This is a genomic window from Blastococcus sp. CT_GayMR16, from assembly GCF_004570875.1.
Classification (GTDB): Bacteria; Actinomycetota; Actinomycetes; order Mycobacteriales; family Geodermatophilaceae; genus Blastococcus_B.
In genome coordinates this window covers 114,140-154,980 of the sequence record NZ_SPQK01000009.1, presented here as the reverse complement: position 1 = coordinate 154,980, position 40,841 = coordinate 114,140, and the positions used below count along the sequence as shown (strand labels likewise).

Sequence of the window (40,841 nt, the reverse complement as noted above, 5' to 3'; positions counted from 1 at the left end):
GGGCGGCGGCCCGGTCTCCGACGCCGGTGGCGTGCGGCCGGGGGCGGCCGGCGGCAGGTTCCAGCCGGGCGGTTCCCAGGAGGTGGGCTCGGCCGGCCGGGCGGGCTCGGGAGCCTCGTCGGCAGCGGGCTCGCCGCTCCCCAGGTGCTCCGGCTCGCGCCATCCGCTGCCCTCGGCGGATGCCGGGTCGAAGCCCTCGTCGGGCTGGTCACGGTCCCGCGGCGTGCTCATCGCTGCCCTTCTGTCTGCGTCGGTGTCCGTCGGCTCGCTCGGTTCCGACCTAGCCGTACGTGTCCCGCGGCCCTCGCCCGCGCACCGTGCGCGGACCCTTCTTCCAACTGGGAGCCGTCGGCCCGACAACGCGCAACCGGGTCACGACGTCCCCGCCCACCTGAGCATGCAGCTTGCCGAGGATCGACGGTGCGAGCAGCCGCAGCTGCGTGGCCCAGGCCGTGGACTCGGCGACGACGAGCAGTTCGCCCTCGCTGAGGCTCTGCGGTGCGCAGTGCGCCGCGATCTCGGGCCCGACCAGTGCCGACCACCGGCCGAACACCGCGCCGACGCGGGTCCGTTCCGACCAGTCCTGCTCGTTCACCAGGGAGTCGACGAGCCGGCCCAGCGGCTGGGGGTCGTCGGCACCGGGTCCGGCTCCGGTCCACTTCCGTCGGGGTCCGGCGATCCGCCGCCGGGTGGGCTGCGGGCGGGCGGCCGAGGCGGCCCGCGCGGCCTCCAGCGCGGCCCGGGCGATGTCGCTGGGCCGGGCCGGCCGCTCGTCACTCACGACAGGCTCCCCTCACCGGCAGGGATCGACTCCTTCACCAGGACGGCGATGGCGTCTCCCACCTCGACGCGGGCGCCGCGCAGCTCGGCCGGGACGTCGTCGACCACCGCCGCGGTGATCAGCGTCTGCTCGGCCGACCGGGCCACCGATGCGAGCGCCGCCCGCCGCTCGGCGTCGAGGGTCGCGAAGACGTCGTCCAGGATGAGGATGGGGTCCTCGCCCTCGGCCCTCAAGAGGGCGAAGGTCGCGAGCTTCAGCGCGAGCGCGAGCGACCAGGACTCCCCGTGGCTGGCGAAGCCCTTGGCCGGCGCCGGTCCCAGGTGGAGGACGACGTCGTCCCGGTGCGGCCCGACCAGGGTCATCCCGCGGTCCAGCTCGTCGTTGCGGCGCTCGGCCACCCGCTCGCGCATCGCCGCCGTCAGCTCGGCCACCGTCGGGAGCGTCGTCCCGGGCACGAGCGCGCTGCCGTCGCCGGCCAGTGGCACGGTCGACGAGTAGCCGAGGCCGGCGATGGTGGCCCCTTCGCCGGCGACCTCGGCGTAGGAGCTGGCCATGTGTGGCGCGAGGTCGGCGACCAGCTGCAGGCGCGCGGCGAGCAGCTGTCCGCCGAAGTCGGTGAGGTGCCCGTCCCAGACGTCGAGGGTCTCGATCGCCTTGCCCCGGGCAAGGCGGGCGGTCTTCAGCAGGGCGTTGCGCTGCTTGAGGACGCGGTCGTAGTCGGCCCGGACACCGGCCAGCCGTGGCGTGCGGGTGACCAGGAGGTCGTCCAGGAACCGCCGGCGCTCGGTCGGGTCGCCGCGCACCAGCGCGAGGTCCTCGGGCGCGAACAGCACCGTGCGCACCAGGCCGAGCAGCTCCCGCGGGCGGGGGAGCGGCGCGCGGTTGACCCGGACCCGGTTGGCCCGGCCGGGGTTGATCTCGATCTCCACGAGGAGCTCGCGGTCACCCCGGCGGAGCGCTGCCCGCACGACCGCCTGCGTGTCGCCGTGGCGCACCAGCGGGGCGTCGGAGGAGACCCGGTGGCTGCTCATGGTGGCCAGGTAGCCGACCGCCTCGACCAGGTTGGTCTTGCCCTCGCCGTTGCGGCCGACGAACACCGTGGGGCCGGGACCGAGCGCGAGGTCCACCCGCTCCCAACTGCGGAACGAGCCGAGCTGCAGATGCCGGACGTACACGTCAGGAACGGCCGCCCTGCACGGCAGGCCCCGTCCAGGGCACCGCCCCGAGCCTGCGAGGGGTGGGGAGGACGGGGTCCTTCCCCGAGGCGTGGGGGGAAGGGTGGTCCTTTCTCATGCCGGCTTCTCGGCCTCCTGCGCCTGGACGGCGTGCACCGCGTGCCCGCCGAACTGCTGGCGCAGCGCCGCGACGGCCTTCATGGTCGGGGAGTCGTCCTGGCGGGAGACGAAGCGGGCGAACAGCGAGGCCGCGATCGTCGGCATCGGGACGGCGTTCTCGATGCCCTGCTCGACGGTCCACCGGCCCTCGCCGGAGTCCTCCGCGTAGCCGGTGATCTGCTCGAGGTCGGGGTCCTCCTGCAGCGCCCGGACCAGCAGGTCCAGCAGCCAGGACCGGATGACGGTGCCCTGGGTCCACGAGGCGATGACACCCGGGACGTCCTCGATCAGGTCGACGGCGGCCAGCAGCTCGTAGCCCTCGCCGTAGGCCTGCATCATCGCGTACTCGATGCCGTTGTGGACCATCTTGCTGAAGTGCCCGGCGCCCACCGGACCGGCGTGCACGAAGCCCGCACCCGGCATCTCCTGGCCGGACTCGTCCTGGGGCGCCGGCGGTCGCAGCGCGTCGAAGATCGGCTGCACCTTGGCGACGTCGTCCTTGCTGCCGCCGACCATCAGCGCGTAGCCGTTCTCCAGGCCCCAGACCCCACCGGAGACCCCGGCGTCGATGTAGCCGATGCCCTTCTCGCGGAGCATGACGTCGTGCACCTGGTCGTCGGTGAACTTCGAGTTCCCGCCGTCGACGACGACGTCCCCGGGGCTGAGCAGATCGCCCAGCTCCTTGACCGTGGCCCGGGTGGGCTCGCCGGACGGCACCATCACCCAGACGACCCGCGGGGCGGCCAGCGCCTCGACGAGCGCCGGCAGGCTGTCCACGTTGCGCTTGCCCGGGTGGTGATCGAACCCGACCACCTCGTGGCCGCCGCGGCGGATCCGCTCGGCCATGTTGCCGCCCATCTTGCCCAGCCCGATCAGCCCCAGCTGCACGATGTCCCTCTTCTCGTCGCGACGTCTTCGCCTGTCATCGTGCCCGGCGGGCGGCCCTCCTGCAGGGGCCGCGAGCGGTGGGGCAGAAGGGTTCTCCTTATCCGGGCAGCCGCACCGGCATGATCAGGTAGCGGTAGCTGCCGGGGCGCTCGGCCGGCTTGCTCTGCCCGTCGTCGGTGGCCGGCTCGTCGACCCCCGAGAGGACGGCGGGCTTGAGCGGACTGGTGAAGTCCATCCGCGCCCGCTCGGTGTGCACCGCCGCCAGCCCGTCCAGCAGGAACGTCGGGTTGAAGCCGATGGTCAGCGGCTCGCCGTCGAACTCCACGTCGCAACGCTCCTCGGCCTGGCCCTCGTCGTCGGTGCCGCCGGCCCGCAGCGTCACCTGACCAGGGGTGAACTCGCAGCGCAGCGGGGTGCCGCGCTCGGCGACCAGGGCGACGCGCTTGGCGGCGTCGGTGAACAGCCCGACCGGCAGGAGAGCGTGCGCGGCGGACTCGCTCGGCATGATCGCCCGGTACTTCACGAACTCGGCGTCGAGCAGTCGCGTCGTCGTCTGCCGGTCCTTGCCGGACAGGCCCAGGATGCCCTCGCCCGAGCTGCCGGACGACAGCGACAGGGTGATCTCCGGACCACTGGTCAGCGTCTTGGCGGCGTCGGCCAGCGTGCGCGCGGGAACCAGCACGGCCGCGGACACCCCCGGCGTCTCCGGTCGCCAGGCGAACTCACGGACGGCGAGCCGGTAGCGGTCGGTCGCCGCGAGCGTGATCAGGTCGTCCTCGATCTCCAGGCGGACGCCGGTGAGCATCGGCAGGGTGTCGTCGCGGCCGGCGGCGACGGCGACCTGACTGACCGCCTCGGCGAAGACGTCGCTGTCGACCAGCCCGGCCGACGACGGCATGGACGGCAGCGAGGGGTAGTCCTCGACCGGCAGCGTCGGCAGGCTGAAGCGGGCGTTGCTGCACGCGATGGACAACCGCGGCCCCTCGGCGGTGATCTCCACCGGATGCGGCGGCAGCGCCCGGGTGATCTCGGCGAGCAGCCGGCCGGGTACGAGGACGCGGCCGCCCTCGGTGGCGTGCACGTCGACCTCGGCCCGTGCGGACACCTCGTAGTCGAAGCCCGAGACCGAGAGCTGGTTGCCGTCGACCTCGAGCAGGATCCCGGCGAGGACGGGCACCGACGGGCGCGGCGGCAGGCTGCGCGCCGTCCAGGCGACGGCGTCGGCGAGCACCTCACGTGCCACCCGGAACTTCATCTCTCGACCCACCCGATCTCGTCAGCGTCCTCGATGCCCGGCGACGGCGGATGTGTCCCCGGCGCGGTGCGGTGCTCATCGTGCCTGTTGAGGTCCCTCCGGGGGAAACCCCGGTCCCACGGAGGACGCCCGGTGCACCTCTGGCCCCTCGGAGATTTCTGCTCCTGGAAGGCCCCTCGAGCGGAGCGTCCCCACCCAGAGTGTGGTTCAAGGATTCATCGAGATAACTAACTCATCCTCGTCATCACACGTGTGGAAGCTGGGGATCCGACCCCTTCGCGCTGCTCAAGGCCCGAATCGACCTGTTGGCCCATTGTGGGTGGTCAGCCTCTGCCTGTTGTCGACACGTGGACAAACCGACCGTTGTGCACCGGGGTCGCCGCCACTCCACCCCCTGTCCCCTGCCACTCCCTGCTCTGTCCCCAGGCTCTGCCCGGGCCGGCGGCGCCGTGCGAGGCGGGACGGCGGACATGAGCGACCGATGCGCCATAACCGCAGGTCAGGCAGGTGGCAACGAGCCGGACGGCGATATCGCGGAGCGGCACTCTCGCGACCGGAATTGTCCGGCGGTGACCGGAAGTGACCTGGCACACACGAGATCTCCCCAACCTGTGCACATTCCTGGGGACAACTTCTCGACGAGTCGACCGTGGTCACCGGCCGGTAGCCGACTGTCACCGTGCAGATCGGCCCGACAGCCGTGTCGACTCGTCCACACGGCTGTGGACAGCGACCGGCGCGAGGGTTGACGCAGGGTGTCCGGCCGAGCAGCCGAGCACCCGCGGCGGTGCGGTCCGGCGGACCGCAATGTCACTGCCGGGCGCGGCTCTTGATGCGGGCGGTGAGCTCGGTGACCTGGGTGTAGGTCGCGCGGCGCTCGCTCATCAGGTTGGTGATCTTCTTGACCGCGTGCATGACCGTGGTGTGGTCCTTGCCGCCGAACGAGGCGCCGATGCGCGGCAGCGACAGCTCGGTGAGCTCGCGGCACAGGTACATCGCGATCTGCCGCGCGTTGACCAGCGTGCGGCTGCGGTTGGCGCCCTGGAGCTCCTCCATCGTCACGGTGAAGTACTCCGCGGTCGCCGCCATGATGATCGCCGCGGTGATCTGCGGGCCCTGCTCGTCGCTGATCAGGTCCTTCAGCACGAGTTCGGCCAGCGACAGGTCGACCTGCTGCTTGTTCAGGCTGGCGAAGGCGGTGACCCGGATCAGGGCACCCTCGAGCTCGCGGATGTTCGTCTGCACCTTGCTCGCGATGAACTCCAGGACCGGGTCGGGCACCTGCAGCCGCTCGCCCCAGGCCTTCTTCCGCAGGATCGCGATGCGGGTCTCGAGGTCGGGCGCCTGGACGTCGGTGATCAGGCCCCACTCGAAGCGTGTGCGCAGCCGGTCCTCCAGCGTCGTGAGCTTCTTGGGCGCGCGGTCGGAGGTGATGACGATCTGCTTGCTGGCGTTGTGCAGCGTGTTGAACGTGTGGAAGAACTCCTCCTGCGTCCGCTCGGCCCGCTCGAGGAACTGGATGTCGTCGATCAGCAGGAAGTCGATGTCCCGGTAGCGACGGCGGAAGTCCTCGGCCCGGCCGGAGTGCACCAGGTTGATGAACTCGTTGGTGAACTCCTCGGTGCTGACGTAGCGCACCTTCACGTTCGGGAACATGCGCGCCGCGTAGTGGCCGATCGCGTGCAGCAGGTGGGTCTTGCCCAGCCCGGACTCGCCGTAGATGAACAGCGGGTTGTAGGCGCGAGCGGGAGCCTCGGCCACGGCGACGGCCGCGGCGTGCGCGAACCGGTTGCTGTTGCCGATGACGAAGGAGTCGAAGACGTACTTGGGGTTCAGCCCCTGGTCCATGCCCGACGGGCGACCGGGCTCGGGACGGCGTCCCCTGTTGCCGGCACTGCCGCCTCCGGCCCGGGCCCGCTGGTCTCCCCCGGGTCCGTCCAGGTCGAAGGGCAGGACCTCGGCCGAGCGGCCGTCGCCGCCCCAACCACGGTCGCCCGGGTTGCTGTCGGCGCCGGCTCCCCAGGTGGTGGTGGCCCAGTCCTCCGGGGCGCCGCGGTCGACGGGGCGCAGCTCGCGGACCTCCGAGGGGCCGCGGGCCGGCTCCTCGCCGCCGGAGTCGCGGTCCCAGGGGGCCGAGCCCACGGCGTCGGCCCGCACGCCGAAAGCACTCCGGCCGTCGTCGACCCGATCCCGGCTGGCCCGGTCCTCCTCGGCGCGCTGCGCCTCGGCCGCCGACCACGGACGGCGGGTCGGCTCCGTGTCGCGGTCCTCCTCCGGTGCCTCCGCCGGCGCGTCCTCGAGCTGGACGGCGACGCGGATGTCGCGGCCGAACTGCTCGGACAGCGCCTCGGCGAGGACGCGGCGCATGCGGGACTCGAGGACGGTCTGGGTGAACTCGTTCGGGGCGGCGAGAACCGCGGTGTCCTCGACCAGCCCCAGGGGGCGGGTGAGGTTCAGCATCGCGTTCTGCTGAGGGGACAGGCTCGTCGCCAGCCGCTCGCGGATCTGGTCCCAGACGGTCGCCAGGTCCAGCGTGGCATCGGCCATGCCGTACTTCCTCCCCATGCTGTCGACCCCTGGCCGCTCCCGGTACCTCCGGCGCGACCGCTCGTTCCGTCCCAGGTCTACGGCACCGGCTGTGGACGCGCTTCCGCACTGGTTCCACACCGGTGTCCACAGGCTGTGCACGGCCGGCGGGACGTCGTGCCAGGTGCCGCGCCGAGTCCGACGCCGATCCGCATTCCTGCAGGTCGACGAGCGGTTCGGGCGGGTGAACGGGCGATACGGCGGTCGGTTGACCGACGGGGTCGGCCCACGCGTCGTGACCCTGACGTCCAACGCGGAGCGACGGCGACGCTAACAGCCCCGTCCACAGCCCGGCAACGATCGGGGACGTCGCCCGGGCGCGTCGGCTCGGCGTGCTGCCACCCTCCCGGACGCCTGCGGGTGGACCATGGGCGGTCGGGATCCGCCCGGTCGTCGGACATGGCGTTTCCTCGGTTATGCTGGCTGGAGTCTGTGGACGGGTCCGCCCGTCACTACCCGTGTCTCAGCTCGACTCCGGGTGGTGTCGTGGTGCGTTCCGGCCGCGGTGACCAACTTCCGGGTCGCCGGGGATCGCGCGATGACGTGCACCCCGACCGCCCGCGCACATCCGCCCACCGGCGGGTGTGCACCGCCGATGTCGTGTAGTGGGAGTACCTCGTGAGCAAGCGCACGTTCCAGCCGAACAACCGTCGTCGGTCGAAGACCCACGGGTTCCGGCTGCGGATGCGTACCCGCGCGGGCCGGTCGATCCTCGCCGGCCGTCGGCGCAAGGGTCGCGAGAAGCTCTCCGCCTGACGTGTTGCCCGCGCAGGCACGCCTGCGCCGGCGTCCGGAGTTCACCACGGTCGTCCGGTCCGGCCGGCGCGCCGGGCGGCCGACCATGGTGCTCCACTTCCTCCCCGAGCGGCCCGAGCAGTCGGGCGGCGGTGACCGTGTCCCGCCGTCCGGTGCGCGGGCCGGTTTCGTGGTCGGCAAGGCCGTCGGCAACTCCGTGGTCCGCCACCGCGTGACGCGGCGACTGCGCGCGGTCGTCGCCGCGGAACTGCATCGCCTGCCCGTCACCGCCGACCTGGTGGTGCGAGCCCGTCCCGAGGCCGCCGACGCGGAATCGACCCTGCTGCGGCGCGACCTGGTCGCGGGCCTGGACCGGCTGCTGGGCGAGCCGGTGACGCCGCGATGATCGGCCGTGTGTTGCTGCGCCTGATCGGCTTCTACTCGCGTGCGATCAGTCCGGCGCTGCCACCGCGGTGCCGGTTCCACCCGACCTGCAGCGCCTACGCCGCGGAGGCCATCGCCCGTCACGGCGCCGGCCGGGGGACCTGGCTGGCGGTGCGCCGGCTGGGAAAGTGCGCCCCCTGGCACCCCGGCGGTGTCGACCTCGTGCCCGAGCGGCGTCCGTCTCCCGGAACCGGAGACGTCAGCCACTCGTCGAGCACAACGCGGGCGGCCACTCCGCAGGCTGCGCAGACCCGCGGTGACCGCAGTACCGAACGAGCCACCCCGCCGGCCCCGCGCCGGACCCCTCAGGAGGAGTCCTCCGTTGCTTGACTGGCTGTACACCGCGATCTCGTGGGTGATGAAGCAGTGGCACGCCCTGTTCTCCACCTTCCTGGACCCCGCAGGCGGCATCACCTGGGCGCTGTCGATCATGTTCCTGGTCGTCACCGTCCGGCTGATCCTGTTCCCGCTGTTCGTCAAGCAGGTGAAGTCGCAGCGGGCGATGCAGGAGCTCCAGCCGGAGATCGCGAAGCTCCGTAAGCAGTACGGCAGCGACCGCCAGGGCATGAGCCAGGCGATGATGGCGCTGCAGAAGGAGCGCGGGGTCAACCCGCTGGCCGGTTGCCTGCCGATCCTCCCGCAGATCCCGGTCTTCCTGTCCCTCTTCCACGTGCTGCGCCGGCTGGCGCCTGGTGCCGACGGTCTGTACAGCTGGGACGACACCCTCACCGATCAGGCGGCCCGGGCCAAGCTGTTCGGTGCCCCCATCTCCGCCTCGTTCAACATGGTGGGTGCCAAGCAGGACGCGATCCTGGAGATCGCCACGTACCGGGACATCCGCATCGTCGCGATGGTCCTGATCGTGATCATGTGCGTGACCACGTTCTTCACGCAGAAGCAGATCATGAAGCGGTCCGGTCCGGTCGAGGGCCAGGCGGCCACCGTCCAGCGGCTGCTGCTCTACGGCATGCCGCTGAGCCTCTTCGTCTCCGGCTTCTTCTTCCCCATCGGCGTCCTCCTGTACTGGTTCACCAACAACCTGTGGACGCTGGGCCAGCAGTTCTTCATCCTCCGGAAGCTGCCGCCGCCCGGCTCCGACGCCGCCAAGGCGAAGGCCGCCGTGGACAAGCCGGTCGTCGACCCGCGCACCCTCGCGCCGAAGCCGGGCGCCAAGCCGGTGCGCCCGAAGCCCGGTGGCCCGACGACGTCCGTGACCGGCACCGGCGGCCCGGCCGCACCCGACGGCACGGCTGCTGCCAACGGCAGTGCTCCGCAGGCCGACCCTGTCGACGGCACTCCGACGGCGGGTCCGTCCGGCGCAGCGCCGAAGCCAGGCCAGACGCCGCAGAACCGTGGGAAGCGCAAGCGCCGCTGACCGGCGCGCGCCGGCCCCGCACCAGACGACCCGCACCACCGCCGGACCGACCGGCGCATCGACCACCGGGGAAGCCCGGCCGCCCGCCCCCGACCTGGGAGGAACTCCGTGAGTGCACCGCAGCACCCGTCCGACACCGCTCTCTCCGATCCCGCTCTCGACACCGAGGACGGCGACGGGGAGCCGGCCCTGCCCGATGCCGACCTCGCCAGCGATGACGCCGTCGTCGAGCCCGTCGACGACGACACGGATGAGGTCGATGAGGCTGATGAGCCGGACGAGGACGGCGGGAAGTCGGGCGACGACCCGCTCGTTCGCGAGGGCGACGTCGCCGGGGACTACCTCGAGCGTCTGCTGGACATCCTCGACGTGGACGGGGACATCGACCTCGACGTGGAAGGCGACCGCGCCTCGGTCGCGATCGTCGGTGGCCGCCTGAACGACCTGATCGGGCCGGGTGGTGCCACGCTGGAGGCCCTGCAGGAGCTGACCCGGCTCGCAGTGGCCCAGTCCACCGGCGTCCGGAGCCGGCTCATGCTGGACGTCGGTGAGTTCCGCGCGAAGCGCCGGGCCGACCTCACGGCGCTGGCCGGGGAGACCGCCCGCCGCGTGGGCTCGAGCGGTCAGCCCGAGCGGCTCGCGCCGATGAACCCGTTCGAGCGCAAGGTCGTCCACGACGTCATCGCCTCGGTCACCGGCGTGCACAGCGAGTCGGAGGGCGAGGAGCCGAACCGTCGAGTCGTGGTCCTGCCCGACAAGTGACCGAGCAGAGCACCGGTCCTGAGGACGTCGGCAGTCCCCCGCCGCCCGAGAGTGCGGCCGAGGTCTTCGGAGCGCTGCTCGGGGTCGCGACCGAGTACGTGGACCGGCTGGCGTCCGACGGGGTCACGCGGGGGCTGATCGGGCCGCGCGAGGTGCCCCGGCTGTGGGAGCGGCACATGCTCAACAGCGCCGCCGTGGCCGAGGCCGTGCCGGCGAACGCCCGTGTCGTCGACGTGGGCAGCGGCGCGGGGCTGCCCGGCATCCCGCTCGGGCTCGCCCGGCCGGACATCGAGCTGACGCTGGTCGAGCCGATGGCCCGCCGGGTGGAGTTCCTCGAGGAGGTCGTGACCGGGCTCGCCGTTCCGGCCGGGCTGCGCTGGCGGGTCGTCCGGGGCCGCGCCGAGGAGCGGTCGGTCGCCACGGCCGTTGGCCCGGTCGACGTCGTCACCGCTCGGGCGGTCGCCCCGCTCCCGCGGCTGGTGGGCTGGTGCCGCGGGCTGATGCGCCCGGGCACTCAGCTCGTCGCTCTCGTGGGGGCGAGCGCACTCGCGGCGTTGCCGTCCCTGGTCCCCGAACTCGAGGCCGCGGGCATGCGTGACATACATCCGCGGGCTGTCGGTGCGGGCCTCGGGGACGCTGCCACTACCGTGGTGGTCATGACGCGCGGACCACGGTGACGGCGACTCTCCGGAGCGCGCCGATGCGCCGTTCCACGTGGAACAGCTACAGCCGTCCGACCCGTTCCACGTGAAACGGATCGCACGGAAGACTGATCCACGTGAAACGGCGAGCGCGTGAGACGGCGATGCGTGTGACACGGCGATGCAGGAGGGATCCGCGATGACCGACCCGGGCGAGCGGCTGCGCAGCAGCCTCGCCGCTGATCAGTCAGCCGCGGCGTCCAGCGGGATGGCGGACTTCGACAGTCCGATCGCGATGGAGGCGATGCGCGCGACCCGCGTGCTCCACGCCGCTGACCAGGAGCCTTTCCCCGCGCCGAACCGGATCCGCGTCATCACGATCGCCAACCAGAAGGGCGGCGTCGGCAAGACGACGTCCACGGTGAACCTCGGCGTCGCGCTGGCCCTCTACGGGCTCCGCACCCTGGTCATCGATCTCGACCCGCAGGGCAATGCGAGCACGGCGCTCGGCGTCGAGCACACCGTCGGGACGCCCTCGGTCTACGACGCCCTCGTCGGCGACAGCTCACTGGCCGAGGTGGTCCACCCGACCACGGCGAGCCCGAAGCTCCTCTGCGTCCCCGCGACGATCGACCTCGCCGGCGCCGAGATCGAGCTGGTCTCCGTCGTCGCCCGCGAGCACCGCCTGCGGCGGTCCATCGAGGCCTACGTCCACGGGCTCCCACCCGAGCAGCGGCCGCACTACGTGCTGATCGACTGCCCGCCGTCTTTGGGACTGCTGACGCTGAACGCGCTGGTGGCCGGCGACGAGGTGCTCATCCCCATCCAGTGCGAGTACTACGCGCTCGAAGGTCTGGGCCAGCTGCTCAACAACATCGACCTGGTCCGCCAGCACCTCAATCCGGGGATCGCCGTCCGGACCATCCTGCTGACGATGTACGACGGCCGGACGAAGCTCGCCGACCAGGTGGCCGACGAGGTGCGCAACCACTTCGGCGACGTCGTCCTGCCGGCCGTGATCCCCCGGAACGTCCGTGTCTCCGAGGCGCCGGGCTACGGCCAGTCGGTGCTGACCTACGACCCGGGCTCGCGCGGCTCCACCAGCTATGTCGAGGCGGCCCGCCAGCTCGCCGAGCGGGGCGTCGACCTGCCGCCCATCGACCGGGCCGGCGGCCGCGCGACTCCGCCGGCTCCCCCGGTCGCCGCCCTCTCCGTGAGCGACGCCGGTGCCGACCTCCACCGCAGGCAGGACAGTCAGTGACCACGAGCCCGATCCCCACCGTGAACGAGGAGCGGCGATGACCAAGCGCGGCGGCCTGGGCCGAGGGCTGGCTGCACTCATCCCCACCAGTGCGCCCGCCCCCGAGCCGGCGCCGGAGAGTGCTGACGAGGCCGGCGGGAGCACGTCCGCGCCGGCCGTGAGCCTGGTGCCCGCTCCCCCGACGACGTCGCCGTTCTCGGCGCCCCTGGCGGCGCGCGCCACCGAGCCCGAGGGTGCGCTCGGGGTACCGGGTGCCCAGCTGCGCGAGGTGTCCGTCGAGGACGTCGTCCCCAACCCGAAGCAGCCGCGTCAGGTCTTCGACGAGGAGTCACTCGAGGAGCTCAGTCACTCCGTGCGGGAGTTCGGGCTGCTCCAGCCGATCGTGGTGCGCGAGAATCCGGACGGCGGCTACGAGCTCATCATGGGCGAGCGCCGGCTGCGCGCCGCCCGGGCCGCGGGTCTGGACACCGTGCCGGCCATCGTCCGGGACACCACCGACGACGCGATGCTCCGGGACGCCCTGCTGGAGAACATCCACCGGGTGCAGCTCAACCCCCTCGAGGAGGCGGCCGCCTACCAGCAGTTGCTCGAGGAGTTCGGCGCCACCCACGAGGAGCTGGCCAGCAAGATCGGCCGGAGCCGCTCGCAGGTGACGAACACGATCCGGCTCATGAAGCTGCCGGTGAAGGTGCAGACGCGGGTCGCCGCCGGCGTGATCTCGGCCGGCCACGCCCGCGCCCTACTCGGTCTGGCGGACGCCGAGGCGCAGGACGCGCTGGCGACCCGGATCGTCGCCGAGGGGATGAGCGTCCGCGCCACGGAGGAGGCCGTCGCGATGGCCGCCACCGAACGGCCCACGGCCAAGCGCCGCGCGCGCAACATCAGCGCCCCGGGAGTCGAGGAGCTGGGGTCCCGGCTCTCCGATCGGTTCGAGACCAAGGTCAAGATCCAGATCGGCCGGGCCAAGGGCCGCATCGTCGTCGAGTTCGGTTCGGTCGACGACCTGCAGCGGATCATCGGCGTGATGGCTCCGGAGATCACCGGACGTCGGGACTGACCGCGCTTCCGTCACAGACGAAACGCGGTCCCTACCGATTTCCGGCGCGGCGTGCGAGCAGTCGGGCGAGGACCTCGCCGAGCTCGTAGCCGGCCGCCTCGATCGCCATCGGGAACATCGAGGTCTCGGTGAGCCCCGGGGAGACGTTCACCTCGAGGAAGTGGACCTGGCCGTCCGGGCTGACGATCGCGTCGGTCCGGGAGAGGTCGGCGAGCCCGAGCACCTCGTGCACCCGCACCGCGAGTGCGGCCGCCCGGTCCGCGACGTCCTCGGAGACCCGTGCCGGGGTGTGGTACTCGGTGAGGCCGGGCGTGTACCGCGACGTGTAGTCGAACACCCCGGACTCGGGGACGATCTCGACGGCGGGCAGAGCCTCGGGGCCGTCGCCGAGGTCGATCACCGACAGGGCCAGCTCCACGCCCTCCACGAACCGCTCCACCATGACCGTGTCGCCGTAGGCGAAGCAGCTGACCATGGCGGCGGGCAGGTCCTCGACGCGGCTGACCTTCTGCACGCCGAGCGCGGATCCGCCGCTGGCCGGCTTCACCATCAGCGGGAGGCCGAGCCGGGCGACCATGAGGTCCAGGACGGCGCCGGCGCCGAGCTCGCGGAAGGTGCTGTGCGGGAGCGCCACCCAGTCCGGCGTCGTGACCCCGGCGGAGCGGATGACGGACTTCGCGGCGGGCTTGTCCCAGGCCAGCCGGCAGGCGGCGGCCGGGGAGCCGACGTAGGGGACGCCGGCGAGGTCGAGCACGGCGCGCAGGGCGCCGTCCTCCCCCGTCGCACCGTGGAGCGCGATGAAGACCGCGTCGGCGGGCGCGGCCGCGAGGCCGGGCAGCAGGCCGGAGTCGGCGTCCCGTATCTCGGTGTCGACGCCCGCGCGGACGAGCTCCTCCCACACCTGGGTGCCCGAGGAGAGGCTGACCTCCCGCTCGAAGGTCAGCCCGCCGGCCAGGACCACGGCCCGCAGGGCGTGCCGGTCGGCCCCGGCTACCGGTGCGGGTGCAGGGGCGGTCTCGCTCATCGGCCGTCCTCGTAGGTGTCGCTGTTCGCCGGCCCGACGATGTTCGGGGAGCCACCCCGGCCCACGCCACGGAAGGTGCCGGTGTCGACGGTGTCGAAGGTCGAGTGCAGGTCCAGCTCGGCCTCGATGACCCGGGCCAGCCGGCGCACGCCCTCACGGATCTGGTCGGGTTCGGGGTAGCAGTAGGACAGCCGCATGTACTCGCGGCCGTTGCCGTCGGCGAAGAAGCCGATACCCGGCACGTAGGCCACGTGCGCGTTGACGGCACGCGGCTGCATCAGCTTGGCGTCCAGACCGTGGGGCAGCTTCAGCCACACGTAGAAGCCGCCCTCGGGCTGGGTCCAGGCGGTGCCGGCCGGCATGAGCGCGGCGAGGGACTCCAGGCACGCGTCCCGGCGCTCCCGGTAGAGCTCGGTGAAGGTCTTGATCTGCTCGCGCCAGGGCTGGGTGTCCAGGTAGCGGGCGACGGCGTACTGGGTCAGCGACGGCGGGCACAGCACCTGCGCCTCGGTGGCCAGCACCAGCTTTTCGCGGACGGCGAGCGGGGCGAGCACCCAGCCCACCCGCAGGCCCGGCGAGAAGGTCTTCGAGAACGAGCCCAGGTAGATGACGCGCTGGCTGTTGCGGGCGCGCAACGCGCGCAGCGGCTCGTGCTCGAAGCCGAGCAGGCCGTAGGGGTTGTCCTCGATGATGAGCAGGTCGTACTTCTCGGCGAGCGCCACGATCGCCTCGCGGCGCTCCTCCGAGAGCGTCACCCCGGCCGGGTTGTGGAAGTTCGGCACGGTGTAGAGGAACTTGACCCGGTCGCCGTTGGCCCGGCACGCCATCAGTGCCTCCTCGAGGGCCTCCGGGATGAGCCCGTGGTCGTCCATGGCGACGTGCCGGACGCGGGCCTCCGAGGCCTGGAAGACGCCGAGCGCGCCGACGTAGGACGGCCCCTCCGCGAGGACGACGTCGCCCGGGTCGACGAACACGCGGGTGACCAGGTCCAGGGCCTGCTGGGAGCCCACCGTGACGACGACCTCGCTGGGGGAGGCATCGGCGATGCCCTCCAGCGCCATGACGTCGCAGATCCGCTCACGGAGCCGGGGATCGCCCTGTCCGGAGCCGTACTGGAGGGTCTGGGCGCCCATGCCGGAGACGAGGTCGCCGATCATCGAGCCGACGACGTCGAGCGGGAGGGCCGTGACGGCCGGCATCCCGCCGGCGAGGGAGACCACTTCCGGCCGGCTGACGACGGAGAACAGTGCGCGGATCTCCGAGGTCTTCATCCCGTGCGTGCGTGCTGCGTACCGGTCGGCCAAGGGGTCCAGCCGCGGATGGCGCGGCACGACGTGGGGATGCGCACCGTGCGTCAGGTGCGTCCCCGGCTGACCGGGACCGGCGGGAGGGCCGGGCGGAGTGGTGGGCACCTTCACGAGTGTAAGGAGAAGGTCGAGAACATTCGTCGCGGACACGGCGGACGGACCAGTCCAGGACACCCCTACGGAACGAGAGACGCCCCGCGAGGCGCCGGGCCGAGTGGGGCCCGGAGGGTTCCGCGCAGGCGCGACGGGCTGGGCTCCGCGCAGCCGGGGGACGGATCCTGGCCGCGGTGTCGTCCGGAGGACGACAGTGTCACCGCCTAGAGCGGCTTGGCGAGGATGAACGTTCCCGTCGGGGGGTCGGCCTCGGCGGGGAGGAACAGGCGCTGCACGGCGGCCAGGACGGCGTGGGCGACGGCGCTGCGCACGCGGGCGTCGAGCAGCAGCAGCCGGTCCACCGGGTGGGACAGGTAGCCGCAGTCGAGGCGGACCGCGGGCATGCGGGTCATCCGCAGCAGGTCCCAGGTCTTGGGGTGCGAGCCGAGGTCCAGCATGCCGGTCCGGGCGATGACCTCCCGGCGGGCGAGGTTGGCGAACTGCTCCCCGACCGTGGAGGAAGCCCCGGAGCCCGTGCCGTAGTAGTAGCTGGCGACCCCGCGGGCGTGCTCGGAGTCGTGGGCGTCCAGGTGCAGGGAGATGAAGAGGTCGGCGCGGGCGTCGTTGGCGAACGCGGTGCGCTCGGCGAGCGAGGGGTTCCGGTGCCGGCCGCGCGTCAGGTACACGGTGGCGCCGGCGGCCGCCAGGCGGCCCTCGATGCGGGACGCGAGATCGAACACCAGGTCGGACTCGGTCGTCTCCCCCGCGCTGAACCCGGGCTCCTCACCGCCGTGGCCCGGGTCGACCACGATGCGCCGGCCGATCAGGTGGGGCCCGCTCTCCACGAACGAGGCGCTCTGCCGCAGCAGCTGGGGGCGGCCGCCGGTGACCTTGCGGCCCAGCTGGCGGAGCGCGCGCAGGGTGGCCGGTCCGCAGGTGCCGTCGGAGGTCAGGCCGTAGTCGCGCTGGAAGGTGCGCAGGCCGACCTCGGTCTCGGGGCCGAAGACCCCGTCGACCGGGCCCGCGTCGTAGCCCAGCTCGTGCAGGCGGTCCTGCAGGTTGATGACGTCGTCGCCGCGAGTGGGCCGCTCCGGGTCGTAGCGCAGCAGTCGGTCACCGAGGGACCAGCGGGCCTCGTTGAGCGCCCGGTAGGTCTCCTCGCCGACGCGACCGTCGACCGACAGGCCGCGCACCTGCTGGAAGTGACGGACGGCGAGCTCCGTGGCGGAGTCGAACTCCGCGGTCTCCAGCGGCGCGGTGTCGAGAGCGGTCCGCTCCATGGGGGCGATCCGGAGCGGGACGGTGGCCAGCGGGCCGTCAGTGGCTGTGGCTGTCGCCTGCCCACCGAGGAGGCCCAGGCTGCGCAGTGCGGCGCGCACATCGGCAACGGCTGGACCGCGGTCCCCGAGTCTCAGAATCTGCATACCGCTGTCGGCTCCCATCGTGTGCCGATTGTCGTCCCCGCAGCCGGACCCGGCCCACCGGGGGGCCACAAAGGCCGGAGGCCCATCCGTCCGCTGGACGAATGGGCCTCGTGGGACTGGAACGGCCGCCCTGGCAGGGGGCCTACAGGTAGTCGGCCAGGTCGTTGAGGATCGCGCCCTTGGGCTTCGCGCCGATGATGGACTTCACCGGCTTGCCGCCCTGGAAGACGGTCATCGTCGGGATCGACATCACCTGGTAGTCGCGGGCGATCTGCGGGTTCTCGTCGATGTTCAGCTTGGCGATCGTCAGCTTGTCGCCGTGCTCGGCGGCGATCTCCTCGAGGACCGGGGCCACCATCTTGCAGGGGCCGCACCACTCCGCCCAGAAGTCGACGAGCACGGGCTTGTCGCTGCCCAGCACGTCAGCCGCGAAGCTGGTGTCGGTGACCGTCACGGTGTTGCCTGCCATCGGTCGTTCTCCCTCTTGTCTGGGGTGAAGTGCTCGGTGGGTTAACCCGCCGAGCGGTAGATGTATGCCCGTCAGCGCTCGTCGAAGGTGTCGGCGAGCCAGCGCTCGGCGTCGATCGCCGCGGCGGCCCCGGTGCCGGCGGACGTGATCGCCTGGCGGTAGATGTGGTCGACCACGTCGCCGCAGGCGAAGACGCCGTCGATGTTCGTGCGGGTGCTGGGGTGCTCGACCTGGATGTAGCCCTCGTCGTCGAGCTTCAGCTGGCCGGCGAACAGTTCGCTGCGGGGGTCGTGGCCGATGGCCACGAACAGGCCGGTGACCGGCAGGGTCTCGGTGCTGCCGCTCGCGAGATCGGTCAGCTCGACGCCGGACACGGTGGATTCACCGTGCACGTCGGTGACCGCCTTGCCGAGGGCCCACTGGATCTTCTCGTTGTCCTGCGCGCGCTTCTGCATGATCTTCGACGCTCGCAGCTCGGGACGCCGGTGGACGACGGTCACGCTCTTCGCGAAGCGGGTGAGGAAGGTGGCCTCCTCCATCGCTGAGTCGCCACCGCCCACGACCACGATGTCCTGGTCGCGGAAGAAGAAGCCGTCGCACGTGGCACAGGCGGAGACGCCGCGGCCCAGCAGCCGGGCCTCGTTCTCCAGGCCGAGGTAGCGGTACTTCGAGCCGGTGGCGACGATGACCGCGTGGGCGAGGTGCACCTCGCTGCCGACCTTGACGACCTTCGGGGTGGCCGTGAGGTCGACCTCGGTGACGTCGCGTGCGACCAGTTCGGCGCCGAAGCGCTCGGCCTGGGTGCGCATGTCGTCCATGAGCTGCGGGCCCTGGACGCCCTCGGTGAAGCCGGGGAAGTTCTCGACCTCGGTGGTGGTCATCAGGGCGCCGCCGAACTGCGAACCCTCGAACACCAGGGGGTGGAGGTTCGCCCGCGCGGCGTAGATCGCAGCGGTGTACCCCGCCGGTCCGGACCCAATGATGATCAGATCGCGAACGCCGTCATGCTCGGCCGGCGGGATCGTGGGGTTCTCGATCTCACCCGTCGTCACGGCAGGACCGGGGCTCGGGAAATTCGTCGTCACGGGCTGCACAACGAGGATCGTAGGGGCGGCATTCCCCCGCCGCCCGCTCCCCCACCGGCAGGAGACCCCCCGATCTCCTAGCCGGCTGCGTTGACCGCGACCTCGGCGATGTCGGCGGAGAAGCCGTTCTCCGACTGCACCAGGCCGGTGATCCAGACGAGCACGAAGCGGGCGGTGACCGGCTCGTCGAAGCCGAACTCGGCGCCGTCCTCCACGGTGCCGTCGGCGGCCGGCGTGAAGCCGTCCAAGTCGTCGGCGGGCTCGTCGGCCGTGCGGATCTCCACCGTCGCACCCGGGGAGACGCTGTCGATGGTCACGCCGGCCAGGCTCTGCGACTCACCGAGGTCCAGCAGCAGGCCGACGCCGTCCTTGAGGTTGCCGAAGGCCGGGGAGCCGCGGTACTCCAGCGTCGACCACGCCGTCGAGGCGTCGCCGTCGTAGGCGAGCGGGACGTCGCCGTCGTTCTCCGGCTCGCCGTCACCGAAGGGGTCGAACACCTCGGCGGTGACGATCGGGATGGCGGCGCCGGCCGCGGTGCCGCCCGGCTCGGCGGAGCCGTCGGCCGACGAGCTCGACGAGGGGGTCGATCCCTGCACCTCGTCCACGGAGTCGGTGACGTCGAGGACGGTCGAGCCGACCCACCAGGCCAGCGCGATGACCACGATCAGGGCGAGCAGCGGCAGGCCGATGACCACGGCGCGGTGCCTGCGGGCGCCGTCCTCGTCGTCGACGTCGGTCTCGCCGGTCGGCGGTCCGCCGTAGCCGCCGTAGCCCGTGTCGCCGTAGCCCTCGCCGTAGCCCTCGTCCGCGAGCACGTCGAAGGACTCGTCCCGGTCGGTCCAGGACTGCTCCTCCGCGGCGCCGTGGCGGCGCGTGGGCGCCACGGGGGGAACCGCGTAGGCCCCGGCGCGGGGGGCGACGCTCCCGGCGTCGATCGTGTCCCCGCCGAGAGCAGCCGCGGACAGCGGGGCGCCGGTCTGGGTCACCGGACGCACGCGCGGAACCGGCGGCATCGTGTGGGGATCCAGGCGCACGGCCTCGCCGTCGGCCGCGATGTTCGCCTCGGCGGCGGCAGGGGAGGCCTCGGGACGGCGGTCCCGGAGCCGGCGCAGCCAGCTGCTGTCGGTGTCGTCGCGGTGCGGCTCGGTGCGGTGCTGGTGCGCGGACGACGTGCTGCCCGGGCCGGTCCGCGGGCGCTCGGCCAGCAGGGAGGCCATGGCCGCGACGCTGGAGAGTCCCTGACCGGGCTCGGTGGAGCGGGCGCGGCGGACCAGCGCCAGCAGGTCGGAAGGCCCGCTGAGCGGGTGGGCGTCACTGCCGGGCGCCAGGCCGGTGAGGCAGGCCTCGAGGAGGGCGCCGAGCGCGGCGATGTCGCCGTCGATGGTGCCGGTGGCGGCCGGGACGGCGCGCAGGCCCACCAGCCCGTTCGGGCGCAGGACGACGTTCTCCGGGCTCAGGCCGCCGACGGCGAGACCCACGCGGTGGGCCTCGGCGACGCCTTCGGCGAGCCGGCGGAGCACGGTGCGGACCTCGCGGTCGGGCATCGGACCGCGGCTGAGCCGCTCGGCGAGCGTCTCCCCGTCGATCCACTCGTTGACGACGTAGGCGGCGCCACCGGGCGCCTGCGGGTCGCCGGTGCCCTCGGAGGCGTCGTAGACCATCGCCAGCGCGGGGGTGGCCAGGCCGCCGGCGGTCAGCGCCCGGCTGATCCAGGCGTGCGCCGCGGGACCGGCGGGGGTGTGCACGCGGATCGCGACGTCCCGGTTGAGGACCCGGTCCTTGGCGCGCCAGCACTGGATGACGCCGGTGGGCGTGGGCTCGTCCGGCCCCACCTGGTCGATGGGCCGGTAGCGGTCGGGAAGGCCGGTGGTCGTCGATGTCATCGACACTGTCGACCCCCTGTCATCAACCGGCCGCCGGCGCGAGCGCTCCGGCGGCGGCGACGCCTCCTGCGAGGAATCGGTCATCCGCGTCCCGTCCGGGCCCTGACGGCAGCCAGGGGCTCCCGGACCTCCGGAACGCGGGCGACCACGAGACCTGCCAGAGCCACGCCGCCGATGACCACGGTACCGATCAGCACCTTCCCGAGCGAGCTTGCCGACGACGCGCCGAGCAGGTCGTCGGTCACCTTCAGGACCAGCCAGCCGACGCCCCCGGCTACGGCCGACACGGCGATCATGCGCGCCACCGGCCCGAACGTCTCCTTGGTGGCCAGTCCACCGAGCCGGCGGCGCAGGACGAGGTCCCCCAGGACCCACCCCGCGACGTAGGTGATGCTGGTCACCAGCATGAGCCCGGCGACCACGTCGTCGGGCTCGGCCACCGCCGGGACGAGCAGCAGCAGCGGCACCCGGACGGCGACCATGCCGACCTGGATGAGCGTCGGCGTCCGCGCGTCCTTCATCGCGTAGAAGACCCGCAGCTGCAGCAGGGTGACTGCCAGAGGCAGCAGCCCGAAGGCGCCGACCGCGAGCGCGGTGCCCATTGCCTCCGCCTCGGCCGCGCTGGTGTTCCCGCGGGCGAAGGCGACGATCCCCAGGTCGGGGCCGACGACGCACAGGACCGCGGTGACCGGCAGGAGCCCGAGCGCGGACAACCGCGTGCCGAGGGAGAGGTCGGAGACGACGCCGGGGATGTCGTGGCGGGAGGCGGCGCGGCTCATGCGGGGCACGAGGGCGGTCAGCAGGGCCACGCCGATGATCCCGTAGGGCATCTGGAACAGCAGGCTCACGTACTGGAAGGCGCTGGAACCCAGCCCGCCCTCGCGCGTGGCGGCGTTGGCGATCCGGGTGGCCACGATGACGCCGACCTGGCTCACCGCGACGTACCCGATCACCCAGAGGCCGAGGGTGCCGGCCTCGCGCAGCCCGGTGTTCTTGAGCCCCCACCGGGGGCGCAGCGGGACGCCGGCCCTCTTCAGCACGGGGAGCAGGACGAGCGCCTGGACGACGATGCCGAGCGTCGTGCCGCCGCCGAGCAGCCAGATCTGCCCGTCGGTGAGCGTCGCGGGCTCGAGGTCACCCGGACCGCTCGCGGCCATGAAGAGCAGTCCGGTGACGATGACGACGACGTTGTTGAGTACGGGCGCCCACGCCGGCGGGCCGAACACGTCGCGGGAGTTGAGGATCGCCTGCGCCAGCGCCCCGATGCCGTAGAAGACGATCTCGACCAGCAGGATCCGGGCCAGCCAGTTGGCCAACCGCACCTGGTCGGGGTCGTCGGTGATGCCGTAGAGCGAGGTCAGCAGGGGTGCGAGCAGGATCGCCAGCGCGGTGACGACCACCAGGCCGGCGGTGGCGATCGTGGCGAGCCGTTGCGCGTACCCCACGCCGCCCTCCCGGTCGTGCTCCTGGGCGTGCACCAGCAGCGGGACGACGACCGACGTGAGGACCCCGCCGAGCAGCAGCTCGTAGACGATGTTCGGCAGCGTGTTGGCCGTCGTGTACGCGTCGTTGACCAGGAGCACGCCGAGGGCCGCGGCCAGCACGATCGTGCGGAGCAGCCCGGTGACCCGGGAGACCAGGGTCGCGACGGCCATCGTCCCGGCGGCGCGCAGGATGCCCCCCGACGCGCCGGGCGCGCCCTCGCGCCGTTCCGCTTCCTCCTCGGTCTCCTCGACCGGTCCCCGCGGGACCGGTGGCAGCGACGTCATCACCTGGGTGTCGTCGGCCGCCGCCGGGACCCAGCGGTTGCGCGCCGCCGGCGGCGGTGGCGGGGGGAGCTGTCGCGGCTGCGGCGGCGGCACCGGCGGCAGGGAGGACGCCTGGCCCGGGTCGCCGAACGGTGTCGAGGCCGGCGGAGCCGCCCGGTAGGGCGGGGGCGGCAACGCGGAGGCGGCGTCAGGTCGGTTGTGTCGCTCCCGGGCCGGTCGGGGCGGCGGGGGAGGCGGCATGCGGTGCGGCCGGCGCGCGGCGTCGTCCGCACCGGACTGCTCTGCGCCGTCCGGGCTCTGGGTCATCGGGCGGTCGTCCTCGGGGCCGGCCCTCACACCGGGCTCCGGTTCGGGGGCTGCAGGCCGGCCATCCCCTCGGGCGCTCTCTCCTCGGGAGCGGCGGCGGCCGCCCGGCGGCGCCGGAGCACGAAGTTGACCAGCCGGCGCAGGAACAGCAGGCCGAGCAGCAGGGCCGACCCGATCGTGATCATCAGCGAGATCGAGCCGTAGGCGGTGCTCTTGACCTGCAGCGAGATGCGGTCGCCGAGCGGGCCGCCGTCCGGGGTGGTGAGCTGCGCGCTGACCGCGAACCCCCCGGACTGGCGCACCTGGGTGGGTACCTGCAGGGTCGTGCGCTGGCCGGGGGCGAGCGTCTGCGTGCCGATGTCGGCGATCGACAGCCCACGGGTGCCGCGGGTGCTGACCTCGAGCTTGACGTCGATCGCGATGGGGAGGTCGTTGCGCACCGTCAGGACCAGCGGGGCGTCGCTGGACCCCAGGCTGTAGGTGCCGTCCGCCGGTGCCAGGAGCGTCACCTTGCCGCGCAGCCGCTCCATCGCCGCCCGGAGGGACTGCGCGCCGCCGCGGAAGCCCTCGGGATCGGTGCGCCACGCCACCGACGTGGCCCGGGAGGTCGCCGCGTCGTAGGCCTGCAGCGCGGTGTCGGCGTCGCCGACCACGGCTCCGGCGAGGTCGTCCCGCAGGCCCACGGCGGCGACGACGTCGGCCATCCCGGCGGCCTCCAGAGCGACCGCCTCGGCCGGAGCAGCGAGCTCTCCGGCGGGCGTGCTCGGCCCGCCGAACAGCTCGTCGGGTCCCGACGGGCGCAGCCAGGGGAGGCCGGCGGTGTCGGCCATCATGGCGCCGGCGCCCTCGGGTCCGGCGTCCACGTTCCGCGGCGGGGCGACCAGCACGGTCTGCTCCGTACCCGCCGGCGCCTGGAGGCTGAGCACCGCGAGCTCGGCCAGGTAGCGCTGCTCGGCCATGCGTGCCCCGCCGGCCGCCTGCTCGGCGGTGCCGACGATGTCGCCGAGCGTCGGGTCGGCCACCAGCGCCTCGACGGGCCCGGTGGCGGTGGTCAGGGTCGTGTGGGCAGCGGCGCGGCTGCCCGAGAGCCCGACGGCGGCCTCGCCGTCGGTGAGCCCGGCACTGCTCAGCACGACGCGATCGACGCCGCCGGACTGCAGGGTGAGCAGCGTCCCGGGCCGCAGCGTCCCGTCCGCCGCCCAGGCGAGGTCGGTGCGGGGCTCGACGTCGAGTGCATCGGCGAGGATCCGCGCCCCGGCCGCGGTGTCGTCGGCGCCGGCCTCGGGCGGGACCGCGCCGGTCGCGTCGGCAGGGGGGAACGTCTCGTCGGCGCCGTCCTGACCGCTGTCGGGGGGCGGGTCCTGCGCCGTGCCCTTCGGGCTGCCCGGGAGGCTGCGGACGATCACGTCGGACAGTCCGGCCGCGTCGAGGGAGTCGGCGTCCACGTCCCCGTAGGAGAGGGCCACCACGGGATGCACGGCGGCGACCGCGGCCAGCCGGTCGAGGTAGGCGGCCGCCGCGCCGGTGCCCTTCCCGGCGTCCTCGGCATCGCCGACCGGGTACGGTCCGGCGGCCATGAGCGTGAGTTCCTCGACCAGTGCGGGATCGACGGCCAGGGCGACCGGGACCGCGGGCACGGTCTGCGTACTGCCGGGTGCGGTGCTCCCGGGCAGCCGTTCGATGACGGCCAGCGCGCGGTCGAGCCGGCCGCCGTCGGCGATCGCGTCGGCCAGCCCGTCGTCGAGGAAGGTGCCGGACGGACCGCGGTGCGTGCGCTCGGTCAGCGGCCAGAGCCAGCCGACCGCGGTGCGGGACGCCGGGAGCACGGGCTGCTGGACGAGGAACGTCGGCAGCTCACCCACGCGTCGCAACTCGTCGCCGTCCACGGCGCCGTTGACGTTGAGCAGCACCGGGTAGACGCCGTTCCGGTCGAGCCGGAGTTCGTCGGCGGGGATCGTGTAGCTGAAGTCGAGCGCGTCGCCGGGGTCGAGATCTCCCGGCACGTCCTGGAACGCGGCCGGCACCGCGGTCGCCGGATCGGGGTCGCGGCCCACGGCGGCCAGCTCGTCGCGGGTGGTGAGGACCTGGCCGCGCTGCAGCCGGACGCTGAGGTCGCCGATCGGCGTGCTGCCGGTGTTGGTGAGCGTGCCGGTGACGGTCACCATCGCCCCCGGCGTGACGGCGCGCGGCTCGAACCGGCCCACGTCGATGCGGACCGGGCGGTCCTGGCTGCTGACGTCGTCGACCGGGTCGGCCGTGACCAGCGGCGGCGCCGCCTGGGCGGACGCGAGCACAGCGGCCGGCGCGAGACACAGCCCCGCTGCGAGCAGGGGGACGACGGCGGCGCGCGCCAGCGCCGTCCGCGGCGTGACGCGGGGCCGCGCTGTGCCTATCTCGACCTCGCAGGCTCGGTCACGCGCTGTCGGCCAGCAGTGCGGGCGCGCGCTCGACCAGTGCCCGTTCGTCGGCGTAGGCCAGTCGGCCGCTCAACTCGTCGAGGGGCACCCAGGCGACCTCGGTGACCTCGATGTCGGCGTCGGAGAGGGCGCCGCCGATCGCGCGGAGCAGGAAGTGGTGGACGGTCTTGTGCACCCGGCGCCCGTCGGCGACGAACCAGAAGTCGATGATCCCGAGCGGGGCGACGACCTCGCCGATGATCCCGGTCTCCTCCGCGACCTCGCGGACGGCGGTGTCCTCGGGGGTCTCGCCCTCCTCGATGTGCCCCTTGGGCAGCGACCAGAGGAGCCGCCCGCGGCGGTCGGTCCGGCCGATGAGGGCGGCACGGGGCCCGGTCACGCCGTCATCGGCAACCACCAGGCCACCGGCAGAGGTCTCGTCGACCCGTCGAAGCCGGCGGCCGGGGCGCCCGCGCCCGCCGGTCCCAGCCATGCCAGCAGGGTAGCGCGAGGCACGCACTAGGCTGGCTCGTCGTGTCCGCCACGCCCCCGAGTCGTCCTCCTGACCCGCCGGTCCCCCCGGCCGTCCAGGAGACCGTGCGGGCGCTGGTGGAGCTCTCCCCCGTCCTCACCGAGCTCGGGCGACGCTTCACGCAGGCCGGCTTCGAGGTCCACCTGGTGGGCGGTTCGGTGCGGGACGCGCTCCTGCGGGCCCGGGCCGGCGGGGGCGCACTGCCCGGCGACCTCGACCTCACCACCGACGCCCGTCCCGAGCAGGTCCTCGACCTGCTGAAGGGGTGGGCTCGTTCCACGTGGAACACCGGGATCGCGTTCGGCACCGTCGGGGCCGAGGTCGAGGGCGCCCGCGTGGAGATCACCACCTTCCGGGCCGACCGCTACGACCGCGAGTCGCGCAACCCCGAGGTCGCGTGGGGCGACTCGCTGATCGACGACCTCGTGCGGCGCGACTTCACGGTCAACGCCATGGCGGTCTCCCTGGGGCCCGACCGCACGGTCACCGATCCCTTCGGCGGGCTCGGTGACCTGCTGGCCAAGCGGCTGCGCACGCCCGGTGCCGCGGTGGACTCCTTCGCCGACGACCCGCTGCGCATGCTGCGCGCCGTCCGGTTCGTGGCGCAGCTGGGGCTGACGCCGGCGGACGACGTGGTCGAGGCGATGACCGAGATGTCGGCCGAGCTGGCCCGGATCACGCCCGAGCGGGTGCAGGTCGAGCTGTCCAAGACCCTCCTCGCCGACCGCCCCCGGGCCGCGCTGGAGCTCTTCGTCGCCACCGGCCTGGCCGACGTCGTCCTCCCCGAGCTGCCGGCGCTGCGGATGGAGATCGACGAGCACCACCAGCACAAGGACGTCTACACCCACTCGCTCACGGTGCTGGACCAGGCGATCACGCTGGACCAGGCGATCACGCTGGACCGGGCGGACACGGAGGCGGAGTCGCCGGACCTCGTGCTCCGGCTCGCGGCCCTGCTGCACGACATCGGCAAGCCGGCCACCCGCCGCCACGAGGCGCGGGGGCGCGTCTCCTTCCACCACCACGAGGTCGTCGGCGCGAAGCTGGTCCGCAAGCGGCTGACCGCGCTGCGCTACCCCAAGGACGTCGTCGAGGCGGTCTCCCGCCTGACGTTCCTGCACCTGCGCTTCCACGGATACGGCAGCGGCGAGTGGACCGACTCCGCGGTGCGCCGCTACGTGACCGACGCCGGCGACCTGCTCCCGCGGCTGCACAAACTCGTGCGCTCGGACTCCACGACCCGCAACAAGAGGCGGGCCGCCGCACTGGCGGCGACCTACGACTCCCTCGAGGAGCGGATCACCGAGCTGTCGGCCGCCGAGGACCTCGCGCGGGTACGGCCCGACCTCGACGGCAACGCGATCATGGAGATCCTCGGCGTCGGACCCGGCCCGGACGTCGGCCGCGCGTGGCGCTTCCTGAAGGACCTCCGCCTCGAACGGGGGCCGCTCGACCCCGACGACGCCGAGGCCGCGCTCCGTCAGTGGTGGGCCGCGCAGACCTGATCTGCGCCCCGCGCTGCAGATGCGGCCCCGGCCTGCCGACAATCCGGACGTGGACTCCGGCGGTGTGGACGGCGACGAGGGACCGTTCCCCCGGTCGCCGTCCGGGCGCGTGCCGCAGTGGGTCCTGGACGAGGCCGCCGGCCTCACCGTGCAGCCGCTCCCGTGGCGCGCTCCCCCGCCACCGGTCCCGCCGGCTCCTCGACGTCGCCGCCGTGGCCGCGCCGCGCTGCGGGCGTTCGTCGTCCTCCTCCTCGTCCTGCTGCTCAGCGGCGGGGCCGCCGTCCTGGTCGGTCCCGGGCCTTGGGCCTGGACGGCGCCGACGCCCGACGGCTCCCCCGACGTCGCCCTGGACGCGCCGCCCACGGTTCCGGCGCCACCGGCCACCCCGACGCCGCCGCCGGACCGGCCCACGGGCGGGTTCGAGGCGTCCCGCTCCCCCCTCGGCTATCCGTTCGAGGCCCCACCCGAGGGCGGGCCGCACACCTTCGTGGCCTTCCAGGCCGACGGCGTCACCGCGGTCGCCTACGACCCCTGCCGGCCGATCCACTACGTCCTGCGCCCCGACGGCGCGCCCGAGGGGGGCGAGGACGTCGTGCGCTCGGCGATCGCCCGCATGTCGGAGGTGACCGGACTGCAGTTCATCGAGGACGGCGCCACGGACGAGCCCACCACCATCGACCGGCCGATCTACCAGCCCGAGCGCTACGGCGACCGATGGGCGCCGGTGCTGATCGCCTGGGAGACCGAGGAGCAGAACCCGGCCCTGGCCGGTGACACGGTCGGGCAGGCCGGCAGCGTGGCCGTCTCCCTCGGCAAGGGCCCGCGGGTCTTCGTCACCGGAACCGTCTCGCTGGACGCCGGGCGGATCCCGGAGATCCTCGGCTTCCGCGACGGGGAGGAGACCGCCCGGGCCATCGTCCTGCACGAACTGGGGCATCTCGTCGGCCTGGGCCACGTGGACGACGACACGCAGCTCATGTACCCGGAGGCCCGCCGGGAGGTCCCGGACCTCGCCGACGGCGACCTGACGGGGCTGTCCGTCCTGGGCCGCGGTCCGTGCGTCGCCGAGCTCTGACTCCGCGGTCAGTGCCGCCGGGTGATGCGGGCGTAGGCGAACGCGGCCAGCAGGTACCCGGCGCCGACGGCGATCAGCACGGGGTAGGAGATTCCCGATGGGGGCAGCACCAGCGCCCCGAGCAGCAGCGCCACCACGAAGGTGACGTTGAACAGGGTGTCGTAGACGGAGAAGACCCGGCCGCGGAAGTCGTCGTCCACCGACTCCTGCAGGGTCGTGTCCACGCAGATCTTCACGCCCTGGGCGACGAACCCGAGGACGAACCCCGCAGCCACGAAGGTGGGCGCGATGAAGGGCAGGCCGAGGGCGAGCTGGGCGAACCCGCCGCCGGCGAGCAGCAGCACGATCCAGCGGGGCTTGCCGATCCGGCGGACGACGGCGGGCGTGACCGCGGCCGCCAGCAGCGTGCCCAGCGCGCTCGCACCCAGGAGCTCCCCGAGTCCGACGAGCCCGCCCGGGAAGAGGCCACCCTCCGACGTGAAGGTGTTCCGGTAGAGCAGCAGCGTCATCAGGGTCAGGACGCCGTAGCAGAGGCGATGCAGGCTGATCGCCAGGAGCGCCGCCTCCGCGGGCCGGTGGGTGCGGACGTGCCGCGCGCCGGCCAGCATCCCGACGGCCACCTCCCGCGCGGTCAGCCGTGGCGAGCCCGCCATGTGCTCGGGCCCGAGGTAGGCGCGGTCGAACCGGGACACCACCGCGGCCGCCGCCAGATAGGGCAGCGCCGCAGAGAGCGCCACTCCCGCGAACCCGGCGTTCCCGGACTCGATCACCTGGAGCAGCGCGATCGCCGCGCCACCGCCGACGACGCCGGCCACCGCCCCGGACGTCGTCGACAGCGCGTTCGCGGACACCAGCGACGGCTCGTCGGTGGTGTGCGGCAGGCCGGCCGACAGCGCGGCGAGGATGAAGCGGTTCACCGACAGGACGGCGAGGCCCGACGCGTAGAACAGCGTCCCGGAGACGCCCGCCAGCACGAGCGCTGCCACGAGGACCACGAGTCCGGCCCGCACGACGTTGGCCCACAGCAGGACCTGACGCCGGCTCCAGCGGTCCAGCCAGACGCCGGCGAAGGGCCCGACGAGGGAGTAGGGGAGCAGCAGGATCGCGAACCCGGCGGCGACGTCGACCGGATCGGCGGCCCGCTGGGGGTTGAAGAGCACCGTGCCGGCGAGCGCCGCCTGGAAGACGCCGTCCCCGAACTGGGACAGCAGGCGGGTGCCGAGCAACCGGCGGAAGTCGGGGCGGAACAGCAGGTGGCGAACGGTCGTGCCCGCCTGCGCCACGCCGATCACCCTAAGGGGGCCGCTGGTGGCCGCGCGGTGACCGACGGGCCGGTCGCGACGTCGCCGGACCCGCCGCGCCGAGACTGACCTGGCCAGTTCCCCCAGTGGGGGAGCGACGGCCTCCCCGCCGGCCGCAGGTGGGGCACACTGGCATCGATGACCCCGGTCCCCGCTTCCCCCGACCCCGAGTCCGGTCCGCCCGCGCGGCCTGCGACCGGTCGGCGGCGTGCCCCGGCCGTCCCGGCGCTGTCCGTCGGCAGGCTGGACGACGTCTGTCCCGGCAGCCTGCTGGTGGCGCTGCCGTCACTGACCGACCCGACGTTCGCCGGCACCGTCGTCTACGTCCTCGACCACTCCGACACCGGCACGCTGGGCGTCGTCCTGGGACGGCCCAGCCAGGTGGAGATCCGCGACGTGCTGCCCGGCTGGTGCGATCTCGCCGTCGACCCCGGCGTGTTCCACGTGGGCGGGCCCTGCGAGACCGACACCGCGCTCTGCCTGGCGACCGCCCCCGCGGCTGCGGCCGACGAGCACAGCCCGCTGCGGCGCGTGGCGGGCGACGTCTACCTCGTCGACCTCGACGCCGACCCGGCCGACCTGCCCGAGCAGGTCACGGGCCTCCGGGTGTTCGCCGGCTACGCCGGCTGGTCCCCCGGTCAGCTCGCCGGTGAGATCGTCGAGGGCGCTTGGGCCTGCGTCCCGGGGCGACTGGACGACGTCCTCAGCGCCGTGTCCGGACCGGACCTGTGGCGTGCGGTGATGGGCCGCCAGACCGGCCGGCTGGCCGTGCTCTCGACCGCTCCGGCAGATCCCACCGCCAACTGAGGGTGCCCGGATCGCTGCGGATCTGGTAGGAAGGACCCGGGAGAGGGCGGTCTGGGGAAGAGGCCGCCCTCTCCCGCTGTCTTCCGGCGGTGAGTGCCCCCGCCCCGCTAGATCCCGAACGTGGCTGCGATCTCCGGGTGGTCGGCGGCCTCGGCAGTCTCCGCCTCCGGCGGACCGGGCAGCGTTCGTGACCCGTGGTCCGACAGCGTCACGGTGACGTCGACCTCCCCGCCCGCGACGGGCGTGACGAACTGGGTCAGGAGGTCGTCGGAGGCCGCGACGGCCACCGTGCGGCCCCCCTTCAGCGCGAACAGCGAGGTCAGCCGGCTGTCGATGGAGCGCTGCCCCTCCCACGTGTAGCCGGCGTCCACGAAGGACCGCGGCTCGTCGGCGGTGCGGGCAGAGAGGTTCAGCAGCACCTCGACCAGGACGTCGACGAGCGGTGGCACGGCACCCTCGTCCCCCGCTGTCAGCGGGCGGTGCAGATAGCCGGCGCCGGGAGCGCCCGCCGCCGCGAGGGCCTGGGGCAGCCCGGGGAGATCGCCGACCCAGATGTCCTCCGCCGTGAAGAACAGCGCGCGGGCGTCGTCCGGGCGTCCGTCACCGAAGCTCGTGACGGCCTGCGCCCGGCCGGTGTCGTGCCGGAAGTCGACCTCACCGGTCAGCGTCAGCACGGTGTCGTCCCCGTACGGCGCCGTGACCACGAAGTCGGCGCCGCCGCGGGTGAAGTTCCGGTGCAGGAGGCCGGCGAGCGCGTCGGCGTCCTGCTGGGTGACCGGGTCCCCGGGCGAGCGCTCGGCGTCGCCGCCGCTCGAACACCCGGCCACGAGCGCGATCGCCAGCCCTACCGCCGGGAGGAGAGCTCGGGGCCGCATCCGGGGAGCGTATGCACGACCGGGCCCCACCCCCGGCAGGACGCGACAGAGCCCGCACTCCCATCGGGAATGCGGGCTCCGTCGCGGTCCTGGATCAGCGCTCGATGTCGCCGCGGATGAACGCCTCGACGAGGTCGTGGGCCTCGCTGTCGCGGTGCTGCACCGGCGGGCTCTTCATGAAGTACGAGGACGCCGACAGGATCGGGCCTCCGATCCCGCGGTCCTTGGCGATCTTCGCGGCGCGGACGGCGTCGATGATGATGCCGGCCGAGTTGGGGGAGTCCCAGACCTCGAGCTTGTACTCGAGGCTCAAGGGGACGTCGCCGAACGCACGGCCCTCGAGGCGGACGTAGGCCCACTTGCGGTCCGAGAGCCACGGCACGTGGTCCGACGGGCCGATGTGCACGTTGCCCTGGCCCATGTCGCGGTCGATCTGGCTGGTGACCGACTGCGTCTTGGAGATCTTCTTCGACTCCAGGCGCTCGCGCTCGAGCATGTTCTTGAAGTCCATGTTGCCGCCGACGTTGAGCTGCATCGTGCGGTCGAGCTGCACGCCGCGGTCCTCGAAGAGCTTGGCGAGGACGCGGTGGGTGATCGTGGCGCCGACCTGGCTCTTGATGTCGTCACCGACGATCGGCACGCCCGCGGCGGTGAACTTGTCCGCCCACGCCTTGGTGCCGGCGATGAACACCGGCAGGGCGTTGACGAACGCCACACCGGCGTCGATCGCGGCCTGGGCGTAGAACTCCGCGGCCTGCTGAGAGCCGACCGGCAGGTAGCAGACCAGGACGTCGGCGCCGGACTCGCGCAGGGCGGCGACCATGTCGACCGGCTGGTCGTCGGACTCCTCGACCATCTCGCGGTAGTACTTGCCGAGCCCGTCGAGGGTGGTGCCCCGCTGGACGGTGACGCCGAGCGGCGGCACGTCGCAGATCTTGATCGTGTTGTTCTCGCTGGCGACGATCGCCTCGGAGAGGTCGCGGCCGACCTTCTTGGCATCGACGTCGAACGCGGCGACGAACTCGATGTCGGACACGTGGTAGTCGCCGAAGCGCACGTGCATCAGGCCGGGGACCGAGGCGGTCTCGTCGGCGTCCCGGTAGTAGTGCACGCCCTGTACGAGCGAGGCGGCGCAGTTCCCGACGCCGATGATGGCGACCTTGACTGATCCCATGACTCTCCTTCTTCCTGGACCGCGTGGTCCCGTGTTCGCGAACCGCGAGCGGTCCGGTGCTGACTGCGGGCGGGGCCGGTGACCCCGTCGCACTGCTCAGGTGGTGGGTTCCGACGCCGGGGGCGAGGGGTCGCCCCCGGCATCCCGGCGTTGTCCGGGCTCCGACGCCTCCCGGCGTTGTCCGGGCTCCGACGCCTCCCGGCGTTGTCCGGGCTCCGACGCCTCCCGGCGCTCGCTGTCGATCAGTTCCGACAGCCAGCGGACCTCGCGGTCCACCGACTCGAGGCCGTGGCGCTGCAGTTCGAGCGTGTAGCGGTCGACCCGTTCCCGGGTGCGCGCCAGGGAGGACCGGAGACCTTCCCGCTGCTGCTCCACGGTGCGGCGACGGCCCTCGAGGATGTGCAGACGGACGTCGGCGGCGGTGTGCCGGAAGAACGCCAGCCGCACGCCGAAGTGACCGTCGTCGCCGTAGGCCTCCGGGCCGGTCTGGCCGACCAGCTCGTGGAACCGCTCCTTGCCCTCGGCGGTGATCGTGTAGACGACCTTGCCGCGCCGCCCGGTGAGCGGTGGCGCGTCGGCCGGCAGCAGAGCGTGCGGATCGGGCTCATCGGTGGAGATCAGCCCGGCTGCCCGCATCCGCTTGAGGGCGGGATAGAGCGACCCGTAGGAGATGCTGCGCAGCCCGCCGAGGACCTGCGAGAGCTGCTTGCGCAGCTCGTAGCCGTGCATCGGCGACTGGTGCAGCAGGCCGAGAATGGCGAACTCGAGCATCGCGCCTCCCTCAGCCGGTGTTCCCGATGTATCGAGACGATACATCGTGACATCGCAATCCTCCGGATCGCACCGCGGCCAGGAGTCGTTCCCCCGCTGCTCGGAGCGTGTCCGTCGACGACAGCGCTGGACCCTCCGGGCCCGCTTGTCGCCGAAAGAGCCCTTCCCTTTGCGTACATTGACGCCGTGCCCGGACGTCGTTCCGTCGTGGACTACTCGCTGCAGCGGCGAGCCGTCCTCGCCGGCGTGTACGCGGGCCGCACCGGATTGTTCGAGGTCTGCGACGCCAGTCCCTACCTCTCCCGGGCGGCCAAGTACCACGGTGAGGCGACGGACGTCGCCTGCCCGGTGTGCCGCAAGGAACGCCTGACCAGGGTGAACTACGTGTACGGCGACCATCTCGGACCGACGTCCGGACAGGCCAAGACCGCGGCCGAGCTCGCCCGGATGGACGCCATGCAGGAGGAGTTCAGGGTCTACGAGGTGGAGGTGTGCCGCAGCTGCGGCTGGAACCACCTGGACGCCTCGTACGTCCTGGGTACCGAGCCCGTACCGGGGCGCCAGCCCCGGCGGAACCGGCGCCAGGTCGCCACGGAGTAGGCGCTCGGCGAGTGCAGGGCCCGCCACGGAACCGGCGGAGTGTCTGCGCCGCCGCGCCGCGGGTCCTCCCCCGCTCCCACAGCTGAAGACGCCACGCTGCGACAGGGGCCTGCCCCCGTCGCCGAACCGAGAAGTCAGAGAGGGGTTCCCTCGTGCCATCCCACGACGAGACCTCACCCGTCGCGCCCCGCGCCGGTTCGGTCCGCCGTCCGGACCCGACACGTTCGCGCCCCACCGGAGGCGGCGGCCGTGCCGGCGCCGGTCGTCCGTCCGGCAACGGCCGGGCCCGGACGACGGCCGCCCGCACCGGCCGTCCCGCCCCGCCGCGCAGTGGCACGTCCCGCAGCGCCGGGTCCGGGGGATCGGGCCGGCCGCCGGCGAAGGGCGGCTCGACCAAGCCCAGGGGCAAGGGACCCCGCTCGAAGAAGCAGCGCCGCAGCCACCGGCTGAAGATCGCCGGCGGCATCGTCGCCGGGATGCTGGTCCTGCTCGGCGTCTTCGTCGGCGTCGTCTACGCCAGCACCGACGTGCCGAGCCCGGACTCGATCACCACCGCGCAGACCACGCGCGTCTACTACTCCGACGGCACCACGGAGATGGCGCGGCTCGGTGACGAGAACCGCACCAACGTCCCGCTGGCCCAGATCTCGGAGCCGGCGCAGAACGCCGTGCTGGCCGCGGAGAACCGCGACTTCCGCACCGACCCCGGCATCTCGTTCACCGGGATCATCCGCGCGGCCTGGAACAACCTGACCGGTGGTTCCACGCAGGGCGGCTCGACGATCACCCAGCAGTACGTGAAGAACGCGATCCTGCAGAACTCCGAGCAGACCTTCACGCGCAAGTTCCAGGAGCTGTTCCTGGCCATCAAGCTGGACAACAACTACTCGAAGGACCAGATCCTCGAGAACTACCTCAACACCATCTACTACGGGCGCGGCGCCTACGGCATCGAGTCGGCGGCCAACACCTACTTCGGGATCTCGGCCTCGCAGCTCACCCCCCAGCAGGGCGCGGTGCTCGCCGTCCTGATCCGGAGCCCATCCCGCTACGACCCCGAGGTCAGCCCCGAGGAGGCCACGGACCGCTGGGGCCGGGTGCTGGACGCGATGGTCGAGGAGGGGTGGCTCAGCTCCGACGAGCGCGCCGCCTCGACCTACCCGCCCGTCCAGCCGAAGACCGGTTCCTCCCTGGGCCTCCCCCAGGGACCCGAGGGCCTGATCGTGTCGCAGGTCAAGAACGAGCTGATGCGCGAGCACGGCTACACCGAGCAGCAGATCGACGCCGGTGGCCTGCGGATCACCACGACGGTCAACAAGGGCTACCAGGACGCTGCCGTCGCCAGCGTGAACGAGGTGATGGCGGAAGAGGACAACGCCGTCCTGCGCGAGGCGCTGGTGTCGGTCGACCCCAAGACCGGTGGCGTGCTCGCCTACTTCGGCGGCCAGAACGGCACCGAGTTCGACTTCGCCCAGGCGCTGCGGCAGCCCGGCTCGTCGATGAAGCCGTACGTGCTCGCCGCCGCCCTCGAGCGGGGGATCGGCGTCCAGGCGCGGCGCGACGGCAGTTCACCGCAGACCTTCCCCGACCGCGACGCCGAGGTCGTGAACTCCGGTGGGGCCTCCTGCCCGTCGTGCACCCTGATCGAGGCCATCACCCGGTCGCTGAACACCACCTTCTACGGACTGGCGTACGAGGTCGGGCCCGAGAACGTCGCGGTGGTGGCCCGGAAGGCGACCGGTCTGCCGGACGTCTGGGAGGTCGGCGGCAGCAACTTCGTCGGCAAGACCACGCTGGCCAACCCGGAGAGCGGCAACACCGGCTCGTCGATCGGCATCGGCGAGTACGAGATGCGCCCGATCGACCAGGCCGTCGGGTTCGCGACGTTCGCCAACGGCGGCGTCCACCGGGACCCGTACTTCGTCGCGCAGGTGACCGACTCCGAGGGCACCCAGCTGCTCGGCCCGCCGGCCGACGAGGGCGAGCAGGTGATCCCCGCCGATGTCGCGAACGACGTCACCTTCGCGCTCGAAGGCGTCGCCCAGTTCTCCCGCCGGGCGCTGGACGACGGGCGTGAGGTGGCCAGCAAGACCGGTACCCAGGGCCTGGACCGGGTCAACAACTCCGACGCCTGGATGGTCGGCTACACGCCGTCGATCTCGACGGCGGTGTGGATGGGCACGCAGGGCCGCGATCCGATCATCAACTCCGACGAGGGGATCATCTACGGATCCGGTCTGCCGGGGGCGATCTGGCAGCGGTTCATGAACGCCGTCCTCGCCGGCACCCCCGAGGAGAACCTGCCCGACAAGGCGCTGATCCAGGGTGACACCGGCGAGGGCGTGCCCGAGCCGACCACGGAGGCTCCGCCGACGAGCGAGGCACCGGCCAGTTCGTCGGCCGCGGCAACCACGACGGCGGTTCCGGACGTGCCGACCGATACCCCCACGGGAACCCCGACCGGTACGCCGACCGCCACCGGGCCCGGGGTGCCCGGTCTCCCTGGCCAGCCCGGCAATCCCGGAGGCCAGGGGCCGCCGGACGGGGAGCCGGCCGACTGAGGTCGATCCCGCACACTGAGCACGTGAGCAGCGCACCTCCGGGCCCGTCCGCACCAGCGGACGGGCCCGCGGTGTCTCCGGAGCCGGCGTCCGGCGGGTCCTTCCGCCGCGCGGCCGACCCGCCGCCGCCGGACCGGGTGATCCCGTCCTGGGCGGACCCGGTCGTGGCCCAGGCGAGCGAGGCGATCGGCGGCCCGTGGGGCCGGCACGCGGTGATCGGCCGGGCGCTGTTCTGGACGCCGCTGCGGGTCTGCCTGCTGTTCACCACGTTCGTGCTGGCGCTCGCCTGGATCAAGCAGGCGCCCTGCTCGGACGGCAACTGGGCAGGCTGGGTGCAGTACACGCACTTCTGCTACTCCGACACCGTCCCGCTCTTCGGCCTGCACGACCTCGACACCGGCGCGCTCCCGTACCTGGACTCCCCCGTCGAGTACCCGGTGCTCACCGGCGGCTTCATGGCTCTCGCCGCCGCCCTGGGCCGCGTGTACGACGGCGCGGAGTCGGCCTGGGGAGTGCTGCCCGACGCCCCCGCCGTCCAGAGCTACTACGTGGTCACCTGCCTGCTGCTGTCGCTGTGCGCCCTGCTGACGACGCGGGCGGTGCTCGGACTCTCCGGCCGGCGGCCCTGGGACGCGGCCATGATCGGTCTGTCCCCCCTGCTGTTCGTGCACGCCTTCACCAACTGGGACCTCTTCGCCGTCGCCCTGGCGACCGCCGGCCTCTGGGCCTGGGCGAGACAGCGACCGGTCCTCGCCGGCGTGCTGCTCGGCCTGGGCATCGCCGCCAAGCTCTATCCGGCCCTGCTGCTCGGCGCGCTCTTCCTGCTCTGCCTGCGCGCCGGCCGGCTCCGGACCTGGCTGCGGACGGCGGTGGCCGCCGGCGTCGCGTGGGTGGCGGTGAACGCCCCGCTGGTGGTGCTGGCGCCGGAGAACTGGAGCCGCTTCTTCCGGCTCAACAGCAGCCGGCCCGCCGACCCGGACACCATCTGGAACCTCGTCCTGCACGCCACCGATCAGCGGGCGTTCGACGGCCTGCTCGCCGACGGCCAGTCCCCCACGGTCCTGAACGCCGTCGTCGCCGTGGCCCTGCTGCTCCTGGTCGCCGGGGCGGCCTGGCTGACGCTGGCCGCACCCGTCCGGCCGCGGGTGGCCCAACTGGCCTTCCTGCTCGTCGCCGGCTTCCTGCTGCTCAACAAGGTGTGGAGCCCGCAGTACTCGCTGTGGCTCCTGCCGCTGGCCGTGCTCGCCCGGCCGCGCTGGCGGTCGCTGCTGCTGTGGCAGGCCACCGAGGCGCTGCTGTGGGTGCCCCGGCTGCTCTGGTACCTGGGCGCGGACAACCGGGGCGTCGGCATCGAGTGGTTCTTCCTCGGGGTGGTGATCCGCGACCTCGCCGTCGTCGTGCTCATGGGCCTGGTCGTCCGGGACGTGCTGCGCCCCGACGAGGACGTCGTCCGCACCACCTGGCCCGGCGTCGACGACCCGGCGGGCGGCCCGTTGGACGGCGCCACGGACCGCGTCGTGCTGCGCCGGCCCGGTGTTGATCAGGTCACCTGATCATCAGGGGTCCTGGCTCACGATCGACGGTGAGCCAGGACCCCTCACGGTGAGCCAGGACCACCCGTTTTCAGCCGACGGGCCTCACGACAGGGCCTGACGGAGGACGGCGATCTCCTCGGCGTGCGCTGCGCTGTCGCCGGGGGTTTCCAGGACGACGGGGCAGTCCGCGGCGCGGGCGACCTCGACCAGGACCTCGGTGGGGATCTCGCCGTCGGTCAGCGGGGCGTGGCGGTCGCGGCTGGAACCGGCCGCGTCCCTGCTGTTGTTGAGGTGGACGAGGTCGATCCGCCCCGTGATCGCGCGGATGTCCTCGACCGCGGTGCCGAGGTCCCAGCCGGCGGCCCAGGCGTGGCAGGTGTCCAGCACGAAGCCCGCGCCGAACTCGCCGATGGCGTCCCAGAGGCGGGCGATCGCGTCCATGTCCCGGGCCATCGCGTTCCCGCCGCCGGCGGTGTTCTCGATGAGCAGCGGCAGCGGGAAGCCGCCGTCCTTGGCCTGGTAGGTGAACGTCTTGCGCCAGTTCTCGACGCCGACCGCCGGGTCGTCCTCCGCGACCACGTGGCCGCCGTGCACGACCAACCCCAGGGCACCGACTGCCGCGGCCGCCTTCGCATGCTGGGCGAGCAGCTTGCGGCCCGGAACGCGGATCCGGTTGTTGGTGGACGCGACGTTGAGCATGTACGGGGCATGGACCACCACCATCACGTCGCCGGCCAGCAGGTCGTCGGCGTCCGGCCGCGGCTTCGGCGCGGCATAGCTCTGCGGATCGGTGAGGAAGATCTGCACCCCGTCGGCATCCATCTCCGCCGCGCGGGCCAGCGGGCCGCCGTTGTCGAGCTGGTTGTCCTCGGTCAGACCGGGGCCGATGTGTACGCCGATCGGGTGTATCGCCACGCCGGAAGACCCTAGTTCGATCCCGGTTTGAGGTTTACCCGTATCGCTGGCGTCACATCATCGTTCTTGCAGCGTGACGGGGGTTACTCCCCAGTAGGGGAACGGACGAACGTCGACGTGGAGGTAGAACAGCAGATGGAAACCGGTCGGATCCGTCGAAGCGCGCGGCGGGGCATCGCCGTCGCCGTCCTCGGATGGCTGGGGGTGGCGGCCTTCGCGGTGCTCATGGCACCGAGCGCGGCCGCCGCACCGACCGCCACCGTGCCGATCCGTGACGTCACCGTCCCGGCGGTCTCCGTCGACGCCGGTGGCACGGTGACCTTCGTCAACGAGATCCAGGACAAGACCGTGCAGGTCGGCGGTGGCGGACTCATCCCGTCGCTGGTCAGCGTGACGGCGAAGACCGAGGTGGGCCTCCGGCTCCCGTCGGGCACCAAGGCGCTGGCACCCGGCGCCTCGGTGGCCGAGAAGTTCGCCTCGTCCTGCGTGAACTGCGTGGTGACCTTCACCTACCGCCTGTCGAGCAACGCCTCGCTCACCCAGCCGCTCACCGATGCCGCTCTGGGCCTGCTGCCGGCGCTCCCGGCGCCGACCCCGTTCGTCGTGAACACGCTCGTGCCGCTGCCCAACCTCGGCGGCGTCAACGTGCCGCAGCTCCCGCCGGTGACCGTGCCGAACCTGCCGGGCGTCCCGGCCGGCGGACCGCAGCCGCCGACCACGCTGCCCACGCCGGGTGGGCCGGTCGACCAGGCCCCGACCCCCGGCGGCCCGACCGGCGTCGAGGGCGTGCCGGGTTCGCAGTACACCTACAACACCGGCTCCGGTGCGCCGCAGTTGTCGCCGGCCAGCATCGCGGCCGCGTCGGCCTTCGACCCGTCGCGCTTCTACGTGCCGGGCCGCAGCCTCGGCGGGCCGGACCGCAACGACAGCGCGAACGGCTCCGGTGGGGTGGCGGGCAGCTACGACGGCGCCTCCGTGCCGGTCTTCGGCCAGCTCGCCGGCCTCGACGGCGCCGCCCTGGACGACCAGAGCGCCCAGGAGACCGCGTCCTCCTCGTCGTCCGCCGCGCAGGCGCTGCCGGCAGCCGCTCTGGCCGCCGTCGTCGCCCTGGCTGCGGTCACCGCCGCGCTGGTCCGCACGCACCAGGCGTCCCGCTCCTCCCGGTAACGCGTCCCGGCTCCGCGGCCGCCGTCCTCCATCCGGGGACGGCGGCCGCGCTGCTGTGCGGGGGCCTGTGGACAGCCCCGGAAGGTTCCCGCCCGCGCGCTGGTAGCCTCGTCCTGCGCGTTCCGGCGTCTGTCGGGGCGCGCAACGCATGCACGACCCTCCTGCTGCAGACCTTCTGCAGCCGCCAAGACCAGAGGAGGTGGGGTTTCCCGTGCGTCATTACGAACTGATGGTCATCCTCGACCCCGAGCTCGAGGAGCGCACCATCGCTCCCTCACTCGACCGGTTCCTGACCGTCGTCACCAAGGCCGGTGGCACCGTCAAGACCGAGATCTGGGGCAAGCGTCGGCTCGCCTACGAGATCAAGAAGCAGATCGAGGGCATCTACGCGATCGTCACGATCGAGTCGGAGCCCGAGGCGGTCGCCGAGCTCGACCGGCAGCTGAACCTCAACGAGTCGGTGCTCCGCACGAAGCTGATGCGCCCAGAGGCTCACTGACCATGGCCGGCGAAACCGTCATCACCGTCATCGGCAACCTGACGTCGGACCCGGAACTCCGGTTCACGCCTTCCGGCGCCGCGGTCGCCAACTTCACTGTGGCCTCGACCCCCCGCACCTTCGACCGTCAGTCGCAGGAGTGGAAGGACGGCGAGGCGCTGTTCCTCCGGTGCAACGTGTGGCGGCAGGTGGCCGAGAACGTCGCCGAGTCCCTCACCCGCGGTTCGCGGGTCATCGTCAGCGGGCGGCTCAAGCAGCGCTCGTTCGACACCAAGGAAGGCGAGAAGCGCACCGTCATCGAGCTGGAGGTCGACGAGATCGGCCCCTCGCTCCGCTACGCCACCGCGAAGGTCACCAAGGCCTCGCGCGGTGAAGGCGGCGGCGGCTTCTCCGGTGGCGGTGGCGGCGGAGGCGGCTTCGGCTCCTCCGGTGGTGGCGGCGGCGGCGGTTCGAGCGACCCCTGGTCGACGCCCGCCGGTCCGTCCGACGAACCGCCCTTCTGATCCCTTCCTCTCCCTGATCCACTCGTATCTGGAGTACCCCGGTGCCCAAGCCCCCCATTCGCAAGGTCAAGAAGAAGGTCTGCCAGTTCTGCAAGGACAAGGCGACCCACGTCGACTACAAGGACACGACGCTGCTGCGGAAGTTC

The 40,841-nt window shown here is 72.8% G+C and carries 37 protein-coding genes and 1 pseudogene (1 of these 38 cut by a window edge); 18 read left to right on the top strand and 20 right to left on the bottom strand.

What is annotated here, in order from left to right; genetic code table 11:
• From E4P38_RS12240 to dnaA, 6 genes and pseudogenes are all read right to left on the bottom strand, one after another.
• Positions 1-231: pseudogene (locus tag E4P38_RS12240) on the bottom strand (hypothetical protein); the annotation flags it as partial.
• A gap of 49 nt (positions 232-280) precedes the next feature.
• The gene (locus tag E4P38_RS12235; RefSeq protein WP_135132077.1) at positions 281-781 is read right to left on the bottom strand and encodes a DciA family protein; all 501 of its coding nucleotides are present in this window, start codon (positions 779-781) and stop codon (positions 281-283) included.
• Entirely contained in the window at positions 778-1,956 is a 1,179-nt protein-coding gene (gene recF, locus E4P38_RS12230) for a DNA replication/repair protein RecF (protein ID WP_135132076.1), read from the bottom strand. The genes E4P38_RS12235 and recF overlap by 4 nt, the downstream gene beginning before the upstream one ends.
• 114 nt (positions 1,957-2,070) lie before the next feature.
• Positions 2,071-3,003, bottom strand: a complete 933-nt coding sequence (gnd, locus tag E4P38_RS12225; protein ID WP_135132075.1) for a phosphogluconate dehydrogenase (NAD(+)-dependent, decarboxylating) — start codon at positions 3,001-3,003, stop codon at positions 2,071-2,073.
• A gap of 97 nt (positions 3,004-3,100) precedes the next feature.
• Entirely contained in the window at positions 3,101-4,270 is a 1,170-nt protein-coding gene (dnaN, locus tag E4P38_RS12220) for a DNA polymerase III subunit beta (RefSeq protein ID WP_245160975.1), read from the bottom strand.
• A 798-nt stretch (positions 4,271-5,068) separates the two neighbouring features.
• Positions 5,069-6,805, bottom strand: a complete 1,737-nt coding sequence (dnaA, locus tag E4P38_RS12215) for a chromosomal replication initiator protein DnaA (RefSeq protein ID WP_135132074.1) — start codon at positions 6,803-6,805, stop codon at positions 5,069-5,071.
• Between the two features lie 657 nt (positions 6,806-7,462).
• Between dnaA and rpmH the strand changes: the two genes are divergently transcribed.
• The 8 genes from rpmH (at position 7,463) to E4P38_RS12175 (ending at position 13,119) form a co-directional block, all read left to right on the top strand.
• Positions 7,463-7,600 carry a 50S ribosomal protein L34 gene (rpmH, locus tag E4P38_RS12210; protein ID WP_135132073.1) on the top strand — a complete coding sequence of 46 codons (138 nt, stop codon included), beginning with the start codon at positions 7,463-7,465 and terminating at the stop codon, positions 7,598-7,600.
• Between the two features lies 1 nt (position 7,601).
• A complete protein-coding gene (rnpA, locus tag E4P38_RS12205) occupies positions 7,602-7,985 on the top strand; it encodes a ribonuclease P protein component (RefSeq protein ID WP_135132072.1) in 384 nt (127 codons plus the stop codon).
• Complete coding sequence (gene yidD / locus E4P38_RS12200) at positions 7,982-8,353, top strand: membrane protein insertion efficiency factor YidD (RefSeq protein WP_135132071.1); 372 nt, start codon at positions 7,982-7,984, stop codon at positions 8,351-8,353. The genes rnpA and yidD overlap by 4 nt, the downstream gene beginning before the upstream one ends.
• Positions 8,346-9,398 carry a membrane protein insertase YidC gene (gene yidC, locus E4P38_RS12195; protein WP_135132070.1) on the top strand — a complete coding sequence of 351 codons (1,053 nt, stop codon included), beginning with the start codon at positions 8,346-8,348 and terminating at the stop codon, positions 9,396-9,398. Before yidD ends, yidC begins: the two co-directional genes overlap by 8 nt.
• Before the next feature lie 108 nt (positions 9,399-9,506).
• Positions 9,507-10,160, top strand: a complete 654-nt coding sequence (locus tag E4P38_RS12190) for a protein jag (protein WP_245160974.1) — start codon at positions 9,507-9,509, stop codon at positions 10,158-10,160.
• Positions 10,157-10,837 (top strand): 16S rRNA (guanine(527)-N(7))-methyltransferase RsmG, encoded by a 681-nt coding sequence (gene rsmG / locus E4P38_RS12185; RefSeq protein ID WP_135132069.1) that lies wholly within the window; start codon positions 10,157-10,159, stop codon positions 10,835-10,837. Before E4P38_RS12190 ends, rsmG begins: the two co-directional genes overlap by 4 nt.
• Positions 10,838-11,000: 163 nt before the next feature.
• Positions 11,001-12,062 carry a ParA family protein gene (locus E4P38_RS12180; protein WP_135132068.1) on the top strand — a complete coding sequence of 354 codons (1,062 nt, stop codon included), beginning with the start codon at positions 11,001-11,003 and terminating at the stop codon, positions 12,060-12,062.
• 37 nt (positions 12,063-12,099) lie between these two features.
• Positions 12,100-13,119 carry a ParB/RepB/Spo0J family partition protein gene (locus E4P38_RS12175; protein ID WP_135132067.1) on the top strand — a complete coding sequence of 340 codons (1,020 nt, stop codon included), beginning with the start codon at positions 12,100-12,102 and terminating at the stop codon, positions 13,117-13,119.
• A 31-nt stretch (positions 13,120-13,150) separates the two neighbouring features.
• Here the strand turns inward: E4P38_RS12175 and E4P38_RS12170 are convergent, their stop codons facing one another.
• From E4P38_RS12170 to E4P38_RS12130, 9 genes are all read right to left on the bottom strand, one after another.
• Positions 13,151-14,143 carry a D-alanine--D-alanine ligase gene (locus E4P38_RS12170; RefSeq protein ID WP_135132066.1) on the bottom strand — a complete coding sequence of 331 codons (993 nt, stop codon included), beginning with the start codon at positions 14,141-14,143 and terminating at the stop codon, positions 13,151-13,153.
• Positions 14,140-15,555 (bottom strand): PLP-dependent aminotransferase family protein, encoded by a 1,416-nt coding sequence (locus tag E4P38_RS12165; RefSeq protein WP_245160973.1) that lies wholly within the window; start codon positions 15,553-15,555, stop codon positions 14,140-14,142. The genes E4P38_RS12170 and E4P38_RS12165 overlap by 4 nt, the downstream gene beginning before the upstream one ends.
• 212 nt (positions 15,556-15,767) lie before the next feature.
• On the bottom strand, positions 15,768-16,967 hold the full coding sequence (locus E4P38_RS12160) for an N-acetylmuramoyl-L-alanine amidase (RefSeq protein WP_135132065.1): 1,200 nt from the start codon (positions 16,965-16,967) through the stop codon (positions 15,768-15,770).
• Between the two features lie 142 nt (positions 16,968-17,109).
• Positions 17,110-17,436: a thioredoxin gene (gene trxA, locus E4P38_RS12155; RefSeq protein ID WP_135132064.1), complete on the bottom strand. Its 327-nt coding sequence runs from the start codon at positions 17,434-17,436 to the stop codon at positions 17,110-17,112.
• Between the two features lie 71 nt (positions 17,437-17,507).
• On the bottom strand, positions 17,508-18,488 hold the full coding sequence (gene trxB / locus E4P38_RS12150; RefSeq protein WP_135132063.1) for a thioredoxin-disulfide reductase: 981 nt from the start codon (positions 18,486-18,488) through the stop codon (positions 17,508-17,510).
• 110 nt (positions 18,489-18,598) lie between these two features.
• The gene (locus tag E4P38_RS12145) at positions 18,599-20,404 is read right to left on the bottom strand and encodes a protein kinase family protein (RefSeq protein ID WP_135132062.1); all 1,806 of its coding nucleotides are present in this window, start codon (positions 20,402-20,404) and stop codon (positions 18,599-18,601) included.
• An 80-nt stretch (positions 20,405-20,484) separates the two neighbouring features.
• Positions 20,485-22,479, bottom strand: a complete 1,995-nt coding sequence (gene murJ / locus E4P38_RS12140) for a murein biosynthesis integral membrane protein MurJ (RefSeq protein ID WP_245160972.1) — start codon at positions 22,477-22,479, stop codon at positions 20,485-20,487.
• 26 nt (positions 22,480-22,505) lie between these two features.
• Positions 22,506-24,833 (bottom strand): DUF6049 family protein, encoded by a 2,328-nt coding sequence (locus E4P38_RS22915; protein ID WP_280791076.1) that lies wholly within the window; start codon positions 24,831-24,833, stop codon positions 22,506-22,508.
• A 58-nt stretch (positions 24,834-24,891) separates the two neighbouring features.
• Positions 24,892-25,368, bottom strand: coding sequence for an NUDIX hydrolase (locus E4P38_RS12130; RefSeq protein ID WP_135132061.1), 477 nt, complete (start codon positions 25,366-25,368; stop codon positions 24,892-24,894).
• 41 nt (positions 25,369-25,409) lie between these two features.
• On the opposite strand from E4P38_RS12130, the gene E4P38_RS12125 reads away from it, so the two are divergent.
• Together E4P38_RS12125 and E4P38_RS12120 are read left to right on the top strand one after the other, a co-directional pair.
• The gene (locus E4P38_RS12125) at positions 25,410-26,912 is read left to right on the top strand and encodes a CCA tRNA nucleotidyltransferase (RefSeq protein WP_135132060.1); all 1,503 of its coding nucleotides are present in this window, start codon (positions 25,410-25,412) and stop codon (positions 26,910-26,912) included.
• A gap of 49 nt (positions 26,913-26,961) precedes the next feature.
• Positions 26,962-27,987, top strand: coding sequence for a matrixin family metalloprotease (locus E4P38_RS12120; protein WP_245160971.1), 1,026 nt, complete (start codon positions 26,962-26,964; stop codon positions 27,985-27,987).
• 8 nt (positions 27,988-27,995) lie between these two features.
• On the opposite strand, the gene E4P38_RS12115 is transcribed toward E4P38_RS12120, so the two are convergent.
• Positions 27,996-29,270: an MFS transporter gene (locus E4P38_RS12115; RefSeq protein ID WP_135132058.1), complete on the bottom strand. Its 1,275-nt coding sequence runs from the start codon at positions 29,268-29,270 to the stop codon at positions 27,996-27,998.
• A gap of 156 nt (positions 29,271-29,426) precedes the next feature.
• Between E4P38_RS12115 and E4P38_RS12110 the strand changes: the two genes are divergently transcribed.
• Complete coding sequence (locus E4P38_RS12110; RefSeq protein WP_135132057.1) at positions 29,427-30,095, top strand: YqgE/AlgH family protein; 669 nt, start codon at positions 29,427-29,429, stop codon at positions 30,093-30,095.
• Between the two features lie 107 nt (positions 30,096-30,202).
• On the opposite strand, the gene E4P38_RS12105 is transcribed toward E4P38_RS12110, so the two are convergent.
• The 3 genes from E4P38_RS12105 to E4P38_RS12095 form a co-directional block, all read right to left on the bottom strand.
• On the bottom strand, positions 30,203-30,970 hold the full coding sequence (locus E4P38_RS12105; protein WP_135132056.1) for a hypothetical protein: 768 nt from the start codon (positions 30,968-30,970) through the stop codon (positions 30,203-30,205).
• Between the two features lie 94 nt (positions 30,971-31,064).
• Positions 31,065-32,144, bottom strand: a complete 1,080-nt coding sequence (locus tag E4P38_RS12100; RefSeq protein WP_135132055.1) for an inositol-3-phosphate synthase — start codon at positions 32,142-32,144, stop codon at positions 31,065-31,067.
• Positions 32,145-32,240: 96 nt separating this feature from the next.
• Positions 32,241-32,915 carry a PadR family transcriptional regulator gene (locus tag E4P38_RS12095; protein WP_135132054.1) on the bottom strand — a complete coding sequence of 225 codons (675 nt, stop codon included), beginning with the start codon at positions 32,913-32,915 and terminating at the stop codon, positions 32,241-32,243.
• Between the two features lie 186 nt (positions 32,916-33,101).
• Between E4P38_RS12095 and E4P38_RS12090 the strand changes: the two genes are divergently transcribed.
• The 3 genes from E4P38_RS12090 (at position 33,102) to E4P38_RS12080 (ending at position 37,629) form a co-directional block, all read left to right on the top strand.
• Entirely contained in the window at positions 33,102-33,515 is a 414-nt protein-coding gene (locus tag E4P38_RS12090) for a DUF5318 family protein (protein WP_209309071.1), read from the top strand.
• A 152-nt stretch (positions 33,516-33,667) separates the two neighbouring features.
• Positions 33,668-36,076, top strand: coding sequence for a transglycosylase domain-containing protein (locus tag E4P38_RS12085; protein WP_245160970.1), 2,409 nt, complete (start codon positions 33,668-33,670; stop codon positions 36,074-36,076).
• Between the two features lie 23 nt (positions 36,077-36,099).
• The gene (locus E4P38_RS12080) at positions 36,100-37,629 is read left to right on the top strand and encodes a glycosyltransferase 87 family protein (protein ID WP_135132053.1); all 1,530 of its coding nucleotides are present in this window, start codon (positions 36,100-36,102) and stop codon (positions 37,627-37,629) included.
• An 84-nt stretch (positions 37,630-37,713) separates the two neighbouring features.
• Here E4P38_RS12080 and E4P38_RS12075 read toward each other — a convergent pair whose 3' ends face one another.
• Positions 37,714-38,526, bottom strand: a complete 813-nt coding sequence (locus E4P38_RS12075) for a deoxyribonuclease IV (protein ID WP_135132052.1) — start codon at positions 38,524-38,526, stop codon at positions 37,714-37,716.
• 135 nt (positions 38,527-38,661) lie between these two features.
• On the opposite strand from E4P38_RS12075, the gene E4P38_RS12070 reads away from it, so the two are divergent.
• The 4 genes from E4P38_RS12070 to rpsR all read left to right on the top strand — a co-directional run.
• Positions 38,662-39,693 carry a hypothetical protein gene (locus tag E4P38_RS12070; protein ID WP_135132051.1) on the top strand — a complete coding sequence of 344 codons (1,032 nt, stop codon included), beginning with the start codon at positions 38,662-38,664 and terminating at the stop codon, positions 39,691-39,693.
• A 211-nt stretch (positions 39,694-39,904) separates the two neighbouring features.
• Positions 39,905-40,192 carry a 30S ribosomal protein S6 gene (rpsF, locus tag E4P38_RS12065; protein WP_135132050.1) on the top strand — a complete coding sequence of 96 codons (288 nt, stop codon included), beginning with the start codon at positions 39,905-39,907 and terminating at the stop codon, positions 40,190-40,192.
• Between the two features lie 2 nt (positions 40,193-40,194).
• Positions 40,195-40,695 carry a single-stranded DNA-binding protein gene (locus E4P38_RS12060; protein ID WP_135132049.1) on the top strand — a complete coding sequence of 167 codons (501 nt, stop codon included), beginning with the start codon at positions 40,195-40,197 and terminating at the stop codon, positions 40,693-40,695.
• 41 nt (positions 40,696-40,736) lie between these two features.
• Positions 40,737-40,841: the beginning of a 30S ribosomal protein S18 gene (gene rpsR, locus E4P38_RS12055; RefSeq protein WP_135132048.1), read on the top strand. Its footprint extends 132 nt past the window's final position; only the first 105 of its 237 coding nucleotides appear in the window; it begins with the start codon at positions 40,737-40,739; its stop codon lies beyond the right edge, outside the window.

Coding starts and splice junctions, on each gene's coding strand:
- dnaA (WP_135132074.1), bottom strand. CDS start 6,805: ATGGCCGATGCCACGCTGGACCTGGCGACCGTCTGGGACCAGATCCGC.
- murJ (WP_245160972.1), bottom strand. CDS start 22,479: ATGACCCAGAGCCCGGACGGCGCAGAGCAGTCCGGTGCGGACGACGCC.
- E4P38_RS12145 (WP_135132062.1), bottom strand. CDS start 20,404: ATGACATCGACGACCACCGGCCTTCCCGACCGCTACCGGCCCATCGAC.
- E4P38_RS12095 (WP_135132054.1), bottom strand. CDS start 32,915: ATGCTCGAGTTCGCCATTCTCGGCCTGCTGCACCAGTCGCCGATGCAC.
- E4P38_RS12100 (WP_135132055.1), bottom strand. CDS start 32,144: ATGGGATCAGTCAAGGTCGCCATCATCGGCGTCGGGAACTGCGCCGCC.
- E4P38_RS12105 (WP_135132056.1), bottom strand. CDS start 30,970: ATGCGGCCCCGAGCTCTCCTCCCGGCGGTAGGGCTGGCGATCGCGCTC.
- E4P38_RS12180 (WP_135132068.1), top strand. CDS start 11,001: ATGACCGACCCGGGCGAGCGGCTGCGCAGCAGCCTCGCCGCTGATCAG.
- E4P38_RS12070 (WP_135132051.1), top strand. CDS start 38,662: ATGGAAACCGGTCGGATCCGTCGAAGCGCGCGGCGGGGCATCGCCGTC.
- E4P38_RS12160 (WP_135132065.1), bottom strand. CDS start 16,967: ATGCAGATTCTGAGACTCGGGGACCGCGGTCCAGCCGTTGCCGATGTG.
- yidD (WP_135132071.1), top strand. CDS start 7,982: ATGATCGGCCGTGTGTTGCTGCGCCTGATCGGCTTCTACTCGCGTGCG.
- E4P38_RS12130 (WP_135132061.1), bottom strand. CDS start 25,368: ATGGCTGGGACCGGCGGGCGCGGGCGCCCCGGCCGCCGGCTTCGACGG.
- trxA (WP_135132064.1), bottom strand. CDS start 17,436: ATGGCAGGCAACACCGTGACGGTCACCGACACCAGCTTCGCGGCTGAC.
- E4P38_RS12110 (WP_135132057.1), top strand. CDS start 29,427: ATGACCCCGGTCCCCGCTTCCCCCGACCCCGAGTCCGGTCCGCCCGCG.
- E4P38_RS12175 (WP_135132067.1), top strand. CDS start 12,100: ATGACCAAGCGCGGCGGCCTGGGCCGAGGGCTGGCTGCACTCATCCCC.
- E4P38_RS12060 (WP_135132049.1), top strand. CDS start 40,195: ATGGCCGGCGAAACCGTCATCACCGTCATCGGCAACCTGACGTCGGAC.
- E4P38_RS12170 (WP_135132066.1), bottom strand. CDS start 14,143: ATGAGCGAGACCGCCCCTGCACCCGCACCGGTAGCCGGGGCCGACCGG.